Raw genomic sequence first — 47,651 nt, 5'->3', positions numbered from 1 at the left:
AGAGTATATTAACGATATTTGAATTATATAGAGGGAGGTTTTAATCGATGAGCAAGCAGGAGTTCCGCAAAGCGATGAGCAAATTTGCGACAGGAATTACTGTCGTAACATCGGAATTTGATAATGAGATACAAGGAATGACAGTCAATGCATTTATGTCTGTGTCTTTGGATCCACAGTTAATTACCATTTCACTAGATTCCAAAACGAATTTCTACCAAAATGCCGATAAAATTAAACGATTCGGTGTTAGTATTTTACGAGAAGAACAACAAGAAATATCCATGATCTTTGCTAAACAAATAGAAAAAGAATATCAAGACTTTACAACTTTAGACGGTATACCAGTCATAGATCATGCACTCACTACATTGGCATGTACGGTAGTCAATACGGTTGAAGCAGGTGATCACTTACTGATTATTGCCGAAGTAGACGAAATCAAATTAGACGAAGGTAATCCAATTCTTTATTACAACAGTACATATAAAAGAATAGTGGATAAATAGAGAAGAGTACGGAGGATAGTCATGGCCATTCTTGCAATCTTACGAAATAGTGCAATATTACCTAAAAAAGAAGCGATGTTTTGGTTAAATCGAGTAAGTATGAGGGACACACTCGTTTATCTTTTTCTTATATTCTTTATTAGCTTCTTACCTAATGTCATTTTAATGATAGCAAACTTTAAACAAGGTCAATCTCACATTTCATATAGTCAGTTTCTACTGCAAATTATTGTCTTTTATCCCTTTTTTATCATGTTTATTGTTGTTACAGGGGTTTCCATATTAACAATCGGTCCCTGGATACTAAAAAGCTTCCTGCAACGCAAATTAGCATATCAACAATTATGGAAGATGACTTCCTTTGCGTTACTATGGCCATTAATCATTTATCACCTGTTATTTTTCACGCCGCTACCAACTTCCATTGCTTTTTTGGTTGGTTTAGTGTTGTTATATATAATCCTATATCAAATGATTTTGATTTACCCCAAAAAAAGAAAGTGAGGGAGTTTCATTGGCAGATAATGAATGGAAGATAAACCATAGTTCAACTACACAAGTAGATCGATTTAAAATAACAATCGATGAAGTGTTACTTGCAAATGAACAGACACAGAATTTTTCGTATATTGAATTTCGGGATGGTGTCTGTGTTTTAGCAATTACGAACGATAATAAAGTGGTCATGTTAAAACAATATCGTCATCCATTACAATCCACTGAACTTGAATTTCCCGCAGGTATGATTGAAGAAGATGAAGAACCTCTCTATGCGGCACAACGGGAGTTATTAGAAGAAACAGGGTATCAGGCAGAAGATTGGCAATCTCTCGATTATTTCTATCCATCTCCTGGATCCACAACCGAAAAAATTCATTTGTATTTGGCAACAAAGGCAACAAAAGTAGATGAGCAATTTTTAGATGAGCTAGAAAACATCGAGGTTGAAATCGTTAATATGAAAGATTTTTGCAAACTGGTAGAACAAGGCATTTTTCGGCATGGTGCCGGTCTCGCGTGTTGGGCTCGATATTTAAGTATGTCCTTCAATTAATGTAAAAAAGCTTTAAATCCTTTGAGCTAACCACATCATGCGTACACTATCTTTCGATTTTCCTTCCTGAGAATACAGATTGAGTCTAGCACACAAGATAATCATCATCATCTTTAGCTGATAAGCTGGACAAGCCGTTTTACGGGTATACAACACTGGTATTTAGAAAGGTACTTAGGCTTATCAGAGGATTTACAAACAGCATATGGTTTAAGGAAGCATTTCGCTCCTGGTTTGAGGAAGCGAAAAAAGGAACAATTGATTTAGGAAAAATAAAACAAGGTTTATACCGTTTTTATAAGCAGGTAGAAAAGTCAAGAATGGATGAGTTTATCCAAGCCATAGGTACACTTAAAAACTGGCAAGTATAAGTTTTAAATAGCTTTGCCTTCCCTTATAACAATGGATTTGTAGAGGGGGATTAAATAATCAAACAAAGGTTATGAAACGTAATGCATTTGGCTTTAAACGCTATGACCGATTAAGGTTACGTGTATTACTACATCATCAATATAAAGATTTAGACTTTCAAGTAGGTTAAGGGATAGGAGCAAGAACTCCTACCCCAACATTTGACGTAGAACCTTATTATAATATGTCAGATAAAAAAATCGAGCAGTCTCACTTTAATTAAGCCACTTGACTTTTTCATTTTATTGGGTTTTGTTCCAACCCCAATTTATATGTGCGATTACTTGACCTAAATTTGTTATAGTAAGTTATTTTATAGATAATAGACGTCAATAAACCTTACTAAATGTTAGAATGGAATCCTTTTTCTAACTTTTCTCACTTTTAATCTATTATATTATCTATAAATCATAATATTATTTGACCAAACAGCTTTATTACCAGATGGTCCATCAACTAACACTCGTACTTTTGCTTGAGTTGAGTAAGTTAAGTTTGAAAGATATAACTTTTTAACTGGAGTTCGGTAAGAGAAATATCCTGTTGTAGGGTTAATAGCATCTATCATAAAAGTATATCCTGTAGAATCTATTCCCCATATATCCATTTGATAATCCATACGCGGACAGTTTGTTGATTCTGCTTGTACATCTACAGATGTTGCATTAGATGTGTACACGCTATAATCTGTTGAAACTCTAACTTTACAACTCCCAGATACAGTTTGCCAACTTGACCACGTAGCAGCACTTGTTTCAATACTACTAAAGTTAAACGCTAACACCGTCAGAAGAATTGTGGTAATCATTCCTTTTAATAACTTTTTCATTAAAATCTCCCTTTCTACTATTTATTATAAAACATTTTTATTATAACAAACAAATCCAAAAATGTTAATATATGTTTGCGATATAATTATGGCTAAGTATTTATAACCACTTCTTTTAAAAAAAGGAATATATCCCAGGAAAATTTCCTTTAATTAAATGGATTTCATTGTCCTTCTTTCTTGACCCAATGTACATAAAGGCATAAAAGAAGTTATTTAGGAGATCTCATATTTCTATTATCTACTAAAGAATACTAGTAATCTTTACTATTTTTATTCAAGTCAGCAACCTTATTTTACATTGCCATAAGTTTATTAGGTAAAAAAAAGCTAAAACCCCCTTCCAGGCTTTAGCTATTGATCATGTCTCTTACTTTTGTAATTTCTTCGTCAGGAACAATATAATAGTAAATACCTTCGATTGTTTTACCTGATCCTTTCATTCGATAGCTTGTTACATTCTTTCTTGTCTCGGTATAACTATTTAACAATGACTTCACTGCATCAAAATCCAGACTGGTAGACATGTTATTACCCATGATATCGATTAACTCATTCACTTTAGTAACATTAGCCACACTGGCACCTTCATCAATAATCGCCTGAATTACTTTTCGTTGACGATCTGTTCTTCCAAAGTCACCAGATGGTAACTTTCTCATTCTCACATATGCTAGCGTCTTCTCACCATCCATTTCAACTGGACCTTCCTTAAATTGGTACTTGTTGTCACTCCACTCTATCTCATTGTCAACAGTGATCGTTCCTACTTCATCTACAAGCTCTTTCAATCCTTCCATATTAATACGAACGAAATAATCAATTTCAATATCCAGAAAATTTTGAACAGTTTGCACGGCCATATCAGCACCGCCGAATGCATAGGCATGATTAATTTTATCCTCATTACCTCTACCAACAATTAATGTACGAGTATCTCTAGGTATACTGATTAATTGCATCTCATCTTTTTCCGGTTTTAATGTTAATACCATTAGGGCATCTGACCGACCTGGGTCGTTCTCACGTTGGTCCACACCTAATAATAATATATTTAATGGCTCAGTATCTTCTGTTTTCTGCTTTACTTTCTCCATATCTATCGATTCTATAGGATCATGCATTTTAGTATTGAATGTATCCTCCACATTATTCACAATCGACCATACATAACCACCCACTGCTAAAATAATAACGAACAAAATAATCAGTGGTGTTAAAATCCACCATTTTTTTGATTTTCTTCGATTTGATCTTGTTTCCACTCTCAATCAACATCCTATCCGATTTTTCTATATGATCTTCCATCATTATAGCACAATAAGCCAACAAAAAGGAAATTCCTTTTGCATTTTTTAGCAATTTATCTCATTTTTTTTATAAGTGTATCAAGGAAATATATCGAGAAGTACAGATTTTTGCAGCTAATCACGAATACTTGCATTTCCATAGCAAAAGGCAGATAATAATAACAGGAATTTTTCAAATATGGAAGGAACGTGTCAAAATGGGGTCTACTCATGAATTTTCAGTAAGAGAAGAAATTGCGAATTCTGTTACTCACGGAATTGGAATGGCATTAAGTATTGCAGGGTTAGTTATTTTAATCGTCTATTCATCACTATACGGTACAGTATGGCATATCGTTAGTTTTACTTTATTTGGTGTTACAATGGTACTCCTCTACACATCCTCTACTCTGTTGCATAGTCTCCGAAAAGGGAAAGCAAAAAATGTTTTTGAAATATTGGATCATTCATCGATCTATTTCTTTATCGCCGGATCCTATACTCCCTTCTTATTAGTTGTTGTTCGGGGATGGGAAGGTTGGACATTATTCGGCGTTATTTGGGGACTTGCGATTGGCGGAACAATATTTAAAGCCTTTTTCGTTAAAAAGTTTTTATATTTTTCCACGATACTGTATGTATTAATGGGCTGGCTTATTGTATTTGCTTGGCAGCCACTGGTAGAAAATATGCACCCTAACGGGCTCAAACTTTTAGTTATCGGTGGTGTATTGTATACAGTTGGTGCTGTTTTTTATGTATGGCGTGGGTTTAATTATCATCATGCATTATGGCATCTGTTTGTTTTAGCAGGATCAATTGCTCACTTTTTCGCTGTTTTGTTATATGTATTGCCAATTCAATAATATGAAAGAAGCTCCAGTAAATGGTGCTTCTTTTTTTATCTATATGTGTGCATTTCATCACATCCTATCGATGACAAGAACGATACAATATAGTTAACACCTTGTTAAGGAGGTACTATATTGACTCAGCAACCACCTTTTTTTAAACCGAGAGACTATCATAAAGATCCTTTTATTGTTATATGGGAAGTTACACGTGCTTGTGCATTGAAATGACTTCACTGCAGAGCTGATGCACAATATCACCGTGATCCCCGAGAATTAAATTTTGATGAGGCAAAACAATTAATTGATCAAATCCAGTCTATGAATAACCCGCTTCTTGTATTTACTGGTGGGGACCCACTCGAACGTGAGGATTTACTGGATATTGTCCAATATGCTTTTCTTACAAAGTAAAACAAACTGAACGACACATTCGTTCACTCATCATGCATCTTTTTTCAAAACACCTATTCCAGCTAATATTACTTTTGCGTCATTAGTCAAAAAATTCAATGCTTCTTTTTCCATAAAAAGATTAGGGTTTTCCTTTAAGATTAACTTAATACCTCTTACGTCGAATTGTTCAGCATACACATTGACAGCTCTAATCGAAGCTAATTCTTTCTTATCCAAACTTCTATAACCAGATTCCTGACGCTTGATCATAAAACTTAAGATCTCCCGGGCGTTATGATTTAATAAGTGCCTTTTTTCTTTTAATATTTCAAGGTTATCCTCTATATAACGTCTGGATGTCACTAAGTCAAGATTCTCTGTAGCATGATTGATACTTTTTATAAGTTCACTGAATCTCATATCCATCCTCCTGATCTCAATTCAAGATAACTATATCATATATAGGGATATTTAACTATATTTTTGTTGAAATTAATATTTTTTTGTCGAATTTGCGCTTAACCTAGTAATTTTAACCCAACAACTGCTAATATGATTAATGCTATAAAGAAAATTCTTTTAGCACTTTTAGATTCATTATAGAATAAAATCCCAACAATGGCTCCACCTGCTGCACCAATTCCAGTCCATATCGCATACCCCATGCTCATTGGAATGGTTTCTAAGGCATTTGACAAAAACAAAAAGCTTAACGCGAAACTTGCAATCATAAAACTTAATACTGTCTTTGATTTTTGTCGATGCCACTGATTCATCATGATTACTGCTAACATTTCGAATAACCCTGCTATTATTAAAAGTATCCATGCCATTAGTTACTTTCCTCCTTTGGTTCCGATGTCGATTTTAGACCAATAATACCGATCAACAGCAGAAAAATTAGTGCAATTTTAGTAAGATTAATTTCCTCATTAAAAAAGAAAGCACCAGCTACTACAGTCCCAGCTGTTCCTAAACCTACAAATACGGCATAGACTGTTCCGACTGCAATCTTTTTTCCAGCCATAATTAGAAAATAAAAACTAATAATAATGGCGATAACTGTACCAATCCACTCCAAAATGCGATCGGAGTGTGTTAAGCCAATTACCCATAAAACTTCAAATACTGCAGCGATTATCACTTTTAGCCATTCTTTTAACATAACAACTTCCTCCTACTTTTTTCACAAAAAAATATTTTGATGTGCAGTAAAACTGCCTTTCATAAAAGCGAAAACTGAAACTCCTTACAGATACACATGTACTCGAAGTTAAGAAATATTTTGATTTAGTACCAATTTAGTATTCATGAAGGTTGATTTTGGTACTAAAACTTGTTTTAAGTACCAATTTAAAAGTTTGTTTTCTATTTTTGGTACTTAATTGACTGTTTAGTACCATTTTGACTTTATACAAGTTATTTTTGGTACTTAAATTAAAGGCATATTGATTCCCAAAAGAGTCATGTCAGAAAGCGAAATGGTCAGCGCAGGTGTTGACTTGCACTAGCTAGCTATCTACCAAAGGGCAACTCCATTTGAATGACTTTGACTCTAAAGTTTGTGCACATGCCCGCCACACTATAAAAGCCTGGGAGAATGAATCTCCCAGGCTTTTATCCTTCCGTGTCACAGTAGTTACTGTGTGTTTTCTCTCGGACCAGTCCAACATTTGTTGCGGAACCCTAGAAAACAATTACGATATGCTATTGTTAATTATTGTACCATCTTTCGATTTCTTTTTCTAACAATTACTAATAACCCAATTCCCAACCCTAACAATACTCCACTAGCTAACAACCAATTAAAAATATTAGTTGCAGTATCAGGCAAACCAACACCGCCACTTGATTTTTCATCAGAAGTTGCAACTTGGTCTTGTTCATCATCTGCAGTAGCTAAAACACCATAAGTTGAGAAGTGATCAACTGTTGTAGTTACGACACCATCGCTTACCTCACCACCAATAAGCTCCCAGCTATTAGTTGCTTCGTTGTAATAATAAATTGCAACATTTTCCGCATTATCATCATGCCTCATGATTAATTGAAATTCACCAGTATAATCTTTAAAACCTTCAGGGAAAGTAAATTCGAAGGTATATACATCACCTGCAACTTGAAGATCCCCTAAGTTTTGAGGTTCTGCTTGTTTAACAACTAAAGTCGTTCCTTCCGGTAAGTCGCTCGGTAAAATCACTTTAGTTGGTGAATCAGCAATAGCAATTATCATATCTGCAGCTACTTCTATTTCTTCACCTAATTCAACTTTCATTTCTTTCGTGTTATTACTTGACTCATTGTTATCTTTATTCTCATCTTCTGGGGTTTCTGTTCCTTCGCCATCTTGTTCAGATCCATTTCCAGGTGATTTATCATCATCTTCTGGCTTTTCTGGTTTTTTACCAGGCTTTTCATCAGACCCATCACCTGGCTCTTTATCTGAATCCTCATCTGGATCTTTACCTGGTTCTTCTATCGGTTCTAACGCATATGGATCCCAACCTTTTAATACGTTTTGTACGGTCCAGTCAGCAGCCTCTTCATCTGTTAATTGACGACGTGAATCATTGATTACTGCTCCTGGCCCTTCATTTTTATACTCATATAAACGTGCATCTTCAGGTTGTAAGCCGCTCATTGAGGTCCAGCCTTCAGGTTTGATATGCGCACCAAGTTTATTTTCCATGATGACAACACTTCCAATTGCATCCGGATTACCACCAGCTGGCCATGGTCTACCTAAATAAACAGTTTCTGCAGGTGCATCACTCGTAAATTTACTGTCGATAAATAACATACCGTATTCTTCTGAAATTAACGTACTGGCTGCGGTCACATAACCATTATTAGAGTCAGAGCCTCGATCCAATGAATGAATAACAGAATCTTCAATGACAATACTTGCTGCTCCAAAAATGAAGTCAACATCCCCTTCGATATAGACATCCCCATAATACTGCGTACCGGAATGTGCATATAACGTATCTTGATTACCGATAAAACGGACATCATTGAAATATTGACGATCACCACTGGCATAAACTGCTACAGCTTGTTTCCCTTCAACATCAGCACTTTCATCAAAGGAATTTTCCAAAGTTAGATTTTCGATACGAAGATCATCTGCCCGTAAATAGACACTAGCACTGCCACTTGTTCCAAGTGTTCCACCTACACCATTGTCACGACCAGCATAATTATCATACGTAATGATCGTATCGTTTTTACTTTCACCTAATAAAGTAATAAAAGGTTTATTCGTTGGAATCGTGACTACTTCTTTGTACGTACCATCTTTAATAAAAATGGTTACAGGATTACGATTGTTTTCCGGAACAGCATCAATTGCAGCTTGAACAGTCTCGTAATCTCCTGATCCGTCCTGTGCGACAACTAAATGACTTTCGATCTCATTCATTTGCTTTGTTTGTCCTTCCAATACTTTAATATCACCTTGTACTAATGTCCTGCCATTTACATCAACAGAGTCGGTAGCTGTTACTTGAACAAATACTTTATCCGTATAATCTCCTGTCGTTTGCATGATTTCCAACAGTTGAGTCGCCCAATGACCTCCCCAGGAGTAGCCGTCTCTTCTTTCTGCTTCTATTTCCATAATATCATGTTTAATCACACCGTCACGGCCAGAGAATATCGGTTTATTCGTACCGATTTCATAGAAACGGTACCAAGCAGTTGAATTCGAATCTTCTACAAAATATTCATTGTTCGGATCACCACTGACATATCTGGTGTTTTCCAATTTCACTTCATCAAACCATTCTAACGCTGCTAATACAGCTTCATTAATTTCCTCGGTCTGTGGTCTAGACAACAAATAACGAACAATCCCGACTGACTCTGATCCTGAAATGGAAGGATGCTCATAAGATCGAGCCCCTCTCGGTTCATAGGTATATGGATCATGCTGTGCACACCAAGCAGTTAGTTTACCATCCACTTCAATTTGCGCATTTAAAATATAATCAATTCCTAATTCAATTGACTCCTGTGATTTGATAACATACTCTTCACTGATCAGATCAGAATCAAATGGATAACGTTGTTCTGCAACTAAATCCAATAACTCTAATACATTAATCATTGCTTCATCATTGAAGGTTACATAGTCAGAATAGTTGCCCCTTTCAGGGTAAACCTGTGCAAAGCCACCTGTTTCGTACTGGAGCTTGAATAAGAAATCTAAACCTTTTTCAATACTTTCTTTATATCTAGGATCTTTCGTTTCTTGATATACTTCTGCTAAATATTGCAACTCTGAAATGGTTGCATCATTATCAATTGTACCTAACTCAACACCATCATTGACCCACTCTGAGCGTGATTCTTTACCATCCCAAGGACGGGTGTAGATATGTGGCCAGTTTTTCGTCCATCCGCCGTGATCCATTTGCCATGTTAATAGATTATCTGCTTCTTCTACAGCCGTATCTAAATCTCCAGAGAATCTTGTTTCTTCAAATTCGACTGGATACTCACCATACTCGTTCCATTCGTCTAAACTATGCATCACAATAACTGTTTGACCAAATTGGTTAGTAGCCGTTGCCGCCTTGTCTATATTTAAATTTGTAAATCCTGGTGCTAAGAGTTCCCACCTTCTCGTCGGAGCTACTACCTCCAGATCTGTTGGTGTAAATTCTTCAAAGTAACCATTTAATGTAACAACAAGTAAATGGTTCGATACAGCATGTACACCTGCAATATCAACCGTTTCACTTTCATTTTCTGCTTCTAGTAAAGCAACTAAATCTCTTGCTTCACCCCATGTTACTTGTTCACTTTCAGCCTCCGCAGTTTGATCAGAAACTGCCTCTATAATTTGTATTGCTTCATCACCAGTAATTGTCTCATTTGGACTTACCTTCCCATCACTTACTAAGTGATCTGCATAGCCTAATGCTTCAGCAGTTTCAAGCACAAAGGAATACCACTTTTCAGTTGACGTTTCCCAAACCGTTTTCTTCTCAGTCAGGCCTTTGAACTGTTCCTCATGCACATAGCCTAAAGCTTGATTCACTAAAGAGAAAAATTCAATTCTTGTAATCGCTTCTTCATTCGACGGAACTTCATCAGCTACGATGCCTAATTCTTTCAATTTTTTCAATTCGACACCACTAACCACTTCTTCGAGTTCAGCATGATCCATTTCAATCGGGCGATCATTACCTGCATCAGATTTATTATGCACACGCAGGTGGTCAATATTTGCTCCACCACTTGGACCTACTCCGGTAGCTCGAATGGTATTGTCACCAGCTGCAAGCTGAGCTTTCGTAGATGTATACTCCCAGTTCGCCCAATCACCAGTCGGGTCAAAAGCAAGTTCTTCTTCTACTACTTCACCATTCACTTGAATTTCTGCTGGACGCTGATCTGTACCACCATGACCATAACGGAAGTCCAAGAAATACTCTCCCTCCGCTGGAACATGGACTGTCCATTCCACCCAGCTTCCAGGAGCATTAGGGCTGTAATCGATAAAACCATCTCCGGTAAATCCAGCATGTTTATTATCAATTATCACCGTGCCTTCTTCTAATTCCGCCTCTTCTGCTTCATAAATTTCATCATACTCCATTAACACGCTTAAATGATCAATGTTCGCTCCACCACTTGAACCAACTCCAGTTGCGCGAATAACATTCTCACCTTCTGTTAATGTAGCTTTTGTGGTGGTATATTCCCAGGTTGTCCAATCACCTGTTGGGTCAAAAGCTAGCTCTTCTTCTACTACTTCATCATTCACCTTAATTTCAGCAGGACGAAGATCTGTACCACCATGTGCATAACGGAAATCCAATGTATACTCTCCATCTGCAGGCACATCTACTACCCATTCGATCCAGCCACCTGGAGCATTCGGAACATAGTCAACAAAGCCTGTACCAGTAAAACCAGGGTGCTTGTTATCAATAATCGCATCATTTAAATTTGCATCTTCCGCTTCATAAATATTTCCAGCAACAGGTTCTGATGGTTCTTCTGGTTGCTGCGGCTCTTCTTCCTCCGGTTCTTGATAAAGATTACCTGAGATTTTTAAGTCGTCAACATAGTGTCCATCTGTTCCACTATTAGGAGTGAAACTCTCCACAAAATTAACTTTTTCTGCCGGTTGATTAAGCTCCGCTTCTTCATGCACTAGTTCATCATCAATATAAACATTGGCATGCTGAGCGTCTAAATCAATTTCAACTTTTACTTTATACCATGTTTCTTCTTCTACTTCTACTAACGGATGATATTGATCACCTGTGCGATACGTAATAGACCCATCTTTTGTTTCAATTATTACCGGTGTACTATTACCTTTAATTCTCATCACTTTGGTTGAACTAGTATAGTTTGGCTGCATAAATAACATTTCAAATGTCGCTACACCGCCAAGATCCTCCACCGATTTACTTAAAATAACATTTGTGTCGTCACTAGTATCATCAAGGAATACACTCTTATTCTCTTCAGACGGCACATCGACTACCGTTACGGTTCCCCCACCTTCGGATACATCAACATTTGTAGGAACCTCACCTGTTACATCCTCATTGAAATCTGTTTCAAAAACAAAATCAGCTTCCGGTGTTTCCGGTGGCAGTTCTACTTCTTCTACTTGTGAAATACGAAGATCATCAATATAATGGCCCAATGCTTTACTTCCAGGAGTAAAGGATTCTATATAATTGATTTTCGATGCATCCTCGTAAAAGGCTGCCCCTTCTACTTTTAACTCATCATTGATAGAAACATCAACTGTTTTTTCTATTAAATCTACTTCAACTTTTAGGTCGTACCATTCATTTTCTTGCACCTCTACTAAATTCTGATAGGAATCATCACTATTTCGGTAACCAATATGGCCATCATTTGTTTCAATAATGACGGAGGTACCGTCACCTTTAAGGCGCATGACTTTTGATGAACTTGTATAAGTTGGTTGCATAAATTTCATCTCGATCGTTACCTGATTATCCAAGTCATCCAATGATTTAGAGATTAATACATCATCACTCTCACTTGTGTCATTCAGGTATACACTTTTATTTTCTGCATCAGGTAACGCCTCAACGGTGACTTCTCCACCAGCTGCAGATACATCTAAATTCGCCGGTTCTGCACCTGTTTCTTCATCATTGAAATCATCCTCAAAAATAACAACGTTGTTAAAATCAGACTCAGCTTTTACCAACATGACTGGCATTGTAGAAAATACGGTCGTAAACATTAACATAAAAATTAGGAATACATTAATTGCTTTTTTACCATTCATCCATGAATCTCCCTTCTCTTAAATAGTAGCATGACATGTAGTACAGGAAATTACGTTTCCCCCCCCTTCCCTGTTATACTTGGTTACGAAATTGCTTAGGAGTGACTTGCTGATATTTCTTAAAGCATCTAATAAAGTTAGATGCTGTTGAAAAACCGATTCGGGATGCTATTTCTGCAATAGGTATGTTTGTTTCTTTCAGTAATTTCTTCGCTTCATACATTCTTCTTTGTAATATATATTGATGAATCGTCATACCAAACTCTTTTTTAAAAAAGTGACACAAATAATATTTATTAAAGTGTAACTTATCGGCAAGATCTTCTAATTGCCAATTGGTATTCCATAAACTGTTTATTTCTTTTAAAATCCTTTCTTGAGTACGAACTGGATTTGACGCTGATAGTTGAAAAATTCGATCCTTTGAAGTCTGTATTGATCGACTGAAAAAGAGCAATAATTCTGATACATAAAGAATTAATGCATGTTGATGTTGCCAATTATTCGGGGACATAGCTTCTTGTAATAGTTGACGAATAATATGCTGGAAATTTTCATAGCCTCGTTCCTCTATTTGCAAAAAGAAATGTGGTGTAGGTTGTTGATTTAATAGGCGTTTAAATGCTTGAAAGATTGGCTGCTCATAGCAAAACAAATCATCCTGAAACATGATCATGACGCGATCATATGCCTGATTATTTGGCAAGTTCACTTTATGCAGCTTCTCACTGTTAAACAAAAGAACATGACCTCTCTTCAAATGAAAGACGCTTTCTTCAAAAATAAACTGCGCTTCTCCATTTCTCACCCATACAATTTCATAACCGCGATGGGAGTGGAAGTCTTGTGGTGTCTGGTTATCCACCTTATGTTGGATGGTGAATGTTGTTGGCACTTCCTCTTGTTTTTGTACGGTTTCTAGTTTCTCTATTAACACCCTTTCACCTCCGTAATATTAGAAAACGTTTTCATTTTGTATTATAGCATAAATATTACCTATTCCAATAACGAAATATTGTTGAAAAAATATTCCGAGATTGCTATTGGTGAAAGAGACTTGGACTAAAGATTAATTAAAAAGTAAAAATCCGAACATGAATGTCTGAGAACATATCCCGCTTCGGCAAAACACTTCTCACAGTGGATCTTCATCTCGTGCTATTTCCACAGGAGACTACGTATTTTGCCTACGCTAGGTTTAGATTTGTTCGGATTCTCGTTCTTCCTGTTTTAGTTATGTTCCAGCTTCTTCTGTTGATAGATTGCATCTTTCTGTCTTTGCAAATACCAATGGTGAAAGGTTTTAGCAAAATCTAGCGGTACATCATTGATCGTTTCAATTCTCGTCGGTGTAGAACGATTCATCGTCGAAATAGAAGCGAGCTGGAAAATCCTCTGTAGCATCGATTGCGAATAACTCATTTCGATGACCCGTCTCCTTTTCGTAATAAACATTCTACTAGTTAAGCCGCCATGCCACCATTGCAATTGATCATCTGAGATCGAATACTTCGTATGGAGATAATCTAGTATTCTATTCACGATAACGATCAGCAATAACAACAGTGACAATAGCCACCACGCTGCATCCATTTGAAAAATAGTTGGTTTGAAATAAATGAGTCCAGCAGTTACCACTATCCAGAACCAACTCGGTTTTAATAATTTCATATATAAAGAAGACTTTGTTAATCGATTCATAGATTCCTCTACATAGTAATCCGGTAATAGAGCTTCCATTAATTGATAAGCTCGATTAATCGGCAGAAACGGATATAACGAATTTACACTTACGGCATTACCTTCTGATTGAGGACTGGCAGAACTGATCAACTTCACTTCCGCTAATCCGAAAATACGTTTAAGTAGAGTTTGTTCGATTTCTAAACCTTGTATTTTCTGTTTTTCTATTGCAAATTGTGTCTCATCTAATAGACCTCTCTCAATATAAATATGAGTAGCACTAGATGAAATACGGTATTTCCCATAACGTGAAAATGTTCTGACAATACCGATAATTATTGCAATCACAACGGCAACGACACTTAACATAATAATTAACCATCTGCTATCAATAATTTGATAGAATATACCTTGATAATGATCTGAATCAGGTAATAGTGGCCCAATAATATCATACAATCCCATTACGATCGGTATGATCGCTAAAAAACTGAGAGAAGTAAAGCTAGCTTTTAGTAAATCCTGATGGGTAGGCTCAAAATGTATGACATGATCTGTTTCCACTTTCTTTTCAGTTGCATTCACTTCTTCTTCATGTTGAGCTTGTTCTTGTTGTTTGTTTTCCTGCTTAGGCAGTTGTTCTTCTTCAATATTGGCTAATTCTAACAAAAAGGTTGCATGTTGTTTCGACACCACTTCAAAGGCAATTGTATCATCTTCGCCATCCATCGCGGTTTCAAATGTAAGGGAAGTCAGATTAAATAGTTTGTGAAAAAGCGTAGTATGTCTTGTTACATTTTGAATTTTTGAAAAAGGAATCGTGCTTGTATGTTTGATAAAAAGACCTTTTTTGAGCTGAAAGGTATGATTATCCCACTCATACGTTTCTACAAACCAACTTACCACAATATAGATCAACCGTAATAAAACACCGGCAATAAACAGATAACGACCATATTCGAACAACCAAAAGTCAGAATTGCTTTTCACAACAAACAAGAGAATCCCTAGTATTAAACTATTTTTTATTAATTGATAAATTCGATATAAAATAGTTAAAGGATGATATCTCATCATTCATCCACTTCCTTTAAGTTAGCAAATTCAGCTATCCTAGCACGTAATTCTAATGCCACATGTTCTTCTAAGGCAGGAATAACGTGTGAAGACCCCATTGTCTCGACTTTTATCGAACGCAGTTGATACCCCCGCATAATAGGCCCTTGACTGGTAGATACTGATTGAATTTTAGACATAGGAACGGTAACCCATTCTTTTGTGAACACACCATAGCTTAATTGAAGATAGTCATTACTGATCTGATAACGCCAACTTCGATAGAGATAATGAGGCTCAATGAACGACCAGATTGTACCAACAACTAGAAATAGCAGAACAGCTATCAAGATCCAATTAGCCCATATGGGCCAGTCAAAGTAATTATCTAACCAGAATAATACTGCCAGCACGATAAAGCCAATGATATTACCAATCGTTTCAGATATGATTCTAGCTTTAGGAAACTTTGATGATAATTGATGTTCTAATTCATTCATACTGCAACATCCTTTGTTTTTGTTTTCGGTTTCGACTTGAACGAAAGATAAACTACTAGTTTCATCAACCTTTCTAGTGGACCTTGTGTAAAGCGGTCCATATACCATTTACTACAAAACACTTGTAGTATGTATATAGCAATCCCTAGAAAAATAGCAAACCATACTCCTAAACGGGCAAATAATCCTATCCCATACCCATAAAAAATAAAAGTACAGATCACCGTCTGTAAGATATAATTAGTCAGTGATAGTTTCCCGACTTGCTCAAACGCATATACAATCACACTCTTTTGACAAGTGATATACAAATAGGCAAACAGGAAAATGTACCCGATAGCCAAAATATTGCCACCGACATCACTAAAAGCAATCGTTTCTGAGAAATACGGGATAAGCTTCAGCAGTAACCCAATCGGTATTAGCCAGAAAAATGCCTGTTTATATTTATTTTTATTTTTTTCGGTTTGATGGAGCCATTCTTTTTTGCCAGCATAAATACCAAGTAAAAAGATTGGTAAAAAAACTACCGGTGTTAGTATTAAAATGAGCAATGCCTCAATTTCTCCAATTTCTAACGGATCTTCATTATTGCGATGATGTTGTATTTCCTGGTAAGTACCAGTTTGATAAATGGTTAATGTTTCTTCTAAGTAATGGTTAATAGTTGTGTCACTATAAAGTGCATATTCTTCTTCTGACCCCCAAGGAATATTCATCAATAACAGCAGTCCAAAAAGAATCACAAACCAAATGAAAATGGTCTTAGCCTTTCGCTTTACAAAAAATAATAGGAAGAGGCCTATTAAACCGTAAGATAATAAAATATCGCCTTCCCATAAATAATAACTGTGCAAATAGCCAAATGCTATCAACATCAAAAATCTTCTGAATAAATACCTTTTTACCGGTAATCCCCTGTCTTCTAATTTGTTCGTCATCAAAACCAGTGAATAGCCAAAAATAAAAGCAAAAATAGGCATAAATGACCCTTCAATAAAAAGATGAGTAGCGTGATAACCTAGCATATCCATTGATGACAAATTAAAAAAGGTAATTTCATCTTTTCCAAAAATGCCGTATTGGAAGATTAGTAGATTGGCTAGTAAAATTCCAAACAAACTAAAACCTCTTATTGCATCAATGAGTGAAATCCTCTGTGTTCGAACCATTCCTGTAGCTCCTTTGCATCTAAATCCATAATTTTCTATTTCACTATAACGGATTAATTATGTAATTTCAATATTTTTTTATTGTTTTTCGATAAATTTTTGTTGTATAATAAAGTCAGACGATGATCAACAGGGGGTTAAAAACCCGTACTGAAGCTTGAAGTGATAGGTTTTAAGACGGTTAGCACCGTGGTAAATGAGACTTCCTGTTAGTTGAGGAGAGTATATAATGAATACAAAAACTTTATTTAAAGTAACATACTTGATATGCCGAACTTTATTCTTTCTAATTATACCTATTGGATTATTCAGTTTTCTATATCATATGGCATTTTTAATTTTTCCGAATTCCAGCTTTGCTGAATCCTTTGGCGAGTTCGAACCGACTATTAGCTATTTAGCGATCGAATTCGAAACACAGCCCGATATTTTTATCAACACCGACATAAAAATTTTATCTTTTATTTGCGAAGTAAGTTTATTTATACTTGTATTAGGTATTTTACGAATCGTTGATAAACTTTTTAAAAATATTTATAAAGAGAGTTTGTTTATGATGGAAAATGTCAAACTCTTTTATATGATAGGCATATTCATTCTCAGCTTTGGGACTATTTTCTTTTATACAGAAGGTCTTATCTTTGACAAAACCATTGAAGCGTTACATATTACCAATGCTTCCATTGGATTTAGCAATCTGTCTTATATCGATACCATTTTCACTGGTATTGCTTGTCTGTTAATAGGGGCTGCATTGAAGGTTGCTGTAAAAGCAGTAGAAGAGAACAAATATACAATTTAAAGTGGGCGATTCGATGATTAGAATAAAATTAGATGTGATGATGGCAGAACGAAAAATGTCTTTAAATGAATTATCCGAAAAAGTCGGCATCACTCCAGCAAACCTATCGATTCTAAAAAATGAAAAAGGAAAAGCAATTCGTTTCAGCACTTTGGATGCTTTATGCAAAGCACTAGATTGTCAGCCGGGTGATTTAATCGAATATATAGAAGAGTAGTGCTTTGTGCTAGATAAAAGGCATCACTTTACTCCCGTATGGGATTTGACTCTTAAATTTGCTGTTGGCACTAATCGTTACTCAATAGCTTGAAGAATGTAGGAAAAACTTAACAAAATTTTCTCAGTCCTTATCCCTAGATTTGCGATTGTTTTAGTAGTCATTTTGAAATATATCAATCACTTAACCGCCCTCCGGCTGCCCACTTTCCTTTCCGTGGGGTTTGTCCTTCAGCTAACTTTTTCGAGCCAAAACCGCTCGAAAAAGTGGATCTTCAGGTCAAACAATTCCCACAGGAGTGGAAGTAGGCGGCCTTCGCTTTATACATGTGCTACAACATTTGTCAGATCAGGCAATTTGAGTTGTTATTCCTGTGAAAGTCAAGATAATGGCATAGGAAATTACTAATAAGTTAGAAAACCCAATATCCTTTTTCTATTATTCATTGTAGTACAAGAATAGCGAAGGAGACCGTTTCGACTCCTTTAGCGTTAGCATGCTCTTGGAAAGCGAAACTGTCAGCCGTAGCGGTTGACTTGTACTAGCTAGCTTTCAAAATGGCTACTCCATATGTATAGCTATTCTTGCTTCTTAAAATATACGTGATAAATCACCTTTTCCTAGACAACAAAAAATCGTCATGATCTTTTCAATCATGACGATTTTGGTTTATTTAATCATTGGAGATTTTTCTTTTCTGTTGTCTGATAACAACAATGGCCATTCCTATTAACAACAAACAACCACCTATAAGCAAGAATGTATACATATTCGTTGCTGTATCAGGTAACTTATTGTTGCTCTTTTCTTCCTTAGACGATGAAGTGGATTGTTCTTGGTCTTCTTGATCCTCTTCGTCAGAAGTTGAAGGATTATTATCTTTCTTTTGTCCATTTGAAACATTTTCACTTCCATTCGGATCTTGTTCTTCCTCAGCTAAAGCAGTTGAATCTAGTACAGTAAATATACTGAAATGATCTGTCTCAGCAGAGATCCAATTATCATGCAGTGTTCCACCGACTTGATCCCACTCTCCATCTTCCTCATTCCAATGATAAACAGAAGCAGCTTCATTTGTTTCAGCTAATTGAAAGGATAGTGTCACTGGTACATCAAAGTTAGAAACTACTTGATCACCTTGTGTAAATTCAAGCTGATAAATGTCGGTTAGGGCGTGTTCACCATCTTCGAATTTAGCCTGATCTAATGTTTCAATCAACAAAGAAAGAGGTGCTTCATCAGTAAATGATCCAGCATTAAACGATACAATAATGTCTTCTCGTTCTATAGTAACGGTAATATCCTTATCCTTTAATTGCTGTAGTTGCTCCTTTGTAAAGCTAATGTCACTCACTTCTCCATGATCCTCAGGAAAAACAAGATTCAACCTAGCCTGTTCATCTAAATTAGCAATATCCGTTTCAACAATAAAGCTGTTATCAGATAGTTGCAATTGTTCACTCACGGTAGCAAATAGTCTCTTCACAAACAGTGTATAAGTTGAAATAGATCCATCTTCTGCAATAACTTCTACATTTATTTCATTGTTTCCTTCAGCTAGTGTAATTGATTCCGCTGGATCTTCTCCATTGACAAGCACATAAGCATCATCTGATTGTGTCATAGCTGATAATTGGATTTCATCTACTTCGTTTGGAACTTCCAATTGATATTCCATTTGTTCTGGTGAAAATGAAGGATTTAACTCACCTGCATCTACCATTAATTCACTTAATAAAGAATTAGAAGACTGCCCTAATTCATAAGCTGCAATCGTACCACTCACTTCATGAGCAGCTAATAAAATTGGCTTTTCCGTTGGGCTATCGTCTGCCTGAATAAATGTTAAACCTTCTGGTGCAACATCACCACTTGCTGGTGTTACATCTACATCAAGTCCTTGAAACACGCGAGAAGTAAAATAACTATCAAAACTTGGCGAAGTTGGATTGCTCATATCATATACCATGATACCGCCTTGTCGCTCTAGCCCTGTAAAAGCGTAAGTCTTTCCATTTACTTCTCCAGATATCACGCTTTCTGGTTCTATCCCTTTATCATCACTTCTTGTTTCAAATGTGTCTTCATCATTATTACTATTAAAATACTCTGGTTCGATTTCTGCAATTAATTCTTCAAACTCTGAACCACTGTCATAAACTAATTCTAATGTTTCTGCATCCCATACAGAGAAAGAACGTCCGCCATAACCATAGATAGCTTCATACTTTCCGTCATCATTAGTCGGATGGGAAGTCGAAGTCTTCAATCGGCCTAGTTGCTCATCATCAAATAGACCTTCCTCGACCATTTTGTCCAATTCTTCTTGATTATACCCTTGAAAAAGATCTGCATTTAATTGATAATCATCGACCAATTTCTTTACACGCTCTTCCTCTGAGAAACCATCCCAATCTTGGGCGTCTCCTTCATTAGCTGTTAATAAATAGTTTTTACCATTAATTTCTACGATATCCATTCCATCCGGTTGATAGAGTGATAATACCGGCCAATTACGGATATTGATCTCATCATCTTTATCTGATGCATCTAATTTGTTTTCAGGTAAAGAATAGTCCTTATAACCTAAACTTTTCACTGTAAGAAATTCACCTGTTTGGATATCCAATTTTGCAATCGCATTTGCTTCCTGCAAGACAACATAACCAAATTGGCTTGTTCCATCTACTACAATGTACTCAGGCTCCAAATCTTCTGCATAAGTACTGTCAGGATGTACTTTTCTGACATCTTCCTCTATTATCTCGTCTGAAAAAGTTGCCGTCTTCACTGATAAATCGTTACCTTCATTTACGCCATTAGAAACATCAATAATCGATACTGAACCTTCCGGATTTACAGAGTAATCTTCACTTGGCTCACCTTCATTTGCTACTAATACATGATTGCCATCAGGTGTAATCGTAACCATATCCGGTAAAGCACCGACTTCAACTGTTGTTAATACATCACCCGCTGTTGACATAAAAACAACATGTCCATTTTCCACTTTATTCGCAGCTGGGACAGACACAGCGATAAAACTGCTATCTGGGGCAATGGTTACACTTGTTAAGTCACCAGCGTCAACCCCAAAATCACTGAGCTGAATTCGTTTCTCTAACTCGATTTCAGTTTGACCATCGGCAAATCCCGATAAATCAATAATATCTAGCGTTTTTTCATATCCATTCACAGAGTAGGCTAAATATGTATTCGGATCATATGCAACGATTTCTGTACCGCCTTCATCAATTGGAGCTCCACTGGTATAACGACCTAGCAATTTCACATCCAATGAGTCTTCACTTTCTGAATAATAGGTAACTTCTGAAGAGGCAGCTGTCATGATGGGATTTACTGATAGAAGAAAAGAAATAAATAAAATAGCAATCGCAAATTTCTTCATCATTCCACTCCTTTTTCCATATTCTTCTGCCATTCTACTTCTCTACCATTAATTGAATATGTTAATAGTGTTAATAGTTTGTAAACTTTATCATTGTCTCCATCGATGTCTCCTTTTTACATGAAAATAGCACTTATTTTTGATGTATTCGCCAAAAAACTGATGTGATAGATTTATATATTAGAAAGCGCTTTCTAATATATTTGGGGAGGGATTGATATTGAAGAAAAAGTTCACCTTAACTTTGCTTACCTTTGTTATACTGCTTAGTATTACTTCCATCACTACATTCGCAGAAGAAACCCCCACCGAAGAAATCAATATCCAAACATATGCCGAAAACATGCAGCCGGGTTGGAATCTTGGTAATACGTATGATGCTGTTGGTGAAGATGAAACAGCCTGGGGAAACCCTTATGTTACGAAAGAATTAATTGAAAAAATTGCAGATGAAGGCTTTAAAAGCATTCGCATTCCAATCACATTTGATCAACGAATGGCTGAAAGTGGCGACTATCAAATTAAGGAAGATTTTTTAGATCGAGTTGATCAGACGGTACAATGGGCGTTGGAAGAAGATTTATATGTGATGATTAATATTCATCATGATTCATGGATTTGGATAGAATCTGGAATGCAAGAAAACCATGATCAAACAGTAGAACGTTTTAATGCTATTTGGACACAGCTAGCAGAGCGTTTTAAAGATGAATCACCGAAATTAATGTTTGAAAGCATTAATGAACCTAGATTTTTGGGAACCGAGGAAGAGAGCCAGCAATATTTAGACGAATTAAATACTCACTTTTATCAAATTGTTAGAGATTCTGGTGGAAATAATGATATTCGACCATTAGTGTTACCCACTCTTGATACTGGATCAGAGCCAGAAAAAATTACTGCTTTATATGATTTTATCAACAGCTTAGAAGATCCCAATATTATTGCAACTGTTCACTATTACGGTTTTTGGCCGTTTAGTGTCAATATTGCTGGATATACACGTTTTGAACAAGATACAAAAGAGGATATCCACGCTACATTTGATCGAGTGCATGAGACCTTTACGGCGAACGGGATTCCAACAGTTATTGGTGAATATGGACTGCTTGGCTTTGACGTAGATACAGGTGTTATCCAACAAGGCGAAAAGATGAAATTCTTTGAATATATGCTTCACTATGCTCAGGAGAAAGACCTTGTTCACATGCTTTGGGATAATGGCCAACACTTAAAACGCGATACATTGGAATGGTCAGATCAACAATTTTTTAATATAGTACAAACAAGCTGGCATACTAGATCTGCAGTTCCCAACGATAACTTCATTTACTTAAAAGACTCAGAGGAAATCACAGATAGATCCATTACGTTTGAACTGCATGACAATGATTTTACAGAAGTTTATCTGGCTGATCAACAGTTAGAAGAAGGGATCGATTATCAAATCGAGGGAAATACGATCACTTTTTCTAAAGAATTATTGAGCTCCCTTGTAACGGAAAATGACTTTGGTACGGTTGCTACTTTAACTGTAACATTTAGTGGTGGTGTTGATTGGGATATTGATGTACGGGTCTATCAAACACCTGTATTGGAAGGAACAGAAGGAACAACATCCGAATTTCTGATTCCTACAAACTTTAATGGGGATCAATTAGCGACAATGGAAGCATATTATCAAGATGGATCTTTTGCAGGCCCACAGAATTGGACGGCATTTAAGGAATTTGGTTATGCTTTTGCCCCGGATTATCAAGAAGGATTTATCGAATTAAAGGATACTTTTTTTAATGAAGTAGAGGATGGAGAAGTTGATCTCACCTTCCATTTCTGGAGTGGTGAAACAGTAGACTATACGGTTGTCAAAAATGGGGAAAGTGTTACTTCTTTAGTAGAGGAAGAACCGGAGAAGGAGGAACCTGTCGAGGAGGATCCAGTTAAAGAAGAGACAGAGGATGACCGTACACAAGAAGAAGAAAGTGAAATAGGGGAAACACCTGTTGACGAAGAAAACGAATCAACCAATTCAACAGACGATTCCCATAAAAAAGAAACATCGACTGATTCTGATGAGGATGATACCAAATCAGAAGATACAGCTGATCCATATTTAGTATCAAACCATGAGGAAAACAATCGATTACCTGATACAGCTACTGCTCAATTTAATTATATGGGGATTGGCTTAGTCCTAGTATTAATCGGGATTGGCAGTTTAACTTGGTATCGTAAGCTAAAAGGAGCATAAATAGGAAAGGGCCTTAGCTATTTGGCAAAGGCCCTTTTTTATAAGATAAGAAAGTATAAATTTTGCGCAGATGTCTAGCTCCGAGCGCCCAGAAACTAGGCGACTTCACGAATCGCCCGACGATAAAGAAGACTTGCCGATTGGTGAAACCAGAGGCTTAGTCGCACTTATGCCTTTAGGTGAAAGTTATCATCGGTTCGTAAATTCACCGTGATTCCTTTATCTCAGTTAATTCTGAAGTCGCTACGTTTCTAATCGGGCGCTCTGCGCTTTTCTTACTATTTTGCATTCCGTTTTAAAACAATAAATAAAACAGCAATCATCACAATAAATAATAATGTAACTGTTAACGAGATCATTACTTCACCGGTGAAACCGAATATTAAATAGCCGATTCCTGCTGCTAAAGCACTGAGAAACGCATATGGCAATTGAGTAATAACATGATCCATGTGATTTGCCCCAGCACCGGTAGAGGATAGGATTGACGTATCAGATATTGGAGAACAGTGATCCCCAAAAACAGATCCTGCCAGCACCGCAGCCATTGCTGGAAGTACTAAATCAACATCATACTCGATAGCAATTTGTGCAGCAATCGGAAGCATAATACCAAACGTTCCCCATGATGTTCCAGTTGCCAATGCCATAAAACCAGCAATCACAAACAATAACAGTGCTAAAAAGTTCACGTTAAACGAATATTGCTGTACTAATTCAGCCAGATAACCACCAGTATCAATAGTCTCAATGATTGCTCCAATCATCCAGGCAAGAATTAAAATATAAATCGCTGGCATCATTGACATGGAACCATCTTTTATCACTTTCGCCACTGATAATTTAGTGCCATTTAAGAAAGTATACATGATCAGTCCAACGGCAACAGCACATAATCCACCGACAAAAAGGGATAGGTTTACATTCGTGTTTTCAAACATGGTTAAGATCGTTGCATTTCCTTCTGTCTCCAGATAGCCTGTATAAAGCATCGTCGCAACGGTAGCAACTACCAATACAATAATTGGGATTAATAAATGCATGATTTTTCCGTTTTCATTCACTACCGCATTCTCTCTCATATCGGCTGACATCGTTTGCTTTGCAGGGTCTACTACATGACCTGTTTCCACTGCTCTTTGCTCATGAGTTTTCATTGCTCCAATATCAATTTGAAAAATAGCGACTAAAAATACTAACAACATTGCTGCAAAAGCATACATATTTAACGGGATCATTTTAACAAATGCTTCTAACGGCTGGAATTCCGTCACTTCAGCTGCAACAAAAATGGAGCCTAGCGTCCCAATAATATAAGCGCCCCAACTTGAAATTGGTGTAATTACCGTGATGGGTGCAGAAGTAGAATCAATAAAATAGGCTAATTTTGCTCGGGATACCTTATATCGATCTGTTAATGGTCTCGAGACTTGTCCCACAGCTAAACTGTTAAAATAATCATCAATAAATATGAGAACACCAAGAAAAGATGGGACGAGTTGAGCACCACGTCTTGTTTTTACTTTTTGAATAGCCCATTCTCCGAAAGCTTTACTGCCACCGGAAGCTGTCATCACAACTGTCATAATCCCTAATAACAACAAAAATACAAGTAAATAAATACTTCCTAGATTCCAACCATCTTCTGTGTAGAAGATATCTCGAAATACGAGCCAGATTTGCTGAAGACTGTCTACGATATTAAATTCGTGAATAAGCAAAGCCCCAACAACAATTCCGGTTCCTAAAGACAACAATACTCGTCTTGTCGTTAATACTAGTATCAGCATCAAAACCGCCGGAATTAAAGAATATATTGTACCTTCCATAAACATTACCTCCACTATTACTATCCTGTCCATAAATTAAGACTTCTATCAGTGAGAGTTTTGGCCCCTCACTGATGATTAGCGAAACTAATCGAGGTGTTAGCGTCCATATCCCTCCCTAGCTTCATTGATAATCTTGGAATGGATTGGACAACACCGTGATAAAACACAGAAAAAACAGTAATAGAACAACGTCCATTACTGTTCCACTTCGAAATATATACTAAAATAGTGTACCAATTTTCAAAGCATCTGTCACTTATTTTTTTAAGAATGAAAGAAACGGAAATGCTGAATATATTTGGATGAATGAAGGTTTGTTTTTGTTACGGACAATTTTTGCTTGCTTTTCTTAAATTTGTTTATTAGATGCTTTCATATGGACAGTTTTTTCATTTTTGATCTAGCTTTGTCCACAAGATCTATTCTTACGGACACTCCTGACGTTTTTCCCTTACTGGTGTCCATTAGATTCAGTCTTACGGACAATTTCATCTGTTTTTCTGTTGTTTTGTCCGTAAGTTGATAGAGGACCTGGGGGGTATGAACAATTTTTCTGCAAACATTCATAAACATTTTGCAGGTGCACATATTAAAAAGGAAACATATCACGGGTTAATAACCGTGATCAATAAGCCATAAAAAGGAGTTGAATACTGTGCCAAAGAGGAAATATAACCTAAAAAATGTTAGAGCAAATACAGAACGTAATTTCTTAGCAACGAATACAACATTGCCGCAAAATAAAAATAAATCAAAATAATGCAAGCCTTCAAAATGTCATTTTCCTGAAATTACCAGTATATAAATTGCATATAGAAAGAGAAGACCGTATTCGGCTTAGCCTTCTCTTTCTTTTTCCATTATGGCATGTAATTTTTCGAGATAAAGCGATTTGTCAAAAGGTATAGATACTTGTTGCAGCAACCAACCCGATAATTGAATTACCCACCTGTTGCGTTCCGTCTGATGGTAACAGACAAAATCCGTCATTCGACTTCACGACTTTTGGAAAATTTGACAGGACCTAGCTTGGGAAGTTTGATCTTCCTATCAACAATTGCAATATTTCCGTTTGTGTGCTTTGTGTGCTTGGTTGTATAGATGAACAGGATCCTTTTTCGACTTAAAAAGTGGGGCGTTTTTTGTTTCTTGAAGAAACGATCAAAAATGTCGGAAGTTGAGAAGAACAAGCACTGTAAGACATTACTTTTCCAGTTTTCTTATAAGTATTATGCCATTCTGAAAGAAAGTGATGAAATACAAAACGAGCACAACCAATCGTCTATGCGATGAGAACTTCTTGTTCTTTATTTGGATAGAGACGGAAGTTATAGACTTTGTTGACTATCATGCATTTCACCTCCTATTGTGATATATACATATTTCACCAAATGCACCATGCTTTTAAACAAGCCGTAGTATCTTATTTTTTAAAACTTATTTATTCTATTTACTTAAATAACGGAACTGATGTAATCTGTACATCGTCTAACTAAATGAAAATAAAGGGGAGGATGCTATGCATGAAGAACAATTAACTGATCAGACCAACCAAGAGATATTAATAGATTTGATGGAAAAATACGGTGATATAGTGTTTCGTATAGCTTTTACATATGTAAAAGAAAAACACTTGGCTGAAGATCTAGCACAAGAAATATTTATTAAATGCTATCAATCACTAAATACATTTCAAAATCGATCTTCCTATTCAACTTGGTTGTATAGAATTACTGTAAATTACTGTAAAGATTATGTGAAGAGTAATTATTTCCGAAATCTGATTCCTCAACCATTTATCAAGCCCAAATATGAGCAAGTTGAAGATTCTGTAGTATCACAAATTTTAAAAAATGAGGAAAACGCACTTCTTTTTCATAAAGTCTTAAAACTTACGGTGAAGCTACGTGAAGTAATTATCTTTTATTATTATGAAGGTCTATCCATTGATGAGATTTCTAATATTTTAAAAGTAAAGCCTAACACTGTTAAAACTAGACTATACCGTGCTCGAAAAAACTTGAAAAGTCATATAGAAGGAGGAATGATTTTTGAAGAATAATTGGAGATATCCGGAAGAAGTACGAAAGTTAAGATTTACACACAACCACCAACAAAAAGTTTTGAATCGTATAAATGCTCCTATGAAAAAAGAGAATCACCATAATCTTTTTTATGGCTTAATAACTGCTGCAGTGATTTTATTCCTACTTGGTAGTAGTACATTTTTTGTCCCAAGTATGCAAAATGTTTTCGCGAAAATCCCTTATATTAGTAATTTCATCAAAGTGAAAGAATTGCGAGAGGAAGAAACAGAATATTTAATCGAACAGATAGGAAAAAGTTTAGAACCAATTTTAAAGAAACATTCCATGAGAATAGAAGCTTGGGAGTTTGATACTGACAAAAAACAAGTAAAGGTGGGAATCGCCGGTATTGAAAAAGATGATAAAAACCAATTAATTCTGCTGGAGAAACAACTGGAAGGAGTAGACATAAATAAGTATGAAATAACGATTGTAGCGCTTGATGAAGTACAAGAAATCCCAACTGAACCTAGTAATGAAGAGATTGAACAGTTTGAACGGCATAGTAACGAATTAACTAAAGATTTAACTAAACTCTTAAAGGAAGAAGATTATGAGTTAATGTATCCAATTGAAGTTAGAATAAACCATCAAGAAGGGGTCCATGTCACCGTTATTGTTCCTGATTCTGAAAAACGATTAGAAAAGTTAAAAGAAATAATTAATGAAAAGGCAAAAAAATATGGGGATGAGTATACACTAGATATTCGACAAGTACAAAAAAAAGCACGGGAGCAAGAAAAGCGCTGGGAAAAGACAAATGCAATTAGTAATATTGGTCAGGCTTTAGTAGAAGCTGATCAGTATCCTGTAACAGGTTATGCTTATTCATTTCATCCTTATCCACTTCAAATTATCGTGAAAACTTCACTAGAAGACAACGATCCTAAAGCTATACAAGTCGCAGAAGAAATCCGTTCAGAGATAGACTTATATATTGAGGAAAGTGAAGAGACTGAAACTATTCAAAATGATCATTACAACGTTATTGTCCGAGATAAAAATCAAAGGGAAATCCAATAGGCTTAGTTGAATTTGAAAGGTTGAAAAATAGAAGAGCCTAATTTCCAGAGGGAATTAGGCTTCTACAATTACTCCATAACGAAAGGACGTACTAGGTATAACTACTCGATATTTTTAGTTAATGCTACCACAACTGATCACTCGTTATTCATGAGAAAGAAAGGTTTTCGCCTTCACTATATCTTCCTCTATGGCATCCGTCATTTCGAATCCGCGCCTATTGTGATCTTGTCCAATGGGGTTCTTTTCAAATTGCTCATATTGATTTAACATCCTGTCATAGGTTGCGATCGCAATCTTTTCATACCTATTACTTTCATGTTCCTCAGCCATGTCAACGGAAAGGGAGATAATCCCTTGATATATTCTCCAATCAAATGGGTCCAATTCTAACGCATTCCGATATTGATATAATGCATCCCTTTTTTCATTCATTTTTTCTAGTAATACGCCGGATTGATAGATCACTTGCGAATTCATCGGTTCCAACGCCACCATTTGATATATCGCATTTTTTGTCTTCCTTTTGTCCTTTTGATTGGTTAATGTATCACTTAACATATACCAGTATTCTGTATCAAACCGATTATAACTTGTTGCCTCCTCCAAATACTGTTCACGTGCTATTAGATTATCAGTATTCATGGCTTTTTGATAAGAAAAATCTGCTTGCATAAAACGATAAGCAAAGGTTAAGGCAAATAACAGAATGACTGCATATATCCCTAATGTATAGAGCGGCCATTTTTTCAGTCGCTTTGGTGCAGCTAATGTTTTTAAACCCATGGCGATTAACCAGAAAATCATAAAAACAACAAATCCATATGCAAAATTAAAATCGATAAAGCTGTGAGCCAAAATCGTAGCTAAACTTAATAAAATTGCAATATAAATCGATCTATCATCAGCAAAGCGCATCGTTTGCCATATGCGCAGGATGAGATAAACTAAAATACTAATCGTGATTAAGAATCCGGGATAACCTATATCTATGATCATTTCGAGATATTCATTATGTATTTTCTTAGCTTGATAAGGCAATTGTTGATAATTACGATAGATAGATTCCCATGCTTCCCCCCTTGCCCTATCAAAGGGGCATCCAAACTCGCTTCCATTGCGTCTTCTACAATAAGCACTCTTTCTCTTGCCGTCGAACTATCACTAATACTTGCCATCCTTTCTTGCAGATTGGCAGGCAGTTGCTTATATATCAATCCTTGATTAGCTAGATCGAAACCAAACAGAACACCGAAAAATATGACGATTACAGGTAAAATACCTCGATGAAACTTTTTCAGTCCAACGTTTAAATCTAGTTGATAAATCCACCATATGACCAAAAAGGATAACAAAGACAGGACAACGCTGCTGATACCCGTTAGAAACATATTCCCTTTTTGTAACAGGATATATACCAACATTCCGCTCAACATGGTTATCATACTATATAGAATATACCGTAATTGATGATGAAACGAGAAACAACAAACTCCGATCAACCAGACAACCGGAAAAATAAGATACATACCTCTTGAATAGGATTCTAGAAAAGCTACGATAAAAGCAGTTAACGGAAAAGCGTAAAAAAATATTCCTCGCCCATTTTGCTTTTTATTAAGCAACATAACTAACCCAAACATATAGAAAGCAACCATAACCATGCCAAACGTATTCGGATATTGAAAGACACCAGCAAATCGATCTTTGATAAATGCTCCTGGATCATTTAACAATCCGAATTGATTAAGTAACATATGGAAAGCAATCAGAACACCAGTAGCATAATAAATATAAGGAGCAAGCTGTCTTATTTTAGGATGTTTGTTGATACTCCAATACAATAAATAGAAAAAACTAATATAAGTAGTCCAACGAAAGACCATGTTAAACGCACCTTCGGGATGCTTAGCTTGAATTAATGAGATGAGATAGCATATTGGAATAATTAAGATAAACATAAGATCATTCCAAGTAGTGAAATCCTGATCATACAACACCCTTAGCAACAACAAAAAGGAAAGCACGTAAATGAAAATATGTACCATATACAAATCCGAATCAAAATACAATCCCTGTTGTAAAGGAGAAAACATAAATAGTAACGAAAGCAAAACAAAGAAGAACCAACGCATCATAAACCTCCATCAATTGAATCAACGGGACAGTGAAAATGTCCCGTTATTCTAGAAAATCATATACTCGTTTTCGATAATATTGTTGTAGTCTTTTCGTTATTTTCCCTATCTGATTATGATCAATAGGTTGATGATCGATTTGTGTGATTGGTACTATTTCTAAAGGAGTTGCCGTAAGAAAACATTCATCAGCCTCTTGCAATTCCTCTACTGTTATTTCTCTTTCTTCAACAGGGATAGCTAATTCTTCAGCAAACATCAGAACTTTTTTCCTAGTGATACCACCAAGTATATAGTTATTGGTTGGATGTGTATGTATCACTCCATCTTTAATCATATAAAAATTAGAAGCACCACATTCCCGAACAATGCCATCGCGATGAAAAAGCGGTTCATGATAGCCATTGCGCTGTGCTTTTGTTCGTGCAAGCACATTACCTAGTAAATTCAATGACTTAATATCACAACGGAGCCAGCGTATATCCTCTTGCAATGTAACCTTTACCCCTTTTTCCCACATTTCTACTGGCTGATCAAAACAGTCAACCGTCGCATAGAAAATCGCATCTAATTCTTCCATATAGACATGATCTCGGGGCTGCATGCCTCTTGTTACTTGCAAATAGAGTTTGCCATCAGCCGTAAATTTATTTGTTTCGGTAAGTTGCTTTAATAATTGCTTTATTTCAGATCGGGAAAATGGTGCCCGAATTGCCAACTGTTCCATCGAATAAAACAAACGATCTAAGTGCCAATCCAAAGCATGAAGTTTTCCATCATATATTCGAATAACTTCATAAACACCGTCCCCAAATTGATAGCCACGGTCTTCAAAAGAAACCATTGCATTTTCTGCTTTACGCTCCACAATTTCATGGTTCCACAACATATAATCAGTCATTTTCATTACCCCCTTTGTTGTATTATTTTAACATATGAATACGTGGAAAAAGCGGAACGAAAACAAAAATTTGAAGTTCTTCTATATGAGGGGAGCATCATTGTTGAGACTTCTCCTGATATTTAAAAACCCGCCCAGACCTTATCACTAAATGCTAAGTTGATCTGCGACTCGTATAGAAGCCATTATGACTTATATAGAACGTATAACCATCGCTCCGGTTGCCCACTATCCTTTCCATGGGGTTTATCCTGTCCTTCAGCTAACTTTTTCAAGCAACAACCGCTCAAAAAAGTGGATCTTCAGTTCAAACGATTCCCACAGGAGTTGAAGTGGCGGCCTCCGCTGAATTATTTTCTACAACATTTATCAGAGCTAGTTAAATGCTTTCCTTTTCAAAAAGATGCGAGCTGCCATTCTGGCATTTCTCGCATCCTTTTTTGCTACACTTTTTTAATCTTTTAGCATGTAAATTAACGATCTAGTCTTTTTTCCGTTTATAAATTAGGATCCCTATCGCACACATAAGTAGAATTAGTCCGAAAAGAAGATAGTTATATGTGCTAGTTGCTGTGTCTGGTAATTCCGAGCGATCTACATCACCAGAATCCTCAGCTGATTCCTCACCTCTTTCAGGTTCTGAAGAATTCGACTCACCATTAGATCCATTTCCATCAGCATGATTCCCTTGATCTGTTTCGGTTGGCGGTTCTTCTTGATTGGTAATTCGTATTACTGTTGAAGCTAATGGAGCGAGTTTAATACTATCTTCACTAACAGATACTCCTTCTGGATCAGTAATAGTCGTTGTTCCTGCCTGAGCACGATCGACAATCACTTCACCTGCTGTAAGATCTTCTGCCAATGTAAGGTGTCGATCCTCACTATCTGCATTAACAAAAACATAATACGTTTCTTCCCCATTTGAATCATCGACACGGTATCCAATTACCAAGTCTTCCTCCGCTATTTCCGGAGCTTTGACCAGTGACACATTATCACGAACCTCTTCCATTGTCGCATGACGAAATGCATCTGTTGAACGACGCAATTCGATTAAACCTTTCGTATAAGCTACTGTTGTCGTCTCAATTGGATATGCTTTTCGATTTGTCGCCTTTTCCCATTCGAAATTATTGATCGCATCTGTCGAATCATAGGAATCATGAATAAAATACGGATATTCAAAAGGCTCACCATTTTCACTTGTTAAGAATGTTGATTTGTATGGCGGCTCTTCTACTTCTTTTTGGTAATCTTCATGTCGGAACTGTTTGGTGCGTCCATACTCCTGTCCAGCATGAATGAAAGGTGTCCCCTGTGAAGTTAAAACCATCAGATTCCCCAACCGAATACGACTATGGATCTCTTCGGCATGATCTTTCGGGTCTTTTTTTATCGATTGGGCAATGACATCATGTAAGGTTAAATTATCATGTGCTGCAATATAAGGCACAACATCCCCTGGATCATCAGCGATGAAATTAGCTGGATTTGCTGTTAGATTGTTAAAAATTGTTTGTATCTGTCGTGCTCCGCCAGTGAGAAAACGTGGTTGTCCTTCACTGCCAAAGCCAGATTTCAATTCATTACGGAATTCATCTGAGAAGGATGCCACACTATTGGTATCTTGCATCCAATCTTGATCAGCAGGTTGAACATCCGGGTAGCTTTCGTCTCCAGCAAACGTTCTCCAACCTTCCCCAATCATCAAAATATTCGGGTTAAGTGCTTGAGCTTCATCATATGCGATTTGAATACTCTCTGCATCATGATCCCCCATCATGTCGAAACGGAAGCCATCTACTTTAAATTCTTCCACCCAATAGCTGATCGAATCAACTAAAATTCGTCTAGTCATTTTATGGGTGGTACCTAAGCGGCCGCCACCAAAGCTTTCCCGCGGTGTTCCATCTGCATTCATAAAATGATAATAATTTGGTTCTAAATCTTCGAATATATGAACTTGTGCTGTATGGTTGTAAACGACATCTATTATAACTCCCATTCCACGGCTATGAATCTCGTCAATGAGCAGCTTGAATTCTTCTATTCTCTTTTCCGGGTCTGCCGGGTCTTCAGAATACATACCAGACAAAGAGAAATAGCTGTGCGGGTCATATCCCCAGTTATAGTTATTATTTTCTGAAGAATAGTCTAGTAGTCGTTGATCTTTATCTAATTCATTAGCAAAGTAATAATTCATGACAGGCAGGAGTTGAATATGAGTGACACCGAGTTCTTCGATATAATCCAGCTTTTCGACAAAGGAAGCAAATGTTCCGAACTTAGACTCTAGTTCTTCATCGATACTTGGATCGGAAGTAAAGTCACGGACATGGATTTCATAAATGATTGCATCTTCCCTTTTCTCATATCCTTCAATATCCGCATAGTCCAATTCTGGTCCGATAGCGCTCGGATCTACAATGGCAGCTTTACCAACACCACTATCCGAATCACTGCTATTCCATGCTGCCATGGACTTTGCATATGGGTCCAATGTTAAAACAGTTTCATCATCTCGTTCGATAGCAAAATGGTAATAGTAACCGATTAAGTTATCTAAATTTGTATTGTCTTGGTTTAACTCTACTTCCCATATTCCTTTTTCACCACGTGTCATCTCGATATCATCTTTTACAATTTGCTTCGGATCGTCTTTATCGTAAAGGACAACAGAGACTTGATCTGCACTTGGTGACCAAACTCTCAAACTCACATTGGTTTGATCATGAACTTCTAAGCCTAACTCACCATCATAACCATACATTTCATCCTTTAAGCGCCAGCCGATCGATGCAATGACACTATCGTTCTGATGTGTGATCGTAAAAGGTGCCTTTCCCAGATCAAAATCCCCGTTGACGGTCACAAGGTTGTCCTCTTCAGCAATATTGATCGACTCTACCGGTACCTCAGAATTCTCTATGTCTTTCACTTCTAAATTCTCAGCTAGAATTTCTTCTGATAACCCAGCTAAAGATGTAAATCTGAGTTCTATTTTTTGGTCTGACAATACCTCTGCATGTACCAATCCTTCTTCATTAACAAAGTAAGGATTCGTATAAACGGTATTGTCGCCTTTTCGGACAAATATCTGACTATGATCAGCCAAATCTTCAAACGTAAAATCTTCAGACTGCCAATCGGTTTCTTTATTTAAGAAAAGGAAGCTGATTTGACTCGGTTTCTCAATTAAGGGAAGATCTACATAAGATCCTTTCATTCCCATTCGTTGATCGGATAAAGAATGGGCACCATCCGGCCAATTATCTGTAGGTTGGGTAACATCTCCCCACGTCCAAAGCCCAAAATCCTGATAAGAATCTTCCTCCTGATAGAAATTCACACGAATCTCCCCTTGATTATCAAGTGGTTCATAATAAAAAACTTGATAATCCTCTGTAATCCAAACCTGGTTCATATCCGGTGAAAGAATGTCAACCATGATATCACCAGATAGATTGTCACCATTTGTATGATTAATGAGCATTCCTACTTGTTCTGCGTTCTCTTCTAATTCCACATCAACAAATCGACCATATTCTGTTTGATTTTCCCCTTCAAATGGAAAAGCTCCATTCGGCCATGTTCCTCTATCTTCTGATGTGGTTGCTACATCTTCCCAAACCCATAATCCTAAATCGTCAAAACTTTCGTTATTTCCCGGGAAATGGACACGTAAATGCCCCTCTGGTATTTCCTCTATTTCTGGCTGTCCGCTTGGTTCTTCCGCTGCTTCACCAGAAAGAATATTTCCATTGTTGACAGTTAGCAAAATCGTGCCGCCATCATCGATAGGAGGGATATCTACTGTAATCACAAATTCGCCTGCATTGTTTTCTGTCGTTTGATATGTTTTATCTTGATAATGATCTGTTATGGTTGTTGATGCTTGATCTACTTTTAGGGTTACGCTTTGTGATTTATCCGCAACATTTAAACCGACATAGATATTGTCACCTTGGTAAGCACGTTCAAAAACGAGGAATTGTTCCTGATCAGAACCCGTTACTTTCTGTCGTGTTCCTTTTGCAAAAATATCAGAATAATCCTCCCGGAAGGATAAAAGCGATTGATAGTGAGCTAATATTTGATTGCCTTCGACACTTTCCCAATTTAAATTATACCTATTGTCATATTCCGGCCAGTTATTCGCACCTGATTGACCTAATTCTTCACCATAATAGATAACTGGCTGTCCTTTTGCTGTCATCTGTAAAGATGCTGCAACCTTGAATTTCCCTTCGTCACCTCCAAGGTTGTATAAGAAGCCGTCTTCATCATGACTACCCAGAAATTGACCAAGCATCGCAGTGTTATCAATCGTTTGATTTCTTGCGATCAGTGTTTCGTTGGCACTTTCCAGATTACCATTAACAAAATCGGTAGCTGTTCCTTTGAATTCAAAGTCTAATAGGGAATCCATCATTCCGGAACGAAGATAACCTTGATCATCGTGTTGACCCGCTCCCCATGCTTCGCCAATCAGTTGAAAATCCGGCTTTTCCTTGGTTAATTCATTACGGAAATGCTGCCATGTTGTACCATCGACATGCTTCACCGTATCAACACGATAATAGGCTAATGAATTCCCGTTTGCTGTTGTAGATTTTGAAATCCAATTCTTTTGCCATTCGACAAGCTGTTCACGAACTTGCACTTCTTCTGTTTTGAAATCCGGTAATCCAGATAACTCCATTTTTTCATCACCGGAACCGGAACGATCACGTAACATTCCATCAAAACGAGCTCGGTCATCATCAGTTGGATAGCCAGGAGGCGCATTTGTTAACGATTCTTTTAAGCCATAACCAGGATGGTTTAATACAACATCTGCCATAATCTTCATATCTCGATCAGCAGCTGCGTCTATAAGTGCATGAAATTCTTCTATTGTTCCAAGATGTGGATTTAATTCCTCAAAGTTATTCGCCCAGTAACCGTGGTATCCGAAATAGGATCCTTCAGACGTATTATAATTCACATCATATCCAATATTTTCTACAATCGGTGTAATCCAAATGGTATTAACACCTAAATCCTCTAAGTAATCTAACTTATCCATAACTCCTTTAAAGTCGCCACCCTGATAGGTCCCACGATCATTATCATAACTGTCATAGTTTAAACCATAAGGGTCATTATTGGCTTGATTACCGTCATAAAAACGATCTGTTAACATAAAATAGATGACTGATTCATCCCAATCGAGATTACTTGTTGAAACATCTCGTTCATTAACTGTAGCAGTTACTTTTGTTTGATAAGCACCACCATCTTCGTCCACTACTGTTACTGGGATTATTTTTTCACCAGGTTCGACATCGTGCCGGACAGATAAAGTGACCTCGTTTAACGCTGGTGAAATCGTAAGACGTTCCTCACCACCTAAAGCTGTTGTATCTGCATAAATAGAGTCGATTTCTTTCTCTGAATGATTGGTTATGTCTAGCGAAAGCACCGCATGTTCATTATACGTAAAATCACGATTTACCGAGCCTTCTACGCTGATATCATGCTCCCCCTCACTTTCTTCCGGTTCCTCTTCCACCTCTTCTGTCGAGGCATAATAAGGATTAGTAAAATATCCTTCGACACCTTCTTTTAAGAAAATTTGACGATGATTGTCCAGATCATCAAAGCTCATATCGGTAGTCTGCTCACCCGAATCATTCCTTTTCACAAGCAGAAAGCCAATAGAACCAGGGTCTTCTATCAGTGGAATATCAACATATGCTCCATATGGTCCGATTTGTTGATCTAAAAAAGGCTGAGCATCCGTTGGCCATGTTTCCGACGCATCGATTACGTCCCCCCAAGTCCATACTCCCCATGGTTCATGGGAGTCTGCATCTGTAGCAAAATGAACCCTTAATACATTTTCTTCTAAATCTCCCGGCTCATAAAAGTACACTTGACCATCAGTTGTAAGCCATACCTCGTTCATTTGCTCGGATAGAATATCAATCGAGATATCATCTGTCAGGTTTTCACCTGCTCGGTTATTCACGACAAGTCCAATGTTGGCTGCATCTTGTTTGATTTCAACATCTACATACGCACCATATTCATCTGTTCCACCATCTGCAAACCAAGTCCCATTCGGCCATTCATTTGCCTTGTCTGATGGAGTTGTTACATCTCCCCATAACCAAACACCAATGTTGTTAAGTTCATAATCAGCATAATCATAATGAATACGCAAGTGACCATCCTCAATGGAGTCTGAATCATTTCCTTCTGCTTGAAGTGACTGACTCGGAGCAAATCCAGTAAATAAACTAAAAAACATAACTACCACCATCAAAAGCACTAACGGTTTTCTTGTTCTTTTACTAGCCAACCAATCATTCCTCCTCTTTTTTGTGCAATATCCGCGCAAAACTAATACATCTCTGCGAAAACGTTTGCGTAATTATTCCAAAAAAAATTGCACATAATTTTATTAAAGATAGTGCAATCGTTTTCTTTATAAGAATACAACACTAAAAATGAAAACGCAACCATTGATACTGAGATATAAATATAAAATCAAAAAACAGTTACATGAAACTGTCAGGGAAATGCATATATAAAATAATGCTAGGTTTCCCTGATAAACATTTATCGAAGCCAATGATTACAATTTTGATCTTTCTGACCTAATACAAAAAAGTTCCGATAATCGGAACTTTTTTTATCTGTCATTCACTTCACTAATCTATTTTTCACATTTTTCCATGATATGCAAGCACAAATAATAAAAAATACTTGTGGCTCAAATTCGTCCTATAACTCAGACTTTCAAAGTGATTTTACCAATATTTTTGTTCGCCTCCATATATTGATGAGCCTCAGCAGCTTCAGTAATTGGAAAAGTAATGTCGACTACTGGTCGGACTTTTCCCTGTTCAAAATAGGTGAATGCCTTGCTAATAAAATCTTTGCTTAGTTCTGCTTTATATTCGTCACTTCTTGGCGTCAGTAATGTCCCTGTTAATTGAATTCTTTTTGCCATTATATCCATCAGGCTCACCTGATTTACTGTACTACCGCCCAGTACACCAATCAATACCCATCTGCCATCGACAGCAATACTCTTGTAATTTTTCTCCCAATAGCTTGCTCCCACAAAATCAAGGATTACATCGACACCCTTTTGGTTAGTTGCTTGTAATACTTCCTCAGCAAAATCCTGTTCCTTATAATTAATCACTGTATCAGCACCTAATTTGTGGCAATAGTCCAATTTCTCTTTTGAACCTGCCGTTGTAATTATTTGAGCATTGGACATCACTTTAGCTAATTGAATGGCAGCTGTGCCTACTCCACTTGCTCCTGCATGAATCAAAACAGTTTCAGCTTCTTGTAAATTAGCGATCCAATATAAGGTTTGATAAGCTGTTAAAAATACTTCTGGAATTGCAGCTGCCTCTTCAAAACTTAAGGCATCAGGCATCTTCATAGCTCGGTCTGCTGGCATAGCTACTTTCTCAGCATATCCGCCACCATTCACTAATCCCATGACTCTGTCACCTTTTTTAAAATCTGGATGACCGTTAGATTCTGCAACTTCACCAGCTACCTCTACACCTATAATCGGATTATTAGCATAACCTAATCTGCCTTCACGATTTAAAATATCTGTTCGATTTACCGCTGTAGCTCGGACATCAATTAATAAGTCACCAGGTTCTAATGTCGGCTCAGGCATTTCTGCATAAATTAATTGTTCTGCTCCACCTGGTTTTTCTGCTATAATTCCTTTCATATTAATCCTCCTTGTAAAGGTTACTTTAAAAACGTTGAGCAGCTTACTCTACGCTTTTCGATATGCTCTTCGTTCTGCATATTCTACACATTTATAACAAACCGGGATTTTTTCATCCTTGTCATTGTAGTAAAAACTTGGTTTAACAGGCTTCTTCCCACAAACACCACAATTTTTCCTGCGAAATATTCGTGAAAGAAACTTCATATGACCGCTCCTTATTATCCAGTTTGTATCTTTACGAGATACATTATATATTATACCTCATCCACCTCACATCACTAAAGCAATGCGTTTTCTCGCTAACATTCATAAATCTCAATAGGTAACTGATCCGGATCTTGAAAAAAAGTGAAGCGTTTATTTGTGATTGGATCTACTCTTATTTTTTCTACTGGTATCCCCTTTTCTTCGAGAACTGCTGCAGTCTCTTCTACATCCTCCACCGAAAAAGCGAGATGTCTTAATCCACATGCCTCTGGAAAGCTAGGGCGCTCCGGTGGATCCGGAAAAGAAAAGAGCTCCATCACATATCTATCATGTAAAGCCAAATCTAGTTTATAAGAATTACGTTCTTCCCGATATACCTCTTTTATGATCGATAGTCCTAACTTATTAACATAGAAATCTTTCGAAACATGGTAATCAGAGCAGATTACCGCAATATGATGAATGTCTCTAAACATAACAACACGCTCCCTGTTAAAGTAAGTGATTTTATCGACGTTTTCTTAACAAACGAATCATTGATCCTATTGTACACAAAATATTCCTCACAATAACAGAGAAAACCTTTTAAATGGCAAAAATTGATGAAATCGTAAGCAAGCAAACGATTTGTTCTATAAAAAGAACATAAACAACTTAATTTTCTTTAAAAAGAACGTTTTTGAGGTTTTTCTTTATAGGTAAAATAGACTATACTTAATTAAGTTCTTTATAAAGAACGTAAAGCGCGAATTATTTTGAACCCGTTCTATATATAACATATCAATATGGATGTGATAACGATGAACAAATTCACCATTTATATTTTCGTTCTATTGCTAATTATACTACCAGGTCTTCCTACAGCGAATCATTATTCACAAGTTGAGGCGACCAAAGCATCCGTTTATGACTATCGATTAAACACTCATAAGTCAAACCAGATCGACAGTTTTACCAAACAATTATCAATAAAAAACAAATACATAGAGGATGGTTGGAGTTTAGTTTGGCAAGACGAATTTAATCAAAAACAGTTAGATCCAGATCTTTGGAACATCGAAAATTGGGCTGCTCAAAAAAACAATGAACTGCAATTTTATACACCAGATAATATCAAGGTTTCAGATGGCAAATTGCAACTTATCAGTAAAAAACAAAGATATAAGGGGCGATCATACACATCGGCAGCGATTCATTCCAAAGACAAATTCTATTTCCAATATGGGAAAGTAGAAATGCGAGCGAAACTACCAAGTGGACAAGGTATCTTCCCAGCTTTTTGGATGATGCCAAATATCGACAACACCTGGTTACCTGAGATCGATATTATGGAAATGCTGGGGCACAAGCCGAATGAAATTTGGATGGTACAACATTGGTTAAATGAAGATCAACAGCTAAAAAGTAACGCTGACCACTTTGTAGGTGATGATTATTCACAGGACTACCATACTTTTTCGATTGAATGGAAACCTGGCTCAATCACCTGGTTAATTGATGACAAAGAAAGATTTCAATCCACTCAATCGATCCCTCAAGAAGATATGTATTTATATCTGAACACTGCAATTGGTGGAGATTGGCCAGGTAGTCCTGATGATACAACGGTTTTCCCTCAAGTATTTGAAGTAGATTACATTAGAGTCTATCAACAAAAAGGAGCGAACCAGTAATGCTATTGAAAATTACCCTTGTTTTATTCTTATTCTATATCTTTTTTCAATTACTGTATATACTCTATCCACTATACGCCGTCAGCAAGAAACAGAAAGCTACTAGATTAAATCAAGAAAAAGGAATTACTGTTATTATACCAGCTTATAATGAAGAAAAAATTATCCTAAACTGTCTGGAAGGGATTGTGAATTTACAATATCACAATTATGAAATCATTTTTGTAAATGACGGGTCAAACGACAATACATTAGCAATCTTAAAAAAACATTTAGACCTCAGGCCAACATTTCAAAAATTACCAGCTGTCAAAATACCACATCAAGAGATTAAAGATATCTATCATTCCGAACTATTTCCAAAAATATATCTAATTGATAAAGTTAACGGTGGTAAAGCTGATGCATTAAACACAGGAACTGAATATGCCGCTAAGGAAATTGTAGTAACATTGGATGCCGATAGCATACTGGATCCAAATGCTCTAAATGCGATCAACACAACATTTGCAGATAAGGACATCATCGCTGCAGGTGGTATGGTTCAAATTAAACAAGGTTTTCTCGGCAGTATTTTAAAGCCTAAACCCACCTTTAAACTGAAAGGAATCATTCGTTATCAAATTGTTCAATATATGACCGCATTTTATTTACACAAATTAACGCAAGCAAAACTTAATTCTATTATAGTTATTGCTGGTGCTTTCGGGGCGTTTCGAAAACAAGCTTTATTTGATGTTAATGGATATCGCAAAACAGTTGGAGAAGATATGGATATTACACTAAAAATGCACAGGTTAATAAAGACAAATAAAAACTATCGAAATAGCAAATTAGCATTCATTCCCCATGCAATATGCTACACCGAATGTCCTGAATCCTTTAGTGAACTTTATAAGCAAAGAATTCGCTGGCAAAAAGCATTTGTTGATTGTGTCTTCTATTTTAAAAAATCATTTTTTCGTCAATTAGGATTTCGTCTATCCTTCTTTTTCATCTTTGAGTCATTACTATTAGGAACATTGAATGTATTTCCAATTATGTTAATACCCATTGCTCTTATTATAAACAGCAATCATTACATGGTAGCTGTGGCTCTGTTCTCGGTAACTATCTTTCTTTCCATCTATCAAAGTATCGTGACCATTATTGTCGGAGAGCGATTTGGAATAATTTATTCTAATAAACATTTAAAAAAATTAATTGTTTTTATTCCTTTCGAAACTATTACGTACCGTTTGATGGGCTTGCTGTTCGTTATAACGGGCACGTTTATGTATTTCAGAAACAAAAACAGCTGGCACGTTTCTAAACGGGTCGGTAATAGTCAACATTCAATTCCTATCGAAGTTAGACAAGACAAACATGCAATATAGGAGGGTGGCATATGATTCGTAAACATCTATTTAATATCATATTTACCGTGATTTTTTTAGGGCTGTTTTCACTTATTATTAATCTTTATTATGATGACGTCTCACGTGCGTTATATGAGAATGATATTTTTCCTGCAGATAAAGGGTTTGATATCCTGGAATGTCAAAATTGGCGAAATGAAATGCGACAATTCCATGTTTCAGATGAAGATAAAGCAAAGCAAGTCACTGTATTAATGTATCACCGCGTGATCGAAGAAGATCAAATTGATGATATTCACCTTGAAACAAATGGTGATTTAGTCTCTACAGTAATGCTGAAATCTGAATTTGATATGCAAATGCAATTGTTAAAGAATGAGGGATTTACAACACTTACCTTAAAGGAATTAGAAGCATTTATTGAAGGAAAAATAGATGTGCCCAAACACAGCATTGTCCTGACTTTTGATGACGGTTTTAAGGACAATGCTCTGGAAGTGGCTCCAATTCTTCGTGAACATGGCTTTACAGGAGTCAGCTTTGTTATTACCGGGGTAGTCAATTTGTATGATGCAAAATATGAACCTGGTAAGTACCAATATCTCAGTGTTGAAGATATACAAAATACATGTGATGTATTTGAATTCGAAAGCCATACTTATAATTTTCATAAAAGAATGGACGATCACACCGCTTATTTAATCGGAAAACCGGATGAGTTGGTACGCAAAGATTTAGAAACAAGTATCATTAACCTCGATGGCAACACACAAGCATTTGCCTCACCTTACGGAGCATTTGATGAAAACAACATTCAGTTATTCCAAAAGCTAGGATTCAACATGGCTTTCACCGTCGTTCCTGAAACTGTCCGACCAGGCACAGACATCTATCAAATTCCGAGAAAAGAAGTTTATCCTCATGAAACCATCATAGACTTCAAAGAAAAAATTGGATTACAGGACGGAGATACTTAATTGTAGTCCCGTCCTTTTCCCCTTCTACTCACGCCATAATTGCTCAAGAAGGATAACAAGTGCTGTCCCTACTAGGAGACCATTACTCATAATGTTCTGTATAAGTAGTGGAAATTCTGAGAACACCTCTGATGGTAGAAACATAGTCCCCATTCCAATCAGATAAGCAACTCCTAAGATTGTCATTCTTCTATTATCCAATGGCTGGATCGTGACATTGCGTATCGCCAAGCCAACAAGCTGGACAAAAGATGCCATTAACGCTGCATTTGCAATAGGTGCCGGAATCGCCGAGATAAAAGCAACAATAGGCGGGAAAAAGGCAAACAATATTAACAAAAAGGATGCATAGATAAACGGTGCTTTTCGTTTTTGCCCTGTTAAGCCAATAAACCCAGCAGAAGTAGACAACGGCACATTAGCAATCGAAGAGAAAACGCCTGATAAGCCGTGATTGATACCAAAAACTGCTGTCCCATGATTAATTTCCTTACGGCGGTCCTTCCCTTCATTTCCCAATACTTGATCAACCGCAACTACCGATGCAATCATATTCGAAAGTAATATCACTGCGATTAACAATGCAATCGGAATCACGCTAATATTAAAACTTGGCATACCAAAAGCGAACACGTCTGGCAATGCAAACAGCTGTACATCCCCAATAACAGGTGCTTCCCCTTCGACAAGAATAAAAATGATCCATCCAATCAATATCCCAATGAACATCGAATAATTTTTCAACCATCCTTTAGCAAAAAAGGATAAACCCAAAACTACTAAAAAGATAAACGTAGCAATCAATGCTTCTTTCACTTGAATATTGCTCGATTCACCTTGCAAACCTAGCATTCCTTCCAAAAAGGTGCCACTTAACTGCACTGTTAACAGGAAGAAAAAAGTTCCTGTAACAAGTGGTGTAAAGATAGGTAAAATGAATTGAGAAATTTTAAAAATACCAAATATAAACAAAAATATGCCAGTTAATATCATCGTTGTTTGTAATAACTGAAGCGTTCCATCAAGTGATCTACCATTTTGCAAGCCGGTAGCGGCCATTACCGAGAAAATACTAATCCAAATCCCAGCAGGTCCTTCCATAATCGGCATTTTATGTCCAATGATACTTTGCAGAAAAGATGCAAGTCCTACTACAAAAAAAGTCCGTTGCATCAGTCCAGCTATTTCAGCAAAACTCATTTCAAATATCCCACCTATTACAATTGGTAAAGCAACTGAACTTGCTAGAAGAAAGATAAACCACTGGATTGTTTCCATTGACGTTTTAACTATTTTTTGTGTATTCAAGATAAACGCTCCTACTCTATCTATTTCGCTTCACATATCATATCACGGGTGTGATTTTTTAACAAAATGCTGATATGGTGAACGAAACTTCCATTTAAAATCCAAAAAATTTAAATTTTCAGAAAAACATTGGCAGTTATTTTGATCTTCTGTATAGTTTGACTTAACTTTATATACGAAAAATTTTCTTATCCAGATAGGTGGAGGGACTGGTACGGCGAAGAGGAATAGAAGGCAAATACAAGAATACATTAGAAATCAGCTTAAAGAACATTATTCGAAGAGTATGATCCACTTACAGGTCAACAAAAAAAGAAATAAGAGATTCTCTAGAATCAGTGAGTGAGTGTGGTGCAAGAGGGAGAACCGTTCGGTGGGGCTTTAAGGCCGAGGCGGCAACAAAGAGTTTCAGCCGCAGAGCAAACCACCAGTTCACACTGGTGGTTTTGATTTATGCACCTAGATAAAATGGCTCTATACAAAATGTGGTTCAGTTTGAACTGATGGAAGTTGCTAAAGAAGCAAAAAATACACTCATACTCCCTCTTCTGTTACTCTATAATCGCGACAAAATAGACGAAGGAGAGGGATATGAGTGCAAAACTATCTTATCATAGATTTTTTAGAAATCAAAGATAGGCACGTAGATGTTTGGCATATTGAAAAAACGGAGAAAGGTTATGAAAACCACCTTTATACTAATGGATGCGGGACCAAACCGCATTTCATACTTACACAGCTTTTATTACACACTCCCACAGATTTTTCAAACTATGTATAATTTCTTCTACTGTTTTTATATAATATACCTATTTATCATTTTTCGAGAAGACAATTAACTACACTTGTAATAAATTCTGCCGGTGTAAACTTTATTTAGCAAGAGGGTATATCTCTAATATTCTTTGAAAACTTGTCGGAAATGGACTCTTTTTATTCCCAAAAGCTAGTACGTCTGAGAGCATTTCATTTTCACGATTATTAAGAACTAAAATAAATTTTCTATTACCATCATTATCATAGAAATTATCTATGATATTCTCCCCAAAATCCACAAAGTTATTTTTATCTTTTTTTAATTCTTTATTCTCTTCTAGTATTTCCGTATTACCAAATTCATCTAATAATATTATATCAACAATAGTATCGTAAGGAACTGCATCGAACCTTAGTGCCCTTATTTTTTCTTTTGATAAAATTGCCCCATTTTTATTTATGAGTTCCAACTCTTCTTTATCTTGATTTACCCAGACTGGTGTGGGATATTTCATCTCTTCGCCATCCGTTAAATTAAATGAATGTTTGCTTATTTCTTCATCTTCTCTATTACTATTTTCACCTTCCATATAATAGCGATTTGCAGCTATATTTATTCCGTTATAAAAATCAGGATCAGTATTCATCTCAAAAGGAAAAAAGGTCAGTTCATTCATGTCATTTTTATTTACATTAATTTCAATTTGAATACTGACTGAAGTTTTAGCTGGAATTTCATAAAAAATACCCTTGCTCCATCTTTCTAAACTTATTGGTTTAATTTTCACATTTTTATTTCCTTGTAAAAATAGAGACCTAATTTGCATACTTTCATTTGTATTATTCTCAAATTTTAATTTACCAGATAATGTAGAGTTATCACTATCTAACTTTACAAACTTAAATGTTTCATTTTCATTTCTTAACTTTATGACCTCTAAGTGATTCTCATCAAATATAAAACCCTTATAGGATCTATAGGAAGAATTATTACGTGTATGACTATTGCTTGATTTAGTTAAATCCATTCGATTCAATACCTCTACACTCTTATCTCCTTCATTCAACTCTACTATATCATCTTTATTATTCAAACTATCAATATCTGTGCGTGATGGAGTACATCCAACAATTCCAACCACAAATATAATAATCATTATAAAATATAAAGGCTTTTTATATTTCATAAAGATAACCTCCATATATTCTTAAATCAAAGCAATCCAAATTCATAACATATATGAAATGATTCAACAAGACTTATAATGTAATAATTATAATAAATACGAGGTGCCCAAAATAGACACCTCGTATTTATAATTTAAGTTTTCTCATTTAGGTTAAGCATAAACTATTATATCATCTAGTTCGACTTAACCAGCATTCCAAGTTCTGAGTTCGTAAATTCCTGTGTGATCACTCGCAGTATGTATACCGATAGCTTCATAAACTTGGTCATGTGATGTCTCTGTTGATACAGAAGATTCAGCCTTTCCAAACATGTAGGATTTATCTGTGGATCCATCTATAGGTGACATGCCCGGAATTCGCATACTTACAGTGGCACTTAAACTAACTAGAGCAGACTTACGCGTAGTTGTAGCAGTAGCAGTTATTTCATTTGAAGATCTAGACAATGATACTTTACCAGTAGCTAAAGTTTTAAAGGCTTGAGTAGAAATTTCTCCGGGTTCATCCTCTCTTGAACTTATAATACCTTCTTCGACTTTTGGTGAATTTCCGTTGTCAAAATCTTCCCAAGCACTATCAACATCTACTTCTAAATTTTGTGATGTTTCACTATCGCTAGCATATACAGAATTACCCACTAACAATCCTAACAACATTAGCACAAATAAAGTACTTAACCTAGTTGTTTATGGCATACTAAAAATGTAGCAATTGGCATTTA

General features: G+C 36.4%; 34 protein-coding genes, 4 pseudogenes and 1 riboswitch. Of the genes and pseudogenes, 15 read left to right on the top strand and 23 right to left on the bottom strand.

From position 1 onward, the window contains the following. The first annotated feature begins 47 nt into the window (after nucleotides 1-47). The 4 genes and pseudogenes from GH715_RS15835 to GH715_RS21615 form a co-directional block, all read left to right on the top strand. Entirely contained in the window at nucleotides 48-509 is a 462-nt protein-coding gene (locus GH715_RS15835) for a flavin reductase family protein (protein WP_153836204.1), read from the top strand. Between the two features lie 21 nt (nucleotides 510-530). Next, the gene (locus GH715_RS15830; protein ID WP_153836203.1) at nucleotides 531-1,013 is read left to right on the top strand and encodes a hypothetical protein; all 483 of its coding nucleotides are present in this window, start codon (nucleotides 531-533) and stop codon (nucleotides 1,011-1,013) included. Between the two features lie 10 nt (nucleotides 1,014-1,023). After that, complete coding sequence (locus GH715_RS15825; RefSeq protein ID WP_153836202.1) at nucleotides 1,024-1,563, top strand: NUDIX hydrolase; 540 nt, start codon at nucleotides 1,024-1,026, stop codon at nucleotides 1,561-1,563. 150 nt (nucleotides 1,564-1,713) lie between these two features. After that, nucleotides 1,714-2,104 (top strand): annotated as a pseudogene (locus GH715_RS21615) (ISL3 family transposase); the annotation flags it as partial. Nucleotides 2,105-2,371: 267 nt separating this feature from the next. On the opposite strand, the gene GH715_RS15815 reads toward GH715_RS21615, so the two are convergent. Then, nucleotides 2,372-2,803 carry a hypothetical protein gene (locus tag GH715_RS15815; RefSeq protein ID WP_153836200.1) on the bottom strand — a complete coding sequence of 144 codons (432 nt, stop codon included), beginning with the start codon at nucleotides 2,801-2,803 and terminating at the stop codon, nucleotides 2,372-2,374. 350 nt (nucleotides 2,804-3,153) lie between these two features. After that, nucleotides 3,154-4,068 carry an LCP family glycopolymer transferase gene (locus GH715_RS15810; protein WP_163578711.1) on the bottom strand — a complete coding sequence of 305 codons (915 nt, stop codon included), beginning with the start codon at nucleotides 4,066-4,068 and terminating at the stop codon, nucleotides 3,154-3,156. Nucleotides 4,069-4,310: 242 nt separating this feature from the next. Here GH715_RS15810 and trhA point away from each other — a divergent pair, with 242 nt between their 5' ends. Both trhA and GH715_RS15800 read left to right on the top strand, forming a co-directional pair. After that, nucleotides 4,311-4,958: a PAQR family membrane homeostasis protein TrhA gene (gene trhA, locus GH715_RS15805; protein WP_153836198.1), complete on the top strand. Its 648-nt coding sequence runs from the start codon at nucleotides 4,311-4,313 to the stop codon at nucleotides 4,956-4,958. A 120-nt stretch (nucleotides 4,959-5,078) separates the two neighbouring features. Next, nucleotides 5,079-5,342 (top strand): annotated as a pseudogene (locus GH715_RS15800) (radical SAM/SPASM domain-containing protein); the annotation flags it as partial. A 45-nt stretch (nucleotides 5,343-5,387) separates the two neighbouring features. Here the strand turns inward: GH715_RS15800 and GH715_RS15795 are convergent. The 8 genes from GH715_RS15795 to GH715_RS15760 form a co-directional block, all read right to left on the bottom strand. After that, nucleotides 5,388-5,759 carry a hypothetical protein gene (locus GH715_RS15795; RefSeq protein WP_153836197.1) on the bottom strand — a complete coding sequence of 124 codons (372 nt, stop codon included), beginning with the start codon at nucleotides 5,757-5,759 and terminating at the stop codon, nucleotides 5,388-5,390. Between the two features lie 98 nt (nucleotides 5,760-5,857). Next, on the bottom strand, nucleotides 5,858-6,172 hold the full coding sequence (locus GH715_RS15790; protein WP_153836196.1) for a DMT family transporter: 315 nt from the start codon (nucleotides 6,170-6,172) through the stop codon (nucleotides 5,858-5,860). Further along, on the bottom strand, nucleotides 6,172-6,504 hold the full coding sequence (locus tag GH715_RS15785) for a DMT family transporter (RefSeq protein WP_153836195.1): 333 nt from the start codon (nucleotides 6,502-6,504) through the stop codon (nucleotides 6,172-6,174). The genes GH715_RS15790 and GH715_RS15785 overlap by 1 nt, the downstream gene beginning before the upstream one ends. A 439-nt stretch (nucleotides 6,505-6,943) precedes the next feature. After that, a riboswitch (guanidine-I (ykkC/yxkD leader) is annotated at nucleotides 6,944-7,040 on the bottom strand. 16 nt (nucleotides 7,041-7,056) lie between these two features. Then, a complete protein-coding gene (pelA, locus tag GH715_RS15780) occupies nucleotides 7,057-12,630 on the bottom strand; it encodes a pectate lyase (protein WP_153836194.1) in 5,574 nt (1,857 codons plus the stop codon). A 73-nt stretch (nucleotides 12,631-12,703) separates the two neighbouring features. Next, nucleotides 12,704-13,567, bottom strand: coding sequence for a helix-turn-helix transcriptional regulator (locus tag GH715_RS15775; RefSeq protein ID WP_153836193.1), 864 nt, complete (start codon nucleotides 13,565-13,567; stop codon nucleotides 12,704-12,706). Nucleotides 13,568-13,860: 293 nt separating this feature from the next. Continuing rightward, nucleotides 13,861-15,390 carry a PH domain-containing protein gene (locus GH715_RS15770; protein WP_153836192.1) on the bottom strand — a complete coding sequence of 510 codons (1,530 nt, stop codon included), beginning with the start codon at nucleotides 15,388-15,390 and terminating at the stop codon, nucleotides 13,861-13,863. Next, nucleotides 15,387-15,869 (bottom strand): PH domain-containing protein, encoded by a 483-nt coding sequence (locus GH715_RS15765; protein WP_153836191.1) that lies wholly within the window; start codon nucleotides 15,867-15,869, stop codon nucleotides 15,387-15,389. The genes GH715_RS15770 and GH715_RS15765 overlap by 4 nt, the downstream gene beginning before the upstream one ends. Beyond that, nucleotides 15,866-17,041, bottom strand: coding sequence for a DUF418 domain-containing protein (locus GH715_RS15760; protein ID WP_153836190.1), 1,176 nt, complete (start codon nucleotides 17,039-17,041; stop codon nucleotides 15,866-15,868). The genes GH715_RS15765 and GH715_RS15760 overlap by 4 nt, the downstream gene beginning before the upstream one ends. A 229-nt stretch (nucleotides 17,042-17,270) precedes the next feature. On the opposite strand from GH715_RS15760, the gene GH715_RS15755 reads away from it, so the two are divergent. Next, nucleotides 17,271-17,843, top strand: coding sequence for a DUF2975 domain-containing protein (locus tag GH715_RS15755; protein WP_153836189.1), 573 nt, complete (start codon nucleotides 17,271-17,273; stop codon nucleotides 17,841-17,843). Between the two features lie 13 nt (nucleotides 17,844-17,856). Beyond that, nucleotides 17,857-18,060 (top strand): helix-turn-helix domain-containing protein, encoded by a 204-nt coding sequence (locus GH715_RS15750; protein WP_018930369.1) that lies wholly within the window; start codon nucleotides 17,857-17,859, stop codon nucleotides 18,058-18,060. Nucleotides 18,061-18,733: 673 nt separating this feature from the next. Here the strand turns inward: GH715_RS15750 and GH715_RS15745 are convergent. Beyond that, nucleotides 18,734-21,469: a choice-of-anchor I family protein gene (locus GH715_RS15745; RefSeq protein ID WP_240469403.1), complete on the bottom strand. Its 2,736-nt coding sequence runs from the start codon at nucleotides 21,467-21,469 to the stop codon at nucleotides 18,734-18,736. Between the two features lie 220 nt (nucleotides 21,470-21,689). Between GH715_RS15745 and GH715_RS15740 the strand changes: the two genes are divergently transcribed. Continuing rightward, nucleotides 21,690-23,720 (top strand): cellulase family glycosylhydrolase, encoded by a 2,031-nt coding sequence (locus GH715_RS15740; RefSeq protein ID WP_153836187.1) that lies wholly within the window; start codon nucleotides 21,690-21,692, stop codon nucleotides 23,718-23,720. Nucleotides 23,721-23,998: 278 nt separating this feature from the next. On the opposite strand, the gene GH715_RS15735 is transcribed toward GH715_RS15740, so the two are convergent. The 3 genes and pseudogenes from GH715_RS15735 to GH715_RS21610 form a co-directional block, all read right to left on the bottom strand. After that, the gene (locus GH715_RS15735) at nucleotides 23,999-25,549 is read right to left on the bottom strand and encodes a Na+/H+ antiporter NhaC family protein (RefSeq protein ID WP_153836186.1); all 1,551 of its coding nucleotides are present in this window, start codon (nucleotides 25,547-25,549) and stop codon (nucleotides 23,999-24,001) included. Between the two features lie 840 nt (nucleotides 25,550-26,389). Continuing rightward, a complete protein-coding gene (locus tag GH715_RS15730) occupies nucleotides 26,390-26,542 on the bottom strand; it encodes a hypothetical protein (RefSeq protein ID WP_163578710.1) in 153 nt (50 codons plus the stop codon). After that, a pseudogene (locus GH715_RS21610) lies at nucleotides 26,542-26,903 on the bottom strand (helix-turn-helix domain-containing protein); the annotation flags it as partial. The pseudogene GH715_RS21610 and the gene GH715_RS15730, both read right to left, overlap by 1 nt. A 168-nt stretch (nucleotides 26,904-27,071) precedes the next feature. Between GH715_RS21610 and GH715_RS15720 the strand changes: the two are divergent. Together GH715_RS15720 and GH715_RS15715 are read left to right on the top strand one after the other, a co-directional pair. Further along, on the top strand, nucleotides 27,072-27,614 hold the full coding sequence (locus GH715_RS15720; RefSeq protein ID WP_153836185.1) for a sigma-70 family RNA polymerase sigma factor: 543 nt from the start codon (nucleotides 27,072-27,074) through the stop codon (nucleotides 27,612-27,614). Continuing rightward, a complete protein-coding gene (locus GH715_RS15715) occupies nucleotides 27,604-28,662 on the top strand; it encodes a DUF4030 domain-containing protein (protein WP_153836184.1) in 1,059 nt (352 codons plus the stop codon). Before GH715_RS15720 ends, GH715_RS15715 begins: the two co-directional genes overlap by 11 nt. A 144-nt stretch (nucleotides 28,663-28,806) precedes the next feature. Here GH715_RS15715 and GH715_RS15710 read toward each other — a convergent pair whose 3' ends face one another. The 6 genes from GH715_RS15710 to gloA2 form a co-directional block, all read right to left on the bottom strand. Next, nucleotides 28,807-29,703 (bottom strand): hypothetical protein, encoded by an 897-nt coding sequence (locus tag GH715_RS15710; protein ID WP_163578709.1) that lies wholly within the window; start codon nucleotides 29,701-29,703, stop codon nucleotides 28,807-28,809. Further along, nucleotides 29,658-30,797, bottom strand: coding sequence for a hypothetical protein (locus tag GH715_RS15705; protein ID WP_153836182.1), 1,140 nt, complete (start codon nucleotides 30,795-30,797; stop codon nucleotides 29,658-29,660). The genes GH715_RS15710 and GH715_RS15705 overlap by 46 nt, the downstream gene beginning before the upstream one ends. 46 nt (nucleotides 30,798-30,843) lie before the next feature. Then, the gene (gene dat / locus GH715_RS15700; protein ID WP_153836181.1) at nucleotides 30,844-31,701 is read right to left on the bottom strand and encodes a D-amino-acid transaminase; all 858 of its coding nucleotides are present in this window, start codon (nucleotides 31,699-31,701) and stop codon (nucleotides 30,844-30,846) included. 481 nt (nucleotides 31,702-32,182) lie between these two features. Continuing rightward, on the bottom strand, nucleotides 32,183-38,050 hold the full coding sequence (locus tag GH715_RS15695) for a pullulanase (RefSeq protein WP_228760325.1): 5,868 nt from the start codon (nucleotides 38,048-38,050) through the stop codon (nucleotides 32,183-32,185). A gap of 432 nt (nucleotides 38,051-38,482) precedes the next feature. Then, entirely contained in the window at nucleotides 38,483-39,457 is a 975-nt protein-coding gene (locus GH715_RS15690) for an NAD(P)H-quinone oxidoreductase (protein WP_153836180.1), read from the bottom strand. A gap of 302 nt (nucleotides 39,458-39,759) precedes the next feature. Beyond that, a complete protein-coding gene (gloA2, locus tag GH715_RS15685; protein WP_153836179.1) occupies nucleotides 39,760-40,143 on the bottom strand; it encodes an SMU1112c/YaeR family gloxylase I-like metalloprotein in 384 nt (127 codons plus the stop codon). Between the two features lie 324 nt (nucleotides 40,144-40,467). Here gloA2 and GH715_RS15680 point away from each other — a divergent pair, with 324 nt between their 5' ends. From GH715_RS15680 to GH715_RS15670, 3 genes are read left to right on the top strand one after another with little or no spacing between them, the layout of a single operon-like run. Further along, on the top strand, nucleotides 40,468-41,340 hold the full coding sequence (locus GH715_RS15680) for a glycoside hydrolase family 16 protein (RefSeq protein ID WP_153836178.1): 873 nt from the start codon (nucleotides 40,468-40,470) through the stop codon (nucleotides 41,338-41,340). Next, nucleotides 41,340-42,716 carry a glycosyltransferase family 2 protein gene (locus GH715_RS15675; RefSeq protein ID WP_153836177.1) on the top strand — a complete coding sequence of 459 codons (1,377 nt, stop codon included), beginning with the start codon at nucleotides 41,340-41,342 and terminating at the stop codon, nucleotides 42,714-42,716. Before GH715_RS15680 ends, GH715_RS15675 begins: the two co-directional genes overlap by 1 nt. 11 nt (nucleotides 42,717-42,727) lie before the next feature. After that, on the top strand, nucleotides 42,728-43,675 hold the full coding sequence (locus GH715_RS15670) for a polysaccharide deacetylase family protein (RefSeq protein ID WP_153836176.1): 948 nt from the start codon (nucleotides 42,728-42,730) through the stop codon (nucleotides 43,673-43,675). A gap of 24 nt (nucleotides 43,676-43,699) precedes the next feature. Here the strand turns inward: GH715_RS15670 and GH715_RS15665 are convergent, their stop codons facing one another. After that, a complete protein-coding gene (locus tag GH715_RS15665) occupies nucleotides 43,700-44,983 on the bottom strand; it encodes a purine/pyrimidine permease (protein ID WP_153836175.1) in 1,284 nt (427 codons plus the stop codon). Between the two features lie 214 nt (nucleotides 44,984-45,197). On the opposite strand from GH715_RS15665, the pseudogene GH715_RS21965 reads away from it, so the two are divergent. Further along, nucleotides 45,198-45,304: pseudogene (locus tag GH715_RS21965) on the top strand (IS200/IS605 family transposase); the annotation flags it as partial. Between the two features lie 551 nt (nucleotides 45,305-45,855). Here the strand turns inward: GH715_RS21965 and GH715_RS15660 are convergent. Next, complete coding sequence (locus tag GH715_RS15660) at nucleotides 45,856-46,926, bottom strand: hypothetical protein (protein WP_153836174.1); 1,071 nt, start codon at nucleotides 46,924-46,926, stop codon at nucleotides 45,856-45,858. A 186-nt stretch (nucleotides 46,927-47,112) separates the two neighbouring features. Beyond that, nucleotides 47,113-47,586 (bottom strand): hypothetical protein, encoded by a 474-nt coding sequence (locus GH715_RS15655; protein WP_163578708.1) that lies wholly within the window; start codon nucleotides 47,584-47,586, stop codon nucleotides 47,113-47,115. Between the last annotated feature and the right edge of the window lie 65 nt (nucleotides 47,587-47,651).

The organism is Gracilibacillus thailandensis (assembly GCF_010994055.1).
Taxonomy (GTDB): domain Bacteria; phylum Bacillota; class Bacilli; order Bacillales; family Amphibacillaceae; genus Gracilibacillus; species Gracilibacillus lacisalsi.
This window is presented reverse-complemented; position numbering and strand designations above follow the sequence as displayed.

Bases quoted from the DNA above. Each gene is read 5' to 3' on its own strand.
- GH715_RS15835 (WP_153836204.1), top strand. From the start codon at position 48: ATGAGCAAGCAGGAGTTCCGCAAAGCGATGAGCAAATTTGCGACAGGA.
- GH715_RS15830 (WP_153836203.1), top strand. From the start codon at position 531: ATGGCCATTCTTGCAATCTTACGAAATAGTGCAATATTACCTAAAAAA.
- GH715_RS15815 (WP_153836200.1), bottom strand. From the start codon at position 2,803: ATGAAAAAGTTATTAAAAGGAATGATTACCACAATTCTTCTGACGGTG.
- trhA (WP_153836198.1), top strand. From the start codon at position 4,311: ATGGGGTCTACTCATGAATTTTCAGTAAGAGAAGAAATTGCGAATTCT.
- GH715_RS15795 (WP_153836197.1), bottom strand. From the start codon at position 5,759: ATGAGATTCAGTGAACTTATAAAAAGTATCAATCATGCTACAGAGAAT.
- GH715_RS15790 (WP_153836196.1), bottom strand. From the start codon at position 6,172: ATGGCATGGATACTTTTAATAATAGCAGGGTTATTCGAAATGTTAGCA.
- GH715_RS15785 (WP_153836195.1), bottom strand. From the start codon at position 6,504: ATGTTAAAAGAATGGCTAAAAGTGATAATCGCTGCAGTATTTGAAGTT.
- pelA (WP_153836194.1), bottom strand. From the start codon at position 12,630: ATGAATGGTAAAAAAGCAATTAATGTATTCCTAATTTTTATGTTAATG.
- GH715_RS15770 (WP_153836192.1), bottom strand. From the start codon at position 15,390: ATGATGAGATATCATCCTTTAACTATTTTATATCGAATTTATCAATTA.
- GH715_RS15765 (WP_153836191.1), bottom strand. From the start codon at position 15,869: ATGAATGAATTAGAACATCAATTATCATCAAAGTTTCCTAAAGCTAGA.
- GH715_RS15760 (WP_153836190.1), bottom strand. From the start codon at position 17,041: ATGGTTCGAACACAGAGGATTTCACTCATTGATGCAATAAGAGGTTTT.
- GH715_RS15755 (WP_153836189.1), top strand. From the start codon at position 17,271: ATGAATACAAAAACTTTATTTAAAGTAACATACTTGATATGCCGAACT.
- GH715_RS15750 (WP_018930369.1), top strand. From the start codon at position 17,857: ATGATTAGAATAAAATTAGATGTGATGATGGCAGAACGAAAAATGTCT.
- GH715_RS15745 (WP_240469403.1), bottom strand. From the start codon at position 21,469: ATGAAGAAATTTGCGATTGCTATTTTATTTATTTCTTTTCTTCTATCA.
- GH715_RS15735 (WP_153836186.1), bottom strand. From the start codon at position 25,549: ATGGAAGGTACAATATATTCTTTAATTCCGGCGGTTTTGATGCTGATA.
- GH715_RS15730 (WP_163578710.1), bottom strand. From the start codon at position 26,542: ATGACGGATTTTGTCTGTTACCATCAGACGGAACGCAACAGGTGGGTA.
- GH715_RS15720 (WP_153836185.1), top strand. From the start codon at position 27,072: ATGCATGAAGAACAATTAACTGATCAGACCAACCAAGAGATATTAATA.
- GH715_RS15705 (WP_153836182.1), bottom strand. From the start codon at position 30,797: ATGCGTTGGTTCTTCTTTGTTTTGCTTTCGTTACTATTTATGTTTTCT.
- dat (WP_153836181.1), bottom strand. From the start codon at position 31,701: ATGACTGATTATATGTTGTGGAACCATGAAATTGTGGAGCGTAAAGCA.
- GH715_RS15690 (WP_153836180.1), bottom strand. From the start codon at position 39,457: ATGAAAGGAATTATAGCAGAAAAACCAGGTGGAGCAGAACAATTAATT.
- gloA2 (WP_153836179.1), bottom strand. From the start codon at position 40,143: ATGTTTAGAGACATTCATCATATTGCGGTAATCTGCTCTGATTACCAT.
- GH715_RS15680 (WP_153836178.1), top strand. From the start codon at position 40,468: ATGAACAAATTCACCATTTATATTTTCGTTCTATTGCTAATTATACTA.
- GH715_RS15675 (WP_153836177.1), top strand. From the start codon at position 41,340: ATGCTATTGAAAATTACCCTTGTTTTATTCTTATTCTATATCTTTTTT.
- GH715_RS15670 (WP_153836176.1), top strand. From the start codon at position 42,728: ATGATTCGTAAACATCTATTTAATATCATATTTACCGTGATTTTTTTA.
- GH715_RS15660 (WP_153836174.1), bottom strand. From the start codon at position 46,926: ATGAAATATAAAAAGCCTTTATATTTTATAATGATTATTATATTTGTG.
- GH715_RS15655 (WP_163578708.1), bottom strand. From the start codon at position 47,586: ATGTTGTTAGGATTGTTAGTGGGTAATTCTGTATATGCTAGCGATAGT.